Source organism: Paenibacillus sp. Mc5Re-14 (genome assembly GCF_001049835.1).
Taxonomy (GTDB): Bacteria; Bacillota; Bacilli; order Paenibacillales; family Paenibacillaceae; genus Paenibacillus; species Paenibacillus polymyxa_C.
The window spans coordinates 1-57,671 of the sequence record NZ_CVPD01000002.1 but is presented as its reverse complement, the minus strand read 5'-3'; the positions used below and the strand labels follow the sequence as shown (position 1 = coordinate 57,671).

21 protein-coding genes and 5 pseudogenes (1 of these 26 running past the window's edge) are annotated in these 57,671 nt (G+C 47.1%); 23 read left to right on the top strand and 3 right to left on the bottom strand.

Features of this window, described 5'->3' with window-relative positions; translation table 11 throughout:
* Nucleotides 1-810: the 5' end (the start) of an amidase gene (locus BN1546_RS25185; RefSeq protein WP_090739203.1), read on the bottom strand. It extends 1,359 nt beyond the left edge of the window; 810 of the gene's 2,169 nt are visible here — the first part of the coding sequence; the start codon lies at nt 808-810; the stop codon falls past the left edge of the window.
* A 361-nt stretch (nt 811-1,171) separates the two neighbouring features.
* Nucleotides 1,172-1,367, bottom strand: a pseudogene (locus BN1546_RS28270) (LysR family transcriptional regulator); the annotation flags it as partial.
* A gap of 132 nt (nt 1,368-1,499) precedes the next feature.
* Between BN1546_RS28270 and BN1546_RS25175 the strand changes: the two are divergent.
* The 16 genes and pseudogenes from BN1546_RS25175 (at nt 1,500) to BN1546_RS25100 (ending at nt 18,951) form a co-directional block, all read left to right on the top strand.
* Nucleotides 1,500-3,173 (top strand): RICIN domain-containing protein, encoded by a 1,674-nt coding sequence (locus BN1546_RS25175; RefSeq protein ID WP_090739202.1) that lies wholly within the window; start codon nt 1,500-1,502, stop codon nt 3,171-3,173.
* 435 nt (nt 3,174-3,608) lie between these two features.
* Entirely contained in the window at nt 3,609-4,673 is a 1,065-nt protein-coding gene (locus tag BN1546_RS25170; protein WP_090739201.1) for an NAD(P)H-dependent flavin oxidoreductase, read from the top strand.
* Between the two features lie 349 nt (nt 4,674-5,022).
* Nucleotides 5,023-5,826: an AAA family ATPase gene (locus BN1546_RS25165; protein ID WP_090739200.1), complete on the top strand. Its 804-nt coding sequence runs from the start codon at nt 5,023-5,025 to the stop codon at nt 5,824-5,826.
* Nucleotides 5,827-6,188: 362 nt separating this feature from the next.
* Nucleotides 6,189-6,443 carry a dCTP deaminase/dUTPase family protein gene (locus BN1546_RS25160; protein ID WP_090739199.1) on the top strand — a complete coding sequence of 85 codons (255 nt, stop codon included), beginning with the start codon at nt 6,189-6,191 and terminating at the stop codon, nt 6,441-6,443.
* A 30-nt stretch (nt 6,444-6,473) separates the two neighbouring features.
* Nucleotides 6,474-6,743 carry a 30S ribosomal protein S14 gene (gene rpsN, locus BN1546_RS25155; RefSeq protein WP_090739198.1) on the top strand — a complete coding sequence of 90 codons (270 nt, stop codon included), beginning with the start codon at nt 6,474-6,476 and terminating at the stop codon, nt 6,741-6,743.
* Nucleotides 6,744-7,019: 276 nt separating this feature from the next.
* Entirely contained in the window at nt 7,020-8,030 is a 1,011-nt protein-coding gene (locus tag BN1546_RS25150; protein WP_090739197.1) for a CobW family GTP-binding protein, read from the top strand.
* Between the two features lie 16 nt (nt 8,031-8,046).
* Nucleotides 8,047-9,000 (top strand): annotated as a pseudogene (gene folE2, locus BN1546_RS25145) (GTP cyclohydrolase FolE2).
* A gap of 230 nt (nt 9,001-9,230) precedes the next feature.
* Nucleotides 9,231-9,638, top strand: a complete 408-nt coding sequence (locus tag BN1546_RS25140) for a MarR family winged helix-turn-helix transcriptional regulator (RefSeq protein WP_013371190.1) — start codon at nt 9,231-9,233, stop codon at nt 9,636-9,638.
* A 79-nt stretch (nt 9,639-9,717) separates the two neighbouring features.
* Nucleotides 9,718-11,487, top strand: coding sequence for an ABC transporter ATP-binding protein (locus BN1546_RS25135; protein ID WP_040101334.1), 1,770 nt, complete (start codon nt 9,718-9,720; stop codon nt 11,485-11,487).
* Nucleotides 11,474-13,324: an ABC transporter ATP-binding protein gene (locus BN1546_RS25130; RefSeq protein WP_090739196.1), complete on the top strand. Its 1,851-nt coding sequence runs from the start codon at nt 11,474-11,476 to the stop codon at nt 13,322-13,324. The genes BN1546_RS25135 and BN1546_RS25130 overlap by 14 nt, the downstream gene beginning before the upstream one ends.
* A gap of 921 nt (nt 13,325-14,245) precedes the next feature.
* Nucleotides 14,246-15,214, top strand: a complete 969-nt coding sequence (locus BN1546_RS25125; RefSeq protein WP_081275942.1) for a zinc-binding dehydrogenase — start codon at nt 14,246-14,248, stop codon at nt 15,212-15,214.
* Nucleotides 15,215-15,333: 119 nt separating this feature from the next.
* Nucleotides 15,334-15,651, top strand: coding sequence for a thioredoxin (gene trxA / locus BN1546_RS25120; protein ID WP_058831444.1), 318 nt, complete (start codon nt 15,334-15,336; stop codon nt 15,649-15,651).
* A gap of 214 nt (nt 15,652-15,865) precedes the next feature.
* Nucleotides 15,866-16,540: pseudogene (locus BN1546_RS25115) on the top strand (SDR family NAD(P)-dependent oxidoreductase); the annotation flags it as partial.
* A gap of 99 nt (nt 16,541-16,639) precedes the next feature.
* Nucleotides 16,640-17,743 carry a flavin monoamine oxidase family protein gene (locus BN1546_RS25110; RefSeq protein WP_058831445.1) on the top strand — a complete coding sequence of 368 codons (1,104 nt, stop codon included), beginning with the start codon at nt 16,640-16,642 and terminating at the stop codon, nt 17,741-17,743.
* A gap of 91 nt (nt 17,744-17,834) precedes the next feature.
* Nucleotides 17,835-18,179, top strand: coding sequence for a thioredoxin family protein (locus BN1546_RS25105; RefSeq protein WP_013371200.1), 345 nt, complete (start codon nt 17,835-17,837; stop codon nt 18,177-18,179).
* Between the two features lie 196 nt (nt 18,180-18,375).
* Nucleotides 18,376-18,951: a TetR/AcrR family transcriptional regulator gene (locus BN1546_RS25100; RefSeq protein WP_013371201.1), complete on the top strand. Its 576-nt coding sequence runs from the start codon at nt 18,376-18,378 to the stop codon at nt 18,949-18,951.
* 193 nt (nt 18,952-19,144) lie between these two features.
* On the opposite strand, the gene BN1546_RS25095 is transcribed toward BN1546_RS25100, so the two are convergent.
* A complete protein-coding gene (locus tag BN1546_RS25095; protein ID WP_040101328.1) occupies nt 19,145-19,813 on the bottom strand; it encodes an ArsR/SmtB family transcription factor in 669 nt (222 codons plus the stop codon).
* Between the two features lie 242 nt (nt 19,814-20,055).
* On the opposite strand from BN1546_RS25095, the gene BN1546_RS25090 reads away from it, so the two are divergent.
* The 7 genes and pseudogenes from BN1546_RS25090 (at nt 20,056) to BN1546_RS28260 (ending at nt 57,594) form a co-directional block, all read left to right on the top strand.
* A complete protein-coding gene (locus BN1546_RS25090) occupies nt 20,056-20,343 on the top strand; it encodes a hypothetical protein (protein ID WP_013371204.1) in 288 nt (95 codons plus the stop codon).
* A 186-nt stretch (nt 20,344-20,529) separates the two neighbouring features.
* Nucleotides 20,530-20,976, top strand: coding sequence for an OsmC family protein (locus tag BN1546_RS25085; RefSeq protein ID WP_040101327.1), 447 nt, complete (start codon nt 20,530-20,532; stop codon nt 20,974-20,976).
* Nucleotides 20,977-21,080: 104 nt separating this feature from the next.
* Nucleotides 21,081-21,830, top strand: a pseudogene (locus tag BN1546_RS25075) (MFS transporter).
* 530 nt (nt 21,831-22,360) lie between these two features.
* Nucleotides 22,361-23,356: a hypothetical protein gene (locus BN1546_RS25070; RefSeq protein WP_255305612.1), complete on the top strand. Its 996-nt coding sequence runs from the start codon at nt 22,361-22,363 to the stop codon at nt 23,354-23,356.
* Nucleotides 23,357-25,206: 1,850 nt separating this feature from the next.
* Nucleotides 25,207-55,242 (top strand): annotated as a pseudogene (locus BN1546_RS25060) (amino acid adenylation domain-containing protein).
* A 23-nt stretch (nt 55,243-55,265) separates the two neighbouring features.
* Entirely contained in the window at nt 55,266-56,321 is a 1,056-nt protein-coding gene (locus tag BN1546_RS28605) for a condensation domain-containing protein (RefSeq protein WP_369690610.1), read from the top strand.
* Between the two features lie 28 nt (nt 56,322-56,349).
* Nucleotides 56,350-57,594 (top strand): AMP-binding protein, encoded by a 1,245-nt coding sequence (locus tag BN1546_RS28260; protein ID WP_369690609.1) that lies wholly within the window; start codon nt 56,350-56,352, stop codon nt 57,592-57,594.
* The last annotated feature ends 77 nt before the right edge of the window (nt 57,595-57,671 follow it).

Here is a 57,671-nt window from a genome sequence, read left to right as displayed (position 1 = left end):
GAAGAGCGGCCAATTCCCCCGAATGGAGATTAGGCCCCGCGATGGGGTGTAGGCAATTAAACCATTGTTCGATGCTGGTGATCTTCCAGAGGATACCGTTTCTTCCCCCATACCGAAGGCAGCGAGGTTGGCGGCTGTTGACACGCCAGATCCGTTAGAGGAGCCAGAGTACCAGGCTGCAGCCAAATAATCTGGATTGTACGGACTTTCGGCACGACCATAAACGCCTCTTTGCATTCCACCAGCTGCCATTGGCGGCATATTGGTTTTACCAATGAGCACCCCACCGGACTTTCGTATCTTCTCTACTGTAAAGGCATCATCTTTTGCCATCAGGTTTTTGAAAGCCGGAGATCCAGAAGCAACAGTGAGTCCCTTAACCTTGTAACTGTCTTTAACCGTGTAGGGGATGCCTTGCAGAGGCCCGGTATTAATCCCCTGAGCCCTTTGCTGATCAGCCTGAGCGGCTTCTTTTAGTACGTCAGGATTCAGAACAGGGATGGAATTCAGCCGAATGCCACTAGAATCATAGGCATATACCCGGTTAAGGTACATGGCTGTGAGCTCGACACTCGATAGTGCTCCTGACTTCATCGCGTCCTGCATCTGAGCAATCGTAGCCTCTTGCAATTGAAATGTAACCAGGGAGGAGGTAGGTTCACTAGTTTTACTTGAGGATGAGAGTGAGGGTGAAGGAGCGGCGGATGCAAACGAGCATCCCGTGAGAGTTACAATCATACCAGCTGCGATCCATTTGTAATAGCTACCGATTACATTCCTTGTATTCGCTTTTAACGTTCGTGCGCGCATAGCATTTTCACTCCTTAAAATAAGATAGGTAGGATCAAGAATTTGAATAGAGGGGAATGAGGAAAGGGCTCTTTTTTGTACAAATCTTTCTATTTATACTACTTATTTTCATTGTAAATGTCAATTTTTGTAATGTTGAAAGCGAGAAAGTACAGCTAATAAGTTGCATTACAATCCTTGATACGTAAAGATACTTTCAGGACTGATATATTTTGGTTCCAATCAAGTAATCTATGAGAACAAATTAATATGAAGAATAAACAACTCAGTAATCAGATTTCTACAGGAGGCGGGTCAGTATATTAAATAAAAGATACATTGAAAGAGATCCACTATGAAGCATTAAAAGAAAAAAGACAACTTAATTACGCCACTTTTTCTTTTTAATCAGCGTATGGGAGTATATAGGATCGAACTTTTCAGAATGATTTACAATTTAAGTTTTCCTCTATTTACGTTTCTTTAACTGTAATATAAGGCAAAAAAGAAAATCCAAGCCCACTCATAACGGTTTGTGTAATCGCCTCTACACTCCATAACTCCATGGTTTGAAAATGAAACTGGAGCCGATAAACATAATAGCGCAGAAAAAACAGGTATATATACCAACTCAAAGGAGAATTACATAAAGGGATCGAGGATAAAATAGCGGAGGATTTATTTTAAACACACTAATAAGGGGAATGTAAATGTTGAAAAGAATACTATTAGTATCCATTATTTTTTGCCTAGTAATAAGTACGTTTGAATTCACTGAGAAAACATTGCCTAAAGCTGCAGCATCCACTGGATTTGCTCATCCTGGCCTATTACATACGAAAGAAGATTTTGACCGAATTAAGCAAATGATTAATGAAGGCAGACAACCCTATTTGGATGGTTGGAATCAATTGCTGTCCAGTCCACTATCACAGGCTGGATGGAAACCACGCGCTACTTCTACCATTATCAGGGGAGGAAGTGGGCAAAATGTAGCTGTGTTTTACAATGATATAGCTCGTGCTTATCAGAATGCACTTCGTTGGAAAATTACAGGGGACACCGCAAATGGAGATACAGCTCGTGATATTTTGAATGCCTGGTCCTCTAATCTTAAAACGATTTCCGGCAATGCTGATCGCTACTTAGCGGCGGGAATTTATGGATATGAGTTGGCTAATGCAGCAGAACTTATGAGAGATTATCCGGGGTTTAATGTGGAACAAATGCAGAACATGCTTCTTACCGTATTTTACAAACCATTGAACGAGAGATTCCTTATTGGCAATGAATATGGCAATAGTCATAATGATTCATATATACAGAATTACTGGGCGAACTGGGATCTAAGCAATATGGCTGCCACCATTGCAATCGGAATATTCTGTGACCGCCGGGATATTTATGATATCGGTGTTGAATATTTTAAAAATGGTGCAGGAAATGGGTCCATTTATAATGCGATCCCATTCCTTCATCCTGATGGTCTTGCCCAATGGCAAGAGTCTGGAAGGGACCAAGCGCATACTCAATTAGGTATTGGTTTAATGGCCACAATTGCTGAAATGGCGTGGAATCAGGGAGATGACCTTTATAGATGGGCGGACAATCGTTTCCTGCGTGCTGCTGAATATGTTGCCAAGTACAACAATGGCGAGGATGTGCCATTTACAACTTATGAATGGGGATCAGGTAGAAACGGCGCGATAAATAGTCAATCCGGAATATCGCCTGCCAGTCGTAATGAAATGCGGCCCATCTGGGCAATGATTTATAACCACTATGTCAATCGAAAAGGTCTGTCTGCACCCAATATTGCTGCCCGAATGGCTCTGGAAGGTACCGAAGGTGGTCCGAATTTAAAATATCCATCAACGTTTGACCAACTTGGTTTCGGAACTCTTCTCTACACCCGGCCTGCTGGCAGCGGAGATAAAGCAAGCATTCCTGATGGAAATGTTTCTAATGGTATTTATCGTTTCAACGTGCGTTTGGACGGCAAGGTCATGGAAGCCGATAATACGATAGAAGGTGCAAATGTAATTAAATCAACCTATGCAGGTAAAGAAAATCAGCAATGGAGTGTTACGCATCTAGGTGGCGGTCAATACAGTATCAAGAATGTGCAGAGTGGACGTTCACTCGAGGTAACAAATGGCTCTCTGGATCATGGCGCTAAATTCCAACTGGCTGCTAGTACTGACCAAGATCAACAAAAATTTGCTTTTATCTCTACAGGAGATGGTTACTATCGCATCACTCCTGTAATTTCCAATAAGCCAGCTGATGTCACAGGCCTATCAACTGCAGAGGGAGTTCCTATCCAGCAATGGCGGTATACATCCAATTATAATCAACAATGGAAGCTTGAATCTATTGAATAGCGCTGATCAGTAATTTGCCTAAAAGCATCAATCTAACATCGTTTATTCAATCGGTTGAATCTCATTCAGCATTTCCTTAGTCAAGCCACTATATTGGGAAAAGCTGTGCGGCAAAAACTGGTGTCGATATTCCGTCGGCGCCAGTTTTTTATTTTGGTACTGAAAGATATATTACTCCAAGACAATAGTCCGTCTGGTCATAAGCGCCTCCTCTTTAACCAACCTCTTTATTGTAAACAACATAAGTTGTATAGTTGATTTTGAATGAAACTCGAGTATTATTTAATCGGCAATAGTGCTTCATTTTTGCCTAGACAACATGTATAAAAAATTGTTGAAAATAAGGAGAGCAGCCTATCGCGTCTTCTTGCCACTTTGTTGCTTGTTGAACTACCAATAGATCTTCAAATTTCCAACTAAAAGGAGGATTTAAAAGTGTTTGAGACTGAATTGACGCGTACTCTAAAAATTCGATACCCGCTTTTTCAAGCGCCGATGGCAGGTGGCGTTTCGACGTCTGAATTAGTAGCGGCTGTTTCAAACGTTGGTGGGCTAGGCAACCTAGGAGGCGGATACTTAACGCCGGAACAACTCCGCAGCGAGATCCAAAAAATCAAGCAACTAACGGATCAGCCATTCGGAGTAAACTTGTTTGTGCCTGAGCAATTTGAAGAGTCGGAAGAAGCTATCTACCGGATGACGGATTATCTCAATAAATATCGTATCGAACTTGGCACTGCTCAAAATCCATTGATTTTGAAGTCTGCAGAATCGTTTGAGGAACAGGTACAGGTATTATTGGAGGAACGTGTGCCCATATTTAGTTTCACGTTTGGCATACCATCTCCAAACGTGATTCAAACCATGAAACAGCATGGAATATTCGTCATTGGAACTGCAACAACCGTTGATGAAGCCAAGCAATTGGAAGCAGGGGGTGTAGATGCTATTGTGGCTCAGGGGAGCGAAGCAGGCGGGCATAGAGGGACCTTTCTGAAAGACGTCTCCCATGATGCTTTGATAGGCACCATGGCTATTGTTCCGCAGATCGTTGACCATGTGTCGATCCCGGTCATCGCAGCGGGGGGAATCATGGATGGGCGGGGACTTGCAGCAAGCCTTTTATTAGGAGCTTCTGCAGTACAGATGGGCACTGCGTTTTTAGCCTGTCCTGAGAGCGGTGCCCACGAAAAGTACAAGCAGAAAATCCTCTCGGCAAATGAAGACTCCACTCAAATTACACGTGCTTACTCCGGCAAAGCTGCAAGAGGCATTCAAACAAAATTTATGATTGACATGCATCAGTACTCCGAAACAATCCCTGCTTATCCTATTCAAAACGCGATGACCCGGGATATTCGTCAGGCGGCTGCAAAAGCAAACAACCCCGAGTATATGTCACTTTGGGCTGGCCAGGGGCTTCGGTTAGCCAACGACCAACCTGCTGCTTCAATTGTAAAACAAACCATTGATGAAGCCAGTATTCTTGTCAAAAGTTAAAAAGCCATTATTTCGTTTTGATCTTATTTGAAGGGCGATTTCCATGAGGTTTGGTGTCGAGATAATTTTAGATACCAGCATACTTGAGAAAATAAATGCGTGAAGACAAAGTCTATGGACTTCTGGAGAGAGAAGCAAAATAGAATTATTTACTCTCCCATGAGTACGAAATAGATGGTACCTAGTCACTTGGCTGGGTATTTTTTTATTGAATAATAGAAAAAACATTCTAGATAATGAAAGGATAAACATACCAGCAAACTATTTGAACTGTTTGGTGGAAATCATAACCTGATTTTGATACATTTCTAATCGTAAATATTACTATTTAAAGGGGGAGGTAAAGACCGTGAACAATAAAAACAAAAGCAATGCTGCTGTGCGGCTCCCGCGTGCCAAAGGCATTGATATGGCGACCATATATACACCAAAGGAGTGCGCCCGCAAGGTCAAACGAATCGTACTAGCCGAGAAAAACCAGACAATTGTGGATGAGTTTATTACGATTTTGGGAATGAAAGAAAAGTTTGAGGAGCAGGATGTGCCCATGCCTAACAAGATCGTAATGTTTGGTCCACCAGGAACTGGAAAAACACTAACGGCTTTTTATTTGGCGCAGCGCTTAGATCTGCCGCTTATATTAGTGAGGCTTGACGCGATTATCCATAGTCATTTGGGGGAAACAGCGAGCAATGTGCGCAAGATCTTTGACTATGCAAATGGGACGCCTTGTGTTCTGTTTCTTGATGAATTTGATGCTCTGGGGCGTATGAGGGATTCAAATGATGAAGTGAAAGAGATGGCACGAGTGGTGAACACGCTGCTACAATGTCTAGACGAGTTCGGCGGAGAGAGTGTTTTTGTCGCAGCCACCAACCTTGAGGAAGAACTGGATACAGCGATATGGCGCCGTTTTGACACGAAAATGACGTATACATTGCCAACGCATGCGGATCGGATTCAATACATTGAACTGCTGATCGGGGAGAGCCTTGCTGGACAGGCTGCAGATTTGCTTGCCGGATGCAGCTTTGCTGATATTGAGCAGATTGTGTTAAAAGCAAAACGAAAAGCGATTATAGAGAACCGAGCACTTAATTTTGAAAACATAGAAAATGCACTGTCGGAGTATAATCCTCGCATGAAGGTATAGAAAGAGAAAAATTCAAAAATACCCAGACGCCTATTAGCTGATTTGGGTACTCACTGGGTATTGTCATTATGGAGCCAATTTTTGATTGGGTCTCATATGTATTTATGTATATGCTATGTAAATAATCTTGGGCGTCGATAATTGTTTAGTGTGAAACAAATGTGGGAAGTAGATTTATAAACGACATGTTGTATTGACATGTGGACAAAACAGGATTATATTTTTTATTAATCGTAATTATTACTATTTAAATAATTCATCCTACAATCATGCAGGGTGAATACAATGATGTAAAAAAGGTTCATGAGAAACGACACCCCATATCTTGATCTGTGAAACTTATTCTAGAAGGAGTGCATGAAGTGATTTTATCTGACCGCACGCTGCGAACGCTGATCAGGCAAAAAAGGATGACCGTATCTCCGCTGACAGAGGAACAGATTCAGCCTGCTTCCATTGATAGTGAAGAGACCTTGATTCCACCGTTATCCTTTATGCTCGCAACCACGATTGAAACAATTCGGCTGCCGGGTTATATTACGGCTTTTGTCGAAGGGTGGATTTCAATTGGACGTATGAGCTTATTTATGAAGCGTTCCGATCCGACATGCATTTAATCTAATCACTAAAAGGAGCTAGAAAAATCAATGGCCAAAAAATCAAAAGTAGTACGTGAGAAGAGACGTCAGGAGACCGTAGCCAAATATGCAGAGCTGCGCCGTCAGCTGAAAGAAAGAGGGGACTATGAAGCATTGCAGAAGTTACCGCGTAATGCATCCCCTACTAGACTGAAAAACCGTTGTGAACTGACGGGGCGCCCGAGAGGATATTTGCGTAAGTTTAAAGTATCACGGATTGTCTTTCGTGAACTGGCTCATAAAGGACAAATTCCTGGTGTCACCAAGTCGAGTTGGTGAACAGAATAGAAGTCCAAGATGAAGCAATTGCTATTTTGACCGCATGTCTTGTTGCATTACCTACCGTGCATAAGGAAATGGGGAACATTCGCCGCACAGCTCACGAGCAGACAACTGCTACCTCTGTGGGGGGGATTTTTCATGGCCTGCTTCATAGAAGATGTATAAAAAATCTACATTGAAGGGGTTTGAGCATGGAATAAACATGTGAAAAGTCTGATTGGGAGTTTGCAAGGAATGTACAATTTAGAATTAGCACCTTAAGGGGGGACTTACATGGAAACGGAACAAGATCCACGCATTCCGGTAACGGTAATTACGGGATTTTTGGGAGCTGGTAAAACGACGCTGCTTAATCATATATTGAAGGCAGATCATGGTTATAAAGTCGCTGTTATTGTGAATGAATTTGGAGAAGTGGGCATCGATAATGAACTAATTGTGGAATCTGGCGAAGAAATTATTGAAATGAACAATGGCTGCATCTGCTGCACAGTACGAAGTGATCTGGTGGATATTATGAAAAATTTGTTGCATCGAAAATTTGCAGAGACTCCTACACCTGTCGAATATGATCGGATTGTTGTTGAAACTACGGGTTTGGCTGATCCGGGACCGGTCATTCAGACTTTTCTTGCGGAGCCACTGATTTCAAACTTTTTCAAAATTGATGCTGTTATAACCGTAGTAGACGCTAAACATGCTGAACATCATCTAGATAACGGACATGAGGCAAAGGAACAAGTCGCTTTTGCCGATGTCATATTATTAAACAAAATAGATCTTGTCGAAAAGGAAGATATTGCTCGCTTGGAATCCCGGTTGAAAAAGATGAACTCACATGCCCGATTGACGCATACACATCAATCCTTAATTAATTTGGATCAGATTCTTGGAGTTAATACATTTGATCTTGATCACAAACTCGAAGTCGATCCACATTTTCTGGAAGAACATCTTCACCATCATCATGATGACGATGTTTTCTCCATTGTTCTCACTGAAACGAGACCTTTGGATCTAGATAAAGTGAATAAGTTTATAAACGATTGGTTGGTGGAGCATTCAGCTGATACGTATCGATACAAAGGAATTCTTAATGTACAGAAAACAAATAAAAGGGTCGTATTTCAGGGAGTTCACATGATATTTGGGGTGGATACTGATAGGGAATGGAATGTGGATGAAGACAGAACAAGCCGCATCGTTGTAATTGGAAAAGATTTGGATGAGGACTGGTTCAGAGCACGATTTAGCGAATGTGCGGTTGCCGAAGCAAGCGTCTGACAAGGAGCAGGATAACATGAGTAAGAGTGTGACACATTCATTTGTACTGCCTGATAAGGCTGAAAGGCTTCGGCTATTCGGTTCAGTTGATCCAATACAGGGAGACAAACCTGTTCTCAAAGAAGAGATGCAAGATTTGCAAAATAGCAAAAATGATTTTCTGTTTGAGTTACAGCAAGTAGGCATCGAAAATTTGAAGTATCCTATCGATGTTATTTCGGTAAAAAGTCCTGTAAAGGTGTCCAGCATTGGCAATTTTCGACTGACTACCTCACTGGAGCGGGAATTTAAAGGCATTAATATGAGCCGATTGGCAGAACAGCTTCAGCATAGTCGCAATGAGGGACTGAGTGACCAAATTACAGATTTACTTAGACTGACGCAGCGAATTGCCGAACAGATGAATCAACAGAAATCACAACTGGAAGTTACCTATCCCTGGTTCTATAACCGTGCTGCACCCATAACAGGTTTATTCGGGTTAAACCATTCATTGGCTTCGATTACTGTGACATAGGAGGCAGGTAAGTCTCCTATTATTAAAGCAGGTCTAAATATACAGATTACAACGTTATGTCCTTGTTCTAAAGAAATAAGTGAATATAGTGCACACAATCAGCGTGGTATGCTACGAATTCAGGTACAGGGCAACCCTGGAGAATTATTGCCAAGTGATTGGAAGGAAAATCTGTTGGATGCCGCTGAATCCAATGCAAGCAGTTGCCTTCATCCCGTATTAAAAAGGCCTGACGAGAAACAGGTTACAGAACGTGCGTACGAGAATCCTCGATTTGTTGAAGACGTAGTGCGGTTGGTGGCTGCTGATTTGTATGAAAAGCATTGGGTAAGTAAATTCAAGGTGGACTGCAGTAATGAAGAGTCCATTCATCAGCATGATGCGATTGCACGCATTGTGTATGATAAGTCCAGAGCGTATGAATGTGTTGATGATTACTTTACTTTAATCTAGATCATCAGAAGATGATAAACATCAGAGTGAACTGCACCCCAATTTTTAGACGCGATCTAACTTTGGAGGTGCAGTTTTTTGTGTCAAGTTGCAATGAAGTATTCCTCTTCGCATTCAGGTCGTGAGTGGTCATGAAACTTCAACCATTACATATTTTCCCGAATTGACTTTATGTCCGGATATCATTATTATCTTACAGTATAAGATAAATGCAGAAGGTGGTACTGCCAATGGACTATAAAGCGTCAGCAACAGAACTATTCGAGTGTATCGTCAAATCGCGCAAACCGGTGTTAGAGGAACGAGCGCATTTCTCTCGTGGTGAAATGGGGATTCTCATCGCTTTGAGTCATCAGGATGGGGTTACTTCGGGCCATTTGAGCGAATACTTGTCCGTCAGTACGGGACGGATCGCAACGGCACTGAAAAGTTTGGAGAAGAAAGGGTTGGTTGTACGACGTACGGATGCTAACGACAAACGTAAGGTGATTGTATTCATTACGGATTCAGGCAAGCAATTTATGATGGACAGGTATAACGAAGGAGTCGCATGGAGCGAGAAAATTCTTCGAAAGCTGGACGAACAGGATGCCAAAGAGTTTATCCGACTCATCAAGCTTATTGTCTCTAAAAGCTGAATTCCTATGTAGAGGACGTATGCAGGATACGTTAATTGCACCAAACACCTAAGATTTTCAGATAAAGGAGAAGAACAGAATGCTGAAGATATTCAAATATCTCAAGAAAAATGAATGGATGTTCGTTCTTTGCAGCTTGGCCTTCATCGTTGTGCAGGTGTGGCTGGATTTGAAGCTGCCTGATTATATGGCCGAAATTACAACCAAGCTGCAAACCGCCGGAACGCCGATGTCGGAACTGCTGATTCCCGGTATTTATATGCTGTTATGTGCTGTCGGCAGTATGATTGCATCTATTATTGTCGGCTATTTTGCGGCAAAGGTCGCGGCAGGGCTGGCCATGCGTCTGCGTGCGATGGTCTTTGACAAGGCCTTATCTTTTTCCATGGAAGAGATGAACAGCTTTTCAACAGCCAGCCTTATCACCCGCTCCACGAACGATGTTACCCAAATTCAAACGGTGGTTGCGCTGGGGCTGCAGGTGATCATCAAGGCGCCGATTCTGGCCGTGTGGGCCATTGCAAAGATTGCGGATAAAAACTGGCAGTGGACCGCCTCTACAGGAGTGGCTGTGGCTGTCCTGATCCTGATGCTGAGTGTCATTGTTATTTTCGCTCTTCCGAGTTTCCAAAAAATCCAACGTCTCACCGATAATCTGAACAGGGTAACACGTGAGCATCTGACCGGGCTTCGGGTGGTGCGCGCTTATAATGCAGATCAGTATCAGGAGGAGAAGTTCGGACAGGCCAATGCAGAATTGACAAATACAAACCTGTTTGCGAACCGGTTAATGGCAATGGTTGGTCCGGGGATGACCTTTATTATGTCGGGTCTGAGTGTCTCGATCTATTGGATTGGCACATACCTGATTAACGGAGCGGCCGTGCCGGACCGCATTACGCTATTCTCTAATATGGTCGTATTCTCCTCATATGCGGTGCAGGTGGTCATGGCCTTTATGATGGTAAGTATGATATTCTTCCTGATGCCTCGAGCTTCGATTTCTGCCAAACGGATTATGGAGGTATTGAATACCGAATCTCGCATCATCGACGGACATGAGACAGCTGGAGAAGAGGGCGTTATGGGTCAGGTGGAATTTCGTAATGTCAGCTTCAAATATCCGGATGCCGAGGAGCCTGCGCTTCGCAACATTAGCTTTACGGCAAAACAGGGCGAGACGGTTGCCTTTATTGGTGCAACAGGCAGCGGCAAAACCAGTGTGATCAATCTGATTTCCCGTTTCTACGATGTGACTGAGGGTGAGGTACTTGTGGATGGCGTGAATGTCAGAAACTATAAGCAGCAGACACTTCATAACAAAATCGGGTATGTCCCACAGAGAGCCGTACTTTTCAGCGGTACAGTGGCTTCCAACGTTTCGTATGGTGATAACGGCAGAGCAGAAGTTTCGGAGAAACTCGTCAAAGCCGCTGTGGAGATTGCCCAGGGTACGGAGTTTGTCGAAAAAATGGACGGTCAATATCAAGGACGGATTTCACAAGGTGGAGCGAACGTGTCGGGTGGTCAAAAGCAGCGTCTGTCCATTGCGCGTGCCATCTACCGTCAGCCAGAGATTTACATCTTCGATGATTCCTTCTCGGCACTCGACTACAGAACAGACCGGGTCCTGCGCTCTGCGCTTAAACAAGAAACCGGCCATGCTACGACACTCATTGTTGCTCAGCGCATAGGCACCATTAAGGACGCTGACCGGATTATTGTTCTCGACCAGGGCGAGATTGTAGGGAACGGCACACATGAAGAGCTGATGGCGAATTGCAGCACCTATCAGGAAATCGCTTATTCGCAGCTTTCGAAGGAGGAACTCGTACATGGACAAGAATGAACACACCGTCGGCAGTAAGCATATCAAAATGAAACAGCAAGGTCCCATGGGTAGAGGTCCTACGGAGGGGATGGGGACTGGTAAAAAAGCGAATGATTTTAGAAAGAACATCCGTCAGCTCTTATCCTACATCAAGACCTATATGCCTATGATTATACTCTCTATGGTGCTAGCGCTGGCCGGTTCTGTCTTCAACGTGATTGGTCCGGATAAGCTCAGCGATATTGCCAACCTGATCCAGGAAGGAATTGTAACAGGGATTGATATAAATGCTATTCAGAAGATTGTTCTTGTATTGGTGGTTTTGTATGGTCTCGGCCTTATCTTTAATTATTTCCAGGGATTCATTACGGTAACCGTGTCACAGCGCCTTACAAAGAAGATGCGGACAGAACTGTCCCGAAAAATTAATCATATGCCTTTGAAGTATTTTGATGCTACGAGCTATGGTAATGTGCTAAGCCGTGTAACCAACGATGTCGATACCATTGGACAAACGTTAAACAACAGTCTCGGCACACTTGTCAGCGCCTTGGCAACCTTTGTGGGTGCATTGATTATGATGCTGTATACGAACTGGATCATGACCATTACCGGGATTGTAGCTACGCTGATTGGTTTTTCACTGATGACCGTAATTATGAAGCATTCACAAAAATATTTTGTAGCACAGCAAGTGGAGCTTGGCCAGATCAACGGTCATATTGAAGAAACCTATGCTGGTCATAACGTAGTCAAGGTATATAACGGAGAAAAAGCAGCCAAGGAAGTGTTCCATGGCATTAATGGCCGCTTGTATACAAATGCATGGAAATCCCAGTTCATGTCTGGCCTGATGATGCCGGTTATGATGTTCATCGGGAATTTCGGTTATGTAGCGGTCTGTATCGTGGGCGCTTTGCTGGTGAACCAACATGTTATAACGATCGGAACTATTGTGGCCTTTATGGTGTATATTCGTCTATTTACACAGCCCTTGTCACAGTTGGCGCAGGCTGCAACCAATTTGCAATCGGCGGCTGCTGCCAGTGAACGTGTATTCGAATTTCTGGATGAAGAAGAATTGAAAGATGAAAGTGATAAGACCATGAAGCTAGATAACGCCAAAGGGGATGTTGAATTCAAACATGTTCGTTTCGGTTATAACGAAGACCATATGATTATCAAAGACTTCTCTATGAAAGCTGAAGCTGGTCAGAAAGTCGCCATTGTTGGCCCGACAGGTGCTGGTAAGACGACGCTCGTGAATTTGCTCATGCGGTTCTATGAGCTGAACGGAGGGGAAATTTATATTGATGGAACTCCGATCAGCCAATTAACACGTGAGAATGTTCATAAATTATTCTGTATGGTACTGCAGGATACATGGCTGTTTGAAGGAACGATTCGTGAGAATATCGTCTTTTCCCAAGACCATGTTACCGATGAACAGGTAGAAGCCGCATGTAGAGCAGTGGGTCTGCACAACTTCCTTAAAACTCTGCCGCAGGGCTATGATACAGTACTAGACGACAAAGCCAATCTCTCTGCTGGCCAAAAGCAATTGATTACCATTGCAAGAGCCATGATTGAAGATGCGCCTATGCTCATACTGGACGAAGCCACAAGTTCGGTCGATACGCGTACGGAGTTGCTGATTCAACAAGCGATGGACCGACTTACTGTAGGGAAAACCTCTTTTGTGATTGCCCACCGTCTCTCAACGATTAAGAACGCCGATCTGATTCTGGTCATGAAGGACGGTAACATTATCGAAACGGGTAATCATGGAGAATTGCTGGGTAAAGGCGGATTCTATGCCGATTTATATAACAGCCAGTTTGAAAATGCATCCTGAAGAATACAGTTGTAGGAAAACACAATAGCAACAACATGGAACTGGACAAGTGTTTAAGGCAAGAACACTGAACCAATAAAAAGTCGCTACATAGCGGCTTTTTTGTTTTATTGAACAAGTTCTTATGCATTAATGGTCTTACTGAACATGTCCTGAAAGGACAAAGGAAACTCGTTGATTATTCTATTTTTTTGTGGGTATTCGTAGTTTCAATTTTGAATAACTTTCCTCTCATCATGAAGAAAATACTTGCACTTGTTGGAAGCTTCAAAGGAACCAGAGGTGAGGATGGTTTATAAAGTTCATAAACATCTATGCAGATGAGGCGACTATTGATAATCTATAACGAAAATTCTCTTAATCGAGACCTTGTAGACTTCTTTCCATACCGAAGCAAAGCCAGTAACAAAAAAAGACATGGAGCTTATGCTGAAAACTTATTTGCCTCAACCCCAAAGGGACGTTTTATCAGGGGTAAAAAAATTTTTTTCAGAAGATCATGCGGATTCCCATCATTACGAAGTTCCTACACAACTTCAATGATTTTAAATTAGAAGAAGACGACCCAAAACTACATCTGAGCCTAAAAGGGATTATTTATTACATGGAAACCTGGCGATGACGCTCATGAGTAACCAAACTGATGAATATAAGATACTTCAAAAGTCGGTTGAAGCATATATAAAAAATTGATTCGTATCAAAGGAACAATATTCTTGTCCTGTACAGTTGGAAGTACTTAAATAAGATTTACTAGTATCCCGGTAGAGAAAGAAATCAATTAGGCAGCCTATCGGTAAGCAATGTAACGATAATGTCCCTTGGTATTTTATTATTCAATTTTTTAATTGAATAATAAATCGTACTTATTTATACTAAAATAAGCTCGAAAATCTCAGGGGATAAAGAGGTGAAATATATATGAAAGCAATTCAAGTTCCTGCTAAAGGTGAACCGATGAAATTAGTTGAAATCCCTATACCTGTTCCAGCCCAAGGGCAAGTACTTCTTCGGATTGAAGCATGCGGAGTGTGTAGTGGGGACGCAAGCACGATTAGTGGAGCTGCCCCAGAGTATCCAAGAATACCCGGTCATGAAGTAATTGGAATAGTTGAACAACTAGGAGATGGATTCACAAAATGGGAGATCGGGCAACGTGTAGGAATGGGATATCATAGTGGAGACGATCATGTAACGGGCTTGACTATGGATGGTGGTTACGCGGAGTATATGGTCGCTTTTGAAGAAGCCCTGATTCTTATTCCCGATGAAGTTTCTTCTGAAGAAGCAGCACCTTTAATGTGTGCTGGTGAAACTACATTTAGTGCGCTGCGAAACAGCTCTGCACGTCCAGGCGACTTGGTTGCCATTTCCGGCATTGGTGGATTGGGCCATCTTGCTGTGCAATACGCCAAGAAAGCTGGATATCAGACAGTTGCTATATCCCGAGGAGTGCAGAAAGAAAATCTAGCAAAAGAACTCGGGGCACATTTTTACATCGATTCCGAAAAGGAGGATCCTGCTAAAGCTTTGAAAGCGTTAGGTGGAGCTAAAGTCATTCTTGCCACAGCGCCAAACGCCGGAGTGATATCTTCTTTGGTTAATGGACTAGCGACAGAAGGTGAGCTTATTATCGTAGCTGGATCCAGAGAACGTTTAGAATTGTCAGCTATGGATTTCTTGAAAGGTCCCCATACAGTGAAGGGATCATTTACTGGGAAAGCCAAAGAAATTGAAGCTGCGGTACGGTTTAGCGTCTTGACTGATGTCCGACCTATAATTGAAGTTTTTCCTTTAGAACGGGCAAGCGAAGCGTATGAAAAAATGATGGCAGCAAAAACACGGTTTCGGGCAGTTTTAAGTATGTCTGCTGAAAACAAAGCCAAATAAAAGCTCGCCAAGGAAAAATGAACTTGAGTCTTTACTTGACAGTAATTATTGTTGAATTTATAATTCAATTATTAAATTGAACAATTTATTGGTTGAAATATATATTGGAGGTAATCCTTATGAGTGCAACTGCATTAACTAATCAGACTTTCAACAACCAAATTCAGTCTGGAATAACCCTGGTTGATTTTTGGGCACCTTGGTGTGGTCCTTGTCAAATTCAACTTCCTATCATTCATCAATTGGCCGATGATCTGAAGGGAAAAGCGACTATTGCTACTATTAATGTGGATGAACAGACGGAGTTAGCCACGCGTTTTGGAATTAGAAGCATTCCGGCGTTGCTTTTGTTCCAAGATGGTAAACTGATGGATACAATGATTGGGATTAACCAAAGAGATGTTCTCGAGGCAAAAATTCTTAAACTTATGAATTAACGAATCAGATAATCGGTAACAACTCTAAACATGTTGCCGATTTTAAACGATGTAGAAAAATCAATATTTTTGTCAATCAACTACCAACTAGTAGGTAAAAAAACAAGGAGATGTTAAAATGAAATTTGAAAACAAAACAGTGATTGTAACTGGCGGAGGAACAGGAATTGGAAAGACTACAGCACAACGTTTTTATGAATAAGGAGCGAACGTAGTCATAAATGGCCGTCGAGAGGATGTATTAAAGAAGACCGCTTTGGAAATTGACCCATCCGGTAAAAAAGTGATTGTTGTATCAGGTGATATTAGTTTGCCAGAAACGTCGAAAAAACTGGTCCAAGCTGCTGTAGAAGCGTTTGGTGGAGTAGATATACTGGTGAATAACACAGGAAAATTCAATCCAACCCCTTTCATGGACCACACTGCGGATGATCTGCAATCATATCTGGATACCATCGTTAAAGGGACGTTTTATCCTTCGCAAGCTGTGATTCCGGAAATGAAAAAAAGAGGCGGGGGAGCGATTGTGAATACCGGATCAATGTGGGCGATTCAAGCGGTTGAATCGACGCCATCGTCTGCATATTCAGCAGCCATGGCAGGAAGACACGCACTGACCAGAAATTTAGCTGTGGAATTGGCTGGGGATCACATTCGAGTGAATGCAGTGGCTCCCGCTGTCGTCGAAACTCCGATTTACAATACATTTATGAGTGAAGAACAAGTGGCAGAAGTACTACCAAGTTTTAATGCCTTTCACCCCATCGGACGAAATGGCACAACGAAGGATGTCGCAGAAGTGATCTTGTTTTTGGCTAGTGATTCGGCATCTTGGATTACTGGTGTAGTCATGCCTTTGGATGGCGGTGTTACTGCACGTCTTCGATAATTCTTTGGGGCTGGCCTTAATTAGGTTAGCCCTTCTCTCATTCACTATTAGAGTTAGACCTTCGAAAGAAGAACTTTTATCTATCTAAAGGAGCAAAGTATGGAAACTCAATTGAATAGGGATGCCCCTGTAATAATAGTTGGTGCAGGTTTATGTGGACTTCGTGCAGCTGCCTTGCTCAATACACATGGAATAAGATACCTCATCTTGGAAGCACGAAATCGTATTGGAGGAAGAGGCTTGAGTGTAGAGGTTGAGGGTAAGCCTGAGCTTGGGAAATTCGATCTTGGGCCAACATGGTACTGGCCTCGTTATGAGATAGCAATGAACCAACTAGTCGAGGAACTCAGCTTGCAGACGTTTGAGCAGTATAATGAAGGAAGAATGCTAGTAGAACGATCCAGAAACACACCACCGCAACAGCATGATTTGTCCGCAGAAGCGATGGAATATTCACTTCGGTTTATAGGCGGAGTTCAGTCTCTAATTGATGCACTGGCTGCCCAAATACCATCAGAAGCAATCTATCTGAATACCAAAGTAACTTCTATTCATCAGGAGGACGATAGCAGGGGGAAGATTCAAACTGATGCAGGGAACTTTCATGCAAGTTCGGTTATAGTTGCTCTACCCCCACGGATCGTTGAACGAAATATTACGTTCTTCCCCAAACTTTCTGCTGAACTAAAATCGAATTTAATGAATAAGCCAACTTGGATGGCCAGTCAAGCTAAGGTTATTGCTGTTTATGACACCCCCTTCTGGCGTGACCAAGGTCTCTCTGGATTCGTATCGAGTTGGGTTGGCCCTTTGAGGGAAATTCATGATGCCTCGCCTTCTACAGGTTCTGGCGCACTTTTTGGTTTCTTTGGTCTTCCTGCAAAAGCTCGCTTGAATATGGGGAATGAACAATTACTTGAGCTTGTGTTGGAACAATTGACACGACTTTTCGGTCCAGCAGCAAAACATGTAGAAGGGACTTTATTTAAAGATTGGTCTTTTGATGAACATACAGCCGTAGAGGAAGATACAGATCCACTTCTTGATTATCCGAGTTACGGACCTATCATCGACGGAAAGGGCTCAAGGCAAAATATTTATTTTGCTGGAACTGAAACAGCTTATAGGCAAGGCGGTCATCTTGAAGGTGCCCTTCGATCAGCTGAAAGAGTTGTCAATGAAGTCATCAAACATTTATCCTAAGAAAAATATTCGATTGAAAGGGGTTATAAATTGAATTTTATTGAAAAAAGGGTTTGGTATAAAAGAACAACCTGAAAGGACAATTTAATAAATGAATAAAGAATTATTATCAATAGAAGAGATAGATGCTTTTATTCAAAACAACCGACTAAGTATGTTGTATTTTTCTCAGGAGAATTGCAATGTATGTCACTCTGTTTATCCCAAATTAAAAGATTTGCTTACTAAATTTCCTTCTATAAAACTTGCTCATGTTGACACAAGTAATGTAGAAGAGGTTGTAGGCAAATTTTTAATCTTCTCAGTACCTACAATAATTATGTTCATTGATCAAAGAGAGTCGTTCCGTGAAGGTAGATTTGTTCAGTTGGGACCTCTTGCAGCTCGTTTACAACAATTAAACGATTTTTGGTTGAAGAGCAACTCGGGGTTGTAATAGGGAGAGGAACAGGGAGTGGAAAGACTAGCGCATAACGTTTTTTGGAAAAGGAGCGAACCTAGTCATACATGACCGTCGAGGTGATTCTTTGATAATTCTTAGGTCCGATCGCAAAAAGTGAGTAGCCTTTTCTTTTATTGTAAGGGGAGGAGGATACCTTGACAGTATACTTACTGAATGGTAGATTTCATTTATGAATATCAAGAAAAACACTGTACAAGAAATTATGGACATAGGCCTCACCTTGGTTCAAGAGCGAGGATACAATGGCTTTAGCTATGCTGACATTGCTGAAGCGATAGGCATTCGGAAAGCAAGTATACATTACCACTTTCCGTCTAAACAGGATCTAGTGCAAGCTGTTCTGAATCGATACCGTCGAGAGTTCATGGACAAGCTTCAACAAATTAACGATCAACCTCTGAGTTGGCGACAAAAGATACAATCTTTTTTTTTGTTATATCGTGAACCTTTGGAAAACAATACCAAGCTTTGTTTATGTTCAATGATGGCTGCTGAGTTGAACTCTTTTCCAATTGAAATTCGAGATGAGTTAAACTTATTTTTTGACGCCAACACACTATGGGTTGAGAATGTGCTTGATCAAGGCAAATCGGCTGGCGAATTTACATTTTCTAACGCTGCTTTGGAACAAGCGAAGATCCTAATTGCATTTGTACAAGGTGCCCAGTTGTTATCCAGAACTTCAAGTGAAAAAGGATATTTTGATTCGCTTGTCTTAAACTACATGGCGACTTTGACTCAATAAAAAAGTTTAAGAAGTGAATCTACCGTTGCAAAACCACTTATTCATTAAAAGATGGATAGGTGGTTTTTGCTATGTTGAATATCTTTATGACAAGGTATTGTATTCAAAACCGTTCCATCTATTTTGCTCATAAAAAAAGATCTCAAGCCAAGTGATGGCTTGGAGATCTATAGTTAAAACATAGGAAGCAGGATTAGTGGGTCAGAAAATGTCCTTGCCATTCATTGATCCCTTCATCCATGCGGTACGCTTTATAACCTTCTTGTTGCAATTTTTGAACTGCCAGTGCGGAGTATACACAAAGTGGTCCCTGACAGTAAGCGATGACTTCTGCATCTTTGGGGAGTTCTTGCATCAATGTATCAAGCTCGGTCATTGGCATTGAAATTGCTCCGGATATATGACCCATTTCAAAGTCTTCTTTAGAACGTAGATCCACCAATAGTATGGAATCGTTATTCACTTTCTCCATAACCTCATCCATAGTCAAGGTTTGAATGCCGTCAAGGTTGTTCAGAAAATCCTCTTTCAATTTTGCGATATCAGGAAGTTGTTTTTCGCTTATGCGCCAAAGGGATGCCATGAAATCAATAATCTCCGGATCTGCTAGTGAGTAAATGGCATAAGTCCCTCTTTTAGCGAATTTAACAAGTTTTGCATCAAGTAAAATTTGAAGATGACGTGATACATTGGCCATATTCATACCTGTACATGCCGCCAATTTCTCTACAGTTTTTGGACTTTGGGACAATACATTTAAAATCTCCAGTCGCTTGTCACTCGAAAGGCATTTTCCGATTCTTGCAAGTTGTTTATACAGATCTTCTTTTAATACATTTGCTGAACTCAATGGTTCTTTCATGATGGTCAACCTCTATTCTGAGCTTTTTTAGCGTTATCATACGACTACAACTATCCTCAATCATTTATTACAAAAATGAATCAATTAAATACTCAAATTGTATCATGTTCTTAAATGTAATCAAAGTCTAGGTAGGGAATGTTTACTTGACGAAAGAAATAAGCATGACATATAATTCAATTGATCGATTGAATAATTGTTTATTTAATAATCGATACATTTATCAATGGAGGTTCGAAATCATGGCAAAGGCATATCTTCAAATTACACTAAAAATTAATGCACCGGAACGCGAGGCGGCTACAAAGGTTTATACAGCATATAAGGAGCCTTTTCTTTCAGGCATCTCTGGTGCTGTGTCTAAAGAATTGTTAGTGCGTGACGAGGATGTTCAGGTTCTGCATGGCTTTACTAGCGAGGCAGATGCTAAGGCCTACCTAGAAAGTGATCTTTTCACGAATGACGTTGTCGTTGGACTCAAAGACTTGCTTCAAGCTGAACCGGAAATCCGCATTTATAGTACATTCTAGAAACCCAGTTGTGCGAACTAACTCTTTTGAAGAAATAAAAGCTAATACTTAAAAATTGTAAACCGACATTGCAGTCTCGCTATGTCGGTTTATTTTAATCAATCATCAGATTAAAACTGTTCAGATCAAGTGATCAGTTTACTATGTTGAGGAGTAGCATATATAAACTTAAAGGAGAACATCAATATGGCAAATCAAAAACTTAGTTTGAATACAGTTTGGTACGGAAATGCAAAAGGTAATGGCATCATTAAAAGCGAAAACTTCCAAACTCAAATTGCTATCCCAGTCTCAAAAGGAGGAAGTGGGGAAGGTGTTGAACCTAAAAAGCTTCTTATGTCTTCTGCAGCAGCCTGTTATCTAATGACTTTGACATATATGTTGGAACAAAATCGTATTCCCGTATCAGGATTATCCATGGATACAGAAGGAAACACTGCTCCAAATGGTCAATTGAGCATTACTCATCGTCCACATATTGTTTTAAAGAAATCAGAGGCAACCAATCAAGATGTTAGCATGGCAGAAACTCTAATGCGAAACGCCGAAGAAAATTGCCAAATTGGCCAACTTCTAGTAAAAGCAGATGTTCAAATAACAATTGAAGGTCATGTTTCCTTCGAAGCTGAATAGGGTTTCAACTGTATACAAAGTGGCTTTTCGTAATTTAGGAGAAAATAATGGTAGAAACGATTCCAGAAAACAAGCAAACATCTGTACAAATTCCACCTTCAATTATGGAGTATATGGAATCACCGCTGAAGCAACTTCAGTTGCATGCCAGAACAATGAAAGTTGTAGTTGCTTCACAAATTTGCGGTGGAGCTGGCCTAGCTGCAGGCATCCCGTAGGTCGTTACTTGCACAAGATATGCTAGGGATTGACAGTTTCTCGGGAGTTCCCACAGGCCTTTTTACATTAGGTTCTGCTGGTGCAGCGCTCATGGTAGGATTCAAAAAAAAGGAATTATGATCGGTGCCTCAGTTATGGTGCTAACACAAATTGTTATGATTGCGATCATGACAATGGCTCCCGTTCATATGCAACATCATGGTCATGATTTAAGTAAAATCGGCCTTGTTATTGGAATCCGCGTGGCTTCTATGTATTTACCGTCTGTAATCACAGGAGTACTCGTTGATAATTTTGGATACATTTTTATGGCTTATGCTTCTGTCTTTACCTTGATGTTGTCTGGTTTGTTGGCTGCCTTCGTACCTGGTGATTCGATGGGTTTACTTACTCTTGCGCTGGCTCTTCTGGGATTAGGTTGGAACTTTGGTTTGATTAGTGGGACTGCGGCGATTGTTGAGGCACCTCCATCCAATGTTCGTGCAAAAACTCAAGGAACAGTGGATGTACTGATTGCATTATCAAGAGCATCTGGAGGAGCACTATCTGGTATGGTTGTGGCACACTCCAGTTATCATATACTGTCTTTAATTGGATCAGTTTTGTCACTGTTCCTTATTCCTGTTGTGGTTTGATTTCGTAACAAGCAATCTTTCACATAATATTCAGGTAATACAATCAACAAAAAACCGTTCTTCTAGTTCATAGTGTGGCTCGCTACGAACTAGAAGAACGGTTTCTTAGCACCACGGGAGTACGAACGAGCTGGATATTTTATCAAACACGATGATTTGGAAGAGGAAGGATATTGGGCTTTCAATTTTGTGTAGATTTATTGCTGGCATAGCCGATATCATACTTACCTCGCTAATCAAACTACTTGGTTTGCACTGGCGGCTATTCGTTATAGAGATGCTTGCATTCTTACTGTGAAATATTTGAATGAAAAAGCCGTAACACAACCCCAACACCATCTTCTTCTACGAAATCACATATGAGATTCATTCCACTACGGTAGTTTCATATATTAGTCCATATAAAATAAAAAAATTTTCGGGCTGTATACACTTAAATAGATACATTTATCCATACTTCTCTAGTTGATAATTCAACCAAGTATAGTTACACGCTGGTGATTAATGAAGCTGTTGCTGATCCTACCTGAGTGACAATTGCACTTCAACTTTTTGATGAAAATGGGAAGCATGATCGCCACAAACTGGCCATTGGCGAAGCGAATAAAATTACGATCAAAGATGATAAAGGAAACGTAGTGGGCAGCATGTACGACATGGGGTACACGAGTGATTTTTATTATATGGTTGATTTCTTTAGTGAGCCGCTGAAAATAGATAAGATCACGATAGAAGGGAGTATTGGATCGCTTGGACAAAGGAGCGAAACCTTAATAAAAGGAAATTGGAACTTTAGCTTTGATATTGATATGAAAGAGGCAAACAAGCAGAACAATATAGAGGAGTTGGCAGGTAGTTACACAACGCCGCACGGAATGGCGATTACATTAAAAAGACTAACGAGAATGGTACAAGGAGTACGTTTCGAACTGGAGACCGAACTTGATGATGTGGCAATGGCAAGATCCCCCGGTGATTTATGGAGAAAGCAGATGTTAAGCTTTCATTTCGAGACAACAGATGGGCAAGAGATTCACTCGGTGAATCCAAGAAAAAAGAATTACAGGGACAGCTTAATGACATCTGATCATAGAGTTATTGGAAACGGAAAAATGCATTGGAGTTATACCTTCAAGTACCTGCCTGAGGATAAACCATACCGCTTTGTTCTGGATGCATACTCGGTTGCAGAAATGGACGGAAACAAGATGTCCTTTAGACCATCGGAGCTGACTAAGCCCAAAACTTTTAAAATAATGAATGATAGACTGGAGTTGGTTAGGGCTTCACTTGAGAAATCGCAAGTTAACAAAGGCGCATATGAAACTGTCATCTCATTCTACGGGAAAATGAATAATGAAATAATGCATGAGGAGTGGAGAGCATTTGATTCAGCAGGTAAGCAGTATGACGTAAGTGCGGTGGGGGGATCATCGTTTGAAAATAAACTGACTGATCATTGGAGAGAGGGATATATCAGTATGGGGGGCGTAGGGCAAAGCAGCCTTACGAATTCCAGATTATGAAGCTAGGTCAGATTCCAGAGGAGCTTACCCTGGTAAGGGAAGTAGTGGATAAACGATACAAAGACCCTAACTGGTCAGTATTGCTAGGAAAATAGAATAAACGAACTACTTAAATCTTCAATACCCAATGGATCCAAATCTTCCATATTCCTCATCATGGGTGTCTCCATTAATTCCTTCCCAGAGAGGGTATATAATTTATTTGCTAATCCCATATAGCGATTGTTCTGATCAATATAAGGGCTTCGGGGGTTGTGAACAAGACTGCTTTTTTATGAAAATCTGTGCACTTAACTTTAAGAAAAAAAGGACATTTGGATGTAGATGTAACTTTCTAAAATTTATCATGCACTAAAATCTTTATCAAAATGTCTTCTTCACCAATATAGTCAATCTTTTGGACCACATCCTTATCCATTATGATAATGTGGTCTTTTTTTAGTTCGATTTTTCATTATTAATATACTGGGTACAGCTGCCTGTATACATATAGTTGATTTCCACAAAATCACGCGTATGCAGGTTTTATCCCTTCTGATCACAGCGCAGAAGGTTTACTCGGTCGTGATGCGCTCATCACAAAAACGATTCGATTTGTATAAAGTAATCATCACAACGACAAATATGTTCAGTACTTTTGCTGTGTCAATCTTCACTTCATTATTAAAGGATTAACTCGTCAAAACTTAAAAAAATAGCAAGTTTCTTGCCACATGGAGACTTGCTATTTTATGTTTTTGGGTCAATAAGTTTCACAAAAGAAATGGTCCAAAAGTTATAAATTTTCTGAAAATCTAAACTTTTAATGAAAAATCCAAACGTTTCTATTAATAAAAAAGTAAAGTTTATAGCTCAAATGAGAGAATATTTAACCTAAATCGAAATTCTGAGAGAAAATTTAAAGAAAATTTTGCTCGGTAATTAGTTCAAAAGATCTAAAAAAATCACTATCTATTTAAAAAGTGAAGAGTTATTAATTTCGAATTAATTCAGCTTGAGCAAATAAATCCCATGATTTAGGTAGTTAAAGAATATTGCTGAAAAAGTTGAAATTTGTCGGATGGTGTCAGGATCGGCTTGTTATATTTGTGTTAATGATATGTAACGTAAAATGTGTTTTGGTACAAGGGTTTTGGGCTTCATGCAAGCACACAGCATTTTTATTTTATCGATTATAAAATCAAAAATTTTGTTCTAAATCATATTAACTTGTCGTAGTTAGTATTCAATTTAATAAAAAAGTGGAATTCTTGCATTTAAAGATATAAAAATAATAGAATAATATGGGCTGTTTATTAATTTTATGAAATCTATCAAATTAGAACTTATGTCCCATGTTAATCGGTTTTAAAGTTTGTATATTTAAAATAGCTAGAAAGTATTGGGAGAAAAGAAGATATATAAGGATTTATTGTTATATTGTGGACGGAAAGAGGATGTGAGAAATTTGTATGGCAACTCGGTCGTCTCTTGTTTGGTTTTTAAAAAATTTCCGGTAAATCCGTCCCACGTCTTCCATATTCCAAAGACAACTCCAATTTTATTCAGATTAATCTTTCACCAAAGAGCTTCGTTTGATGCAGAGAACACCGGAAGAAGTACTGTAATTCATCCATGTACAAAATCAGGAAGTCATAAGCGCAGTCGTGAGTATTTTTAGCTCCTTTCAGCCTAGAATTACGCTCCTAATCACGCTGCAGCAGTTCATGCGTCTCGTAGCATCGATACCCTCAAGCCAAGATTCAGACAGCACACATCACGACACACTACGTTGTTAACATTGCGGCAACCATTCTACAACCCACCACCAAGATTGCACTCACAGCATAATTCGAAAATGTTCCCATTCCATGCACATATTCATACATCCAGAGTCAGAGTTTTTTCACCATGACCGCCCAACTAAAAAAAGCTTGCACTGCGAAAGTGTGAGCGATGAAAAAGAAGATGTGCTTATTTCGATTAAAATCAGCTCTTCGAAGCTCCGGGGGGCTGAAGGAGTATGCGAACTCAGATCTCAATGGTATATCAGGAGTGGTCGCTTTTGCCGACTTCCATTGGTAATTCAATGCCGGAAAAAAGGATCGCATGACCGTTTCTTGCCAAGGGCGGTCATTTTAGCAGAGTTACTTTTACACATATCTATTTTGCGAGGAGAGGTACGTATGACTCAGCACGATGTTCAATTGTTTGCATTAAGCCAGCCACAGCAACGTATTTGGTACACGGAGCTTGTGTATCCCAATCGCAACACGTCTACGATTATTACTACTGTTAAAATCAAGGGAACGGTTCGCATAGATGCATTGCAGCAGGCAATGAACCGGGTTATTGCACGAAATGATTCTTTTCGTATCAAAATCACGGTTTGGGACGGCATTCCCTATCAATATGTTGAGCCGTTTGCTACTCAAAGCATAGAAACCCTTCAGGTAACCCAGGAGGAAGCTGAGCTATGGGTGAGTCATCATAACGCACAGCCGTTCCCCTTACTGGATTCGCAGCTGTATCGGTTTGTTATTTTGCAGCTGGGGGCAGAAGATACCTGGTTTAGTTTCAAGATGCATCATATTATTTCTGACGGCGTTACCATGGAGCAGGCCATTAATGAAATTACGGGAAATTATATGAATATTGTGCATGGTACAGGTTCAGATGCGCCGGTCCCAGCGAACTCATATCTTGATTTTATTCAGACAGAGCAAAGCTATGAGCAATCAGAACGCTATCAAAAGGATAAGATGTACTGGACGGAGAAATTTGCCAATTTGCCGGAGGTTACAGGTTTAAAATCGTACAATCCGCTCACAGTAAGCACGGCTGCACGCCGGGAGACCTATACACTGGAGCACGAATTATATCGTGGTGTCACGGCTTTTTGCGAGGCGCATAACATCAGTATTTTTACATTTTTTCTGGCTGCTCTGTATATTTATTTACATAAAACGACAGGTGAACAAGATTTAACGGTTGGTACATTGTATGCTAACCGTACGTTGAAGAAGGAAAAAAATACAATGGGCATGTTCGTCAGCACTGTGGCTACACGTTTGCAAGTTGAGCCGGAATCCGAGCTGCTTACTTTCCTACAGGGTGTTGGCAAGGAGCAGTCGTCCATTTTGCGGCATCAGCGTTATCCGTATAACAAAATCATACAGGATTTGCGTGAACAACAAAGCGGCACGGATATTGGCCGCCTGTTTGGCGTTACCATTCAGTACCGTACGCTGAGCTTCTCTCGTTTTGATGAAGCTGTTCAGCAGGTGCATACCGATTTCTGCGGAGATACGGTGAGTGACTTTGATATTGCCATGATTGACATGCTGGATGACGATAAACTTGTATTGCAACTGGATTATCGGACCGAGCTGTTCAGCGAGCAGGAAATCGCCCGAATGATTCACCAATTTTTGAGTGTGGTAGAGCATATGGTGAAAGGGCCACAGCAGCGGATTCAGGAGTTGTCACTGATGAGTGACAAAGAGCGGGCACAAATTATGAATGTATTTAATGCGACCACAGTTCCCTTTCCAGACGATGTGGGGATTCATGAGCTATTCGAGAAACAGGCAGAATGTACACCAGATCAGACAGCGGTTATGTTTGGAAGTCAGAGTCTGACTTATCGGGAACTGAATGAACGGTCGAATTCATTGGCCCGAATGCTTCAAGCACAGGGAGTAGGACCTGACAAGCTGGTCGGCCTGATGATGCAGCGCTCAGTGGAAATGATCGTAGGCTTGCTGGCTGTTCTAAAAGCAGGCGGTGCTTATGTGCCGATTGATCCCGAATTTCCGTCATCTCGTATTGAATACATGCTGGAAGACAGCAAGGCTGCAGTGCTTCTGACCAGTCGTGATTTGGCAGAAGAGCACCATTGTCAGGCCAATACCATGTTTCTTGAGGATGCAGAATTGTATCAGGGAGACAGCAGCAACCTGGAGGTGATTTCTCACCCAGAGCAGTTGGCTTACGTCATCTATACCTCTGGATCGACTGGTAATCCGAAAGGAGTTATGCTCCAGCATCGTTCGGTACTCAACTTTATTACCGGGATGCGTGAAATCATTGACTTTGAAGCTGGTAAAACCATTTTGTCACTCACGACCATTTCATTCGATATTTTCGTCTTGGAAACTATCTTACCGCTATTGGCTGGAATGACGGTTGTGCTTGGCGATCACCAGCATCAAGTGGATCCTCAGGCGCTTGGTGAGTTGATTACCCATCATTCTATTGAGATGTTGCAAATGACACCATCCCGGCTGCAGATGCTGCTGGATCATGAAGCTGGTTCCCGCGCGCTGCGGGGCGTAAAGGAAATCATGGTGGGAGGTGAAGCCCTTCCTTCCAAGCTGCTCGCAGCACTGCAAGAAATAAATGGCCCCCGTATTTATAACATGTATGGACCTACAGAAACGACGGTTTGGTCGACCGTACAGGAACTTACTCATGCTCAAGAAATTAATATAGGACGTCCCATCGCGAATACCCAAATATATATCATCAATGCGAGTGGGGAATTGCAGCCAGTCGGTGTGCCGGGCGAGTTATGTATAGCAGGGGAAGGCTTGGCCCGTGGGTATTGGAATCTGGAAGATCTGACGGCAGAGAAATTTGTAAATAATCCGTTTGCCGGAGATAAAGCAGGTTATGAACGGATGTACCGTACAGGCGATTTGGCGAGATGGACACTGGACGGCAACATTGAATATTTGGGACGGATGGATCACCAGGTGAAAATCCGGGGCTACCGGATCGAACTGGGCGAGATCGAATCGCAGCTATTGCAGGTGGAGTCGGTACGAGAAGCGGCCGTCGTGGCTCGTGTGGACGAAACAACGGGCCAAAAACAAATGGTGGCATACTATGTGGCCAGTCAAGCAATGGAAGCCAGTAAACTGAGAAGTGAGCTGGGGCGGGAGCTACCAAGCTATATGGTGCCGTCGTATTTCATTCAGTTGGAGCAAATGCCGTTGACACCGAACGGTAAAATCGACCGCAAGTCCCTGCCAGCACCGGAAGGCAGTCAGCAAAGCGGAGCGGATTATGAAGCGCCCCATACTGCGCCGGAACAGGCACTCGTAAGGATCTGGCAGTCCGTCCTGGGCGTGCCAACCGTCGGTATTTTGGACAATTTCTTTGACCTGGGCGGCGATTCGATCAAGGCGATTCAAATCGTATCCCGTGCGTTCCAGGCAGGCTACAAGCTGGATATGAAGGATCTGCTTCGGTGTCCAACCATCGCAGCATTGGCACCACTTATGACAAGTCGTATGGCAGATCAGGGAGAAGTGAGCGGGGAAACGGCATTGCTTCCGATCCATCATTGGTTCTTTGAACAGGAGCAAGTGGACGCGCATCATTTTAATCAGGCGGTTATGCTGCACCGGGAGCAGGGCTTTGACGAAGCTGCTTTGCATCAAGCGTTAATCCAGTTGACGGAGCACCACGATGCACTGCGGATGGTGTTCAGGAAGACCGAGCAAGGCTACCAAGCGTGGAATCGCGGAATACAGGAAGGCGAGCTGTATCATCTGGACGTGCTGGACTTTAGGGATTTGACGGATGAAGTCACCCTGAGCACGAAGATTGAAACGAAAGCAACTGAAATTCAAAACAACATAAACTTGTCTGAAGGACCGCTGGTAAAGCTCACTCTGTTCCGTTGTACTGATGGAGACCATTTGTTGGTGACAATCCACCATTTGGTGGTCGACAGCGTATCATGGCGTATTTTGCTGGAGGATCTGGCATCCGGCTATGAGCAGGCTTTACGGGGCGAGTCTGTCCGCTTGCCGAATAAGACGGATTCTTTCCGCCTTTGGGCTGATCAGCTGTCAGCTTATGCGAACAGCGCCGCGTTGGAGAAGGAACGTGCGTATTGGGAGCAGGTGGAGGAAGCAGGGAAGAGTCTGGCATCCTTGCCTATGGATTACACTCATAAATCTCAGGCCAAGCGACAGCTTCAGGATGATCGAACACTGACCGTAGCGTGGACGGTCGAAGAAACGGAACAATTCTTGAAACAAGCTCATCGGGCCTACAATACAGAAGCAAACGACCTACTGCTGACAGCTCTGGGCATCGCCATTCAGGAGTGGGCAGGCATCCGTCAGGTGCTTGTAAACTTGGAGGGTCACGGACGGGAAGCCATTTTGCCGGATATGGATATTACGCGCACGGTCGGTTGGTTTATTAGCCAATTCCCAGTTGTACTGGATATGGGCGAGGACCGGAATGTGGGACAGCGTGTTAAGAACGTCAAGGAAGGGCTGCGCCGTTTGCCGCATAAAGGGATTGGATACGGGATTTTGAGATATCTTGCTGACGGAGAAGGGAAAGCAACTTTTGTTGCCGAGCCGGAAATCAGCTTTAACTATCTTGGACAATTTGATCAGGATTTGAAAAATAATGCTTTCCGCATGTCTCCTTATTCCATCGGAGCTTCCATGAGTGACACGTTGACCAAGCGGTATGCGCTGGATATTAACGGCATGATCACGGACGGTGCACTGGAACTGACGATCAGCTACAGCAACAAAATGTTCATGAAAAAATCAATCAAAAAGCTGGCTGATTTACTTCAGGAGAGTTTACGTGAGGTATTGGCTCACTGTGTGGCCAAAGAGTTGCCGGAGCTGACCCCAAGCGACTTGTCCTTCCGAGGACTGACGACTGTAGAGCTGGATCATATTGTAGAGCAGACGGCTGCTGCGGGGGAACTGGAAAACATTTATTCGTTAACACCCATGCAAAAAGGCATTCTGTTCCACGGCTTAATGGAGCCGCAATCCGGGGCATATTTTGAGCAGGCGACATTTGATCTACAAGGCAGCTTTCAAGTGGAGACTTTTGCCGAAAGCCTCAATCAACTGGTGGATCGCCATCAAATATTCAGAACGAATTTTTATAGCGGCTGGAATGAACAGCCCTTACAGGTGGTGTATCGACACAAACATGCGGGGTTCCGTTTTGAAGATATACGCTTGATGGGACAAGAAGAGCAGGACGCATACATTGCTGATTTTGCTGAGCGCGACAAAGCCGAAGGCTTTCATTTCAGCTCAGGCGAGCTGATGCGGGTGTCTATTTTACGTACAGGCGAGGAGTCGTACCGTTTTGTGTGGAGCTTCCATCATATTTTGATGGACGGCTGGTGCTTGTTCCTGGTTGTAGGGGAAGCATTTAATACGTACTTTGCCATCCTCGAAGACCGCAAGCCGGAGCTTGCCCCGGTAACACCATACAGCGAATATATTGAATGGCTGGATCGGCAGGACAAGACGGAGGCTGAACGGTTCTGGCGTGATTATTTTGCGGGCTTTGAGCAGCAGACGGTATTGCCGCAGGTCAAACAGCTGGACGGTCACGCTAAAGCATATGAAGCGGACAAGCTTTCGTTTACACTGGGCCGTGAAGTGACGGAGCGGATGAACAAGCTGGTTAAGCAGAAGCAAGTGACGGTCAACACACTTCTGCAAGCAGCGTGGGGCGTTGTGCTGCAGCGGTATAACAACAGCCGGGATGTGGTATTTGGCAGTGTCGTATCTGGTAGATCAGCCGATATTCCGGGCATAGACAAAATGATTGGGTTGTTCATTAATACGGTTCCTGTACGGATTCACAGTGAGAAAGATATGACATTTGCTGGGCTGATGAAGCAGATCCAGGAGCAGGCACTGGCTTCCCGTGCCTATGAAACCTATCCGTTGTATGACATTCAGGCCCTGACCGAGCAGAAACAGGACTTGGTAAACCATATTATGGTGTTTGAAAACTACCCGGTGGAACAGCGCATGGAGCAGATGGGTAGCCGTGGCGCGAATGGCTTTACGATTGCCAATGCTTCCATGTCAGAGCAAACGAACTATGATTTCAACATTACGGTTGTGCCGGGTGATGAAATTCATTTCCATTTGGAGTACAACGCGAAGGTGTTGGAACGTGCAGCTGTAGAGCAAATCCGTGAGCATTTGCTGCATATGATTGAAGAAGCGATTCACAGGCCAGATGCACGGGTGGATGAGCTTCAATTGGTGACTGCTGCGGAAAAAGCAAAAATCATCGATGGTTTTGGATCAGTAGGCGTCGCTGCGTGGACTGATGAAAAAGAATCTAATTTGTTGTTCCACGCCTATGTGAAACAACAGGCACAGCTTGTGCCGGATCACGTGGCCGTTGTATACGAGGAACGGCAGTTTACGTACCGCGAGCTGAACGAGCGTGGAAACCAGCTTGCTCGCAGATTGCGGAATGAGGGCATTGGACGCGAGTCCATTGTCGGTATTTTGAGTGAACGCTCGGTGGACATGCTGGTCGGCGTACTGGCGGTGTGGAAAGCCGGAGGCGCATATGTACCGCTGGATGCGGATTATCCGTCCGATCGGATTCGCTTTATGCTGGAGGACAGTGGTGCGACGGTGCTGCTAACGCAAACTGGTTTGCAAGAGCGTGCACAAGCATGGCTCAACTTGGATGGAGAGCAGACGGAGGGCGAACTGGAAACAGCAGCTGGCGCTGAAACGATGGAAAGAGACAGCCTGAGTGAAGGCGTAAGCTTGAAATTAGATTCGAAGTCTGACAACGAAGAAGCATCCGAATCGGCAACAGGACTGCGTCTGCGTACTGTATTGGCATTGGACGATGAGTCGCTGTACACCGGGGATGTCACGGATATCGAACCGATCAATGAACCGCACGATTTGGCATATGTGATATACACGTCTGGGACAACCGGACGTCCGAAGGGCGTCATGATCGAGCATCGCAGCTTGGTGAATACAGCTGCGGCGTATCGCCGAGATTACCGTCTGAACCAGTTCTCGGTGCGACTGCTGCAACTGGCCAGCTTCTCCTTCGACGTGTTCGTTGGCGATATTGCGCGGACGCTCTATAACGGGGGCACGATGGTCATTTGTCCGAAAGATGACCGCATTGATCCAAGCCGTCTGTACGGATGGATTCGCGATTACCAAATCACGGTGTTCGAATCGACTCCGGCCTTGATCGTACCGTTTATGCAGCATGTGCATGAACAGGGGCTGGACATGAGCAGCATGGAACTGCTGATCACCAGCTCGGATAGTTGCAGCGTGACGGATTACCGGGTGCTGCAAGAACGGTTTGGCGCAGATATCCGCATCATGAACAGCTACGGCGTCACGGAAGCGGCGATTGACTCCAGCTTCTATGACGAAGAGCTGTCGAAGTTGCCAAGCAGTGGCCATGTGCCGATTGGCCAGGCATGGCTGAACGCACGCTTCTACATCGTGGACAGCCAGCTGAATCCGGTGCCGATCGGTGTACTGGGTGAGCTGTGCATTGGCGGTGCTGGCGTGGCACGGGGTACCTGAACCGTGCGGATCTGACCGCTGAGAAATTCGTAGCGAACCCGTACGTACCGGGTGAACGGCTGTATCGTACCGGCGATTTGGCGCGGTGGATGCCGGACGGCAATGTGGACTTTATTGGCCGGATGGACTATCAGGTCAAAATTCGGGGCTACCGGATCGAGCTGGGCGAGATTGAAACGGCGATCCAGCGAGTGCCAGATGTGCGTCAAGCCGTAGTCATCGACCGGACGGACGAGCGTGGAAACAAATATTTGTGCGGATACATCACGGGAGAAGCCGAGCTGCGGATTGAGGAGGTACAGGCAGCGCTGGAAGCCGGGTTGCCAGCGCACATGGTGCCTGCGCGCCTGATGCGACTGGAGACCATCCCGCTGACCAGCAACGGCAAAATCGACCGCAAGGCTTTGCCGGAGCCAGAAGGCAGCATCCATACGGGAGCAGCCTATGTAGCCCCGCGTACCACAGTGGAGCAAGTACTGGCTGCGGTATGGGCTGGAGTACTGGGCGTGGAAGCCGTAGGCACGCAGGATAACTTCTTTGAGCTGGGTGGCGATTCGATCAAAGCACTGCAAGTATCGTCTCGCTTGCTGCAAGCAGGCTATCGATTGAACATGAAAGACCTCTTTAGTAATCCGACAGTAGCAGCACTCAGTCCTTTGCTTCGTACAGATGTCAAGATGGCCAGTCAGGAAGAGGCAGTAGGCCCGGTGGAACTGACACCTATTCAGCGATGGTTCTTCGAGCAGCAGCCGGCCGACCTGCACCACAGCAACCAGGCGATGATGCTGTATCGAGCTGGGCGCTTTGACGTCGACGCGTTGCGCCGTACGATGGACCGTATGGTCCAGCATCATGACGCATTGCGCACGGTATTCCGTGAGACGGAGCAGGGCTATGTCGCTTGGAACCGCAGTGTAGCGGAAGGCGAGCTATACACGCTGGACATTGTAGATTTCAGCGCAGTGGAAGACGAATCCACCGCTGTTGAAGCCAAGGCGAGTGAAATTCAAGCGAGCATTCATTTGAGTGAGGGTCCACTTGTGAAGCTTGGTCTGTTTCACTGCGCTGAGGGCGACCATTTGCTAATCGTCATTCATCATTTGGTTGTGGACGGTGTATCGTGGCGTATTTTACTGGAAGATTTGGCATCCGGTTATGAGCAGGCTGTTGCAGGTCAAACCGGCACAGCGATCCGACTGCCGCATAAAACAGATTCATTCCAGGTATGGGCCAAACAGCTGTCAGCCTATGCCAGCAGTGCGACGATGGAGCGGGAGCTTGCTTACTGGCAGCATATCGAACAAGCAGAAGCTAGCCTTGTGAAGCCTTTGCCGAAGGATTTTGCAAATGACAATGCTCTGCTTGGAGACAGTGAGGTTGTGACGGTCCGCTGGACGAAGCAGGAAACCGAGCAGCTGCTCAAACAAGCTCATCGCGCGTACAACACGGAAATGAATGACCTGTTGCTGGCTGCGCTCGGAAAAGCAGTCTATGACTGGTCTGGTTCCGAACGGGTGCTGGTCAATCTGGAGGGCCATGGACGGGAAGCCATTGTATCGGATGTGGATATTACGCGCACGGTCGGCTGGTTTACGAGCCAGTTCCCGGTTGTACTGGATGGAAGTTTGGGACAAGGGGGACATACCGCTCGTCTGATCAAAAGGATCAAGGAAGGGCTGCGTCATATTCCGCAAAAAGGCATCGGCTATGGTATTTTACGATACCTGTCAGATATGAATGCGCTGGAGAAAGCAGGCGTACAGTTACAGGCTCAGCCTGAGATCAGTTTTAACTATTTGGGCCAATTCGATCAGGATTATAAAGGCAATGATCTACAGCCTTCCGCCTATTCTATCGGTGTGCCTGTCAGCACGAACGCGACTATGGATTTTGCGCTGGATATCAATGGAGTGATCGAAGATGGCGAGTTGATGTTCACGATTCGCTACGGCACAACGCAGTTCCGTCATGAAACAATTGAACGGCTTGGAGAGCTGCTGGCATCCAGCTTGCGTGAGGTGATTCATCACTGTGTTGCCCAAGAAAGAACGATGCTAACCCCAAGTGATGTCCTGTTAAACCATGTAACGCTGGATGAGCTGGAGCAATTGGTGGAAGATACGCGAGATCTGGGCGAGCTGGAAAATGTGTATGCCTTGACGCCGATGCAAAAGGGGATGCTCTTTTACAGCTTGATGGATGAGGATTCGGCAGCTTATTTTGAGCAGGCCACCTTTGAGTTGAATGGCCGCTTCGATGTAGTTACTTTCGGTAAAAGCTTTGATCTGCTCGTGCAGCGTCATGAGGCATTGCGGACGAACTTTATCAACTCCTGGAAGGATGAGCCTGTACAGGTCGTTTTCCGCAACCGTAGCGGACAATTATATTATGAAGACCTGCGCGGACTGGAAAAAGAGGAACGAGCAGCTCGTGTTGAAGCTTTTGTCATCGAAGATAAAGCAAAAGGATTCAATCTCGCAGAGGGCGCACTCATTCGTATCTCCATCCTGCAAACCGGGGATGAAACGTATCACTTTATCTGGAGCTTCCATCACATTTTGATGGATGGCTGGTGCTTGTCCTTTATGACACAGGAGGTATTCGGTAGCTATCTGGCACTGCGTGCGGGAGGGGAGCCAGTACTGGAGCCAGTCACGCCGTTCAGTCGATTTATTGAATGGCTGGAACGTCAGGACCGTGAGGCAGCCTTGCAATACTGGAGTGGGTATTTGGCGGACTATGAGCAGCAAATTACGCTTCCTCAGCAAAAAACACAGCCTAAATCGATGCACGTCGGGGAATATATCGCTGAAGATCTGGATTGCGAATTCCAGCCAGAGCTGGCTGCCCAGGTTGAACGGGTGGCGAAGCAAAATCAGGTCACGATCAATACGCTGATTCAGACCGTATGGGGCGTCTTGTTGCAAAAATATAACAATAGTTCGGATGTCGTGTTCGGCAGCGTTGTGTCTGGTCGCCCAGGGGATATTCCAGGTGTAGAGCACATGATCGGGCTGTTCATTAATACGATTCCAGTGCGTGTGCAGTCTGAACAAGGCGAAACCTTTGTCGAGCTGATGAAACGAACCCAGCAGCAGGCGCTGGCTTCCAATGCCTACGATGCGTTCCCGCTGTATGAAATTCAGGCGCTGACCGAGCAGAAACAGGATTTAATCAATCATATTATGATTTTTGAAAATTATCCGGTGGAGCAACAGGTAGAGCAGTTGGGCAGTGAAGGACAGGAGCCCTTCACAATTTCGAATGTGGTGTCTACAGAGGAAACCAACTACGATCTGAACGTCGTCGTTATGCCGGGAGAAGGCATCAAGATTCGTTTTATGTATAACACGCTCAGCTTTGATCAAGCAGGTATTGAGCGTCTATATGGGCATTTCGCACGTCTGCTGGAGCAAATTTCGCTCAACCCGCATGTTCGGGTTGAAGAGCTGGAACTACTCACAGCAGCGGAAAAACAACAGATTACAGCGGCATTTAATGACACCGCTTGTGCATTCCCATGCAAACAGACGATCCATCAGCTGTTCGAGGAGCAGGTAGAATATACGCCAGACCAGGTGGCATTGGTGTTTGGACATCAGAGTCTGACTTATCGGGAACTGAATGAACGGGCCAACTCATTGGCACGCATACTTCAAGCACAGGGAGTAGGACCTGACAAACTGGTCGGCCTGATGGTGCATCGCTCAGTGGAAATGATCGTAGGTCTGCTGGCCGTTCTAAAAGCAGGTGGTGCTTATGTGCCAATTGATCCCGAATTTCCGTCCTCTCGTATTGCATACATGCTGGAAGATAGCGAGGCCACAGTGCTTCTGACCAGTCGTGATCTGTTGGAAGAGCATCATTGCCACGCCAATGCAATATTTCTTGAAGATAAAGAATTGTATCAGGGAGAGAACGGCAACCTGGAGACAGTTGCTCAGCCAGAGCATTTGGCATACGTCATCTATACGTCTGGTTCGACTGGAAATCCGAAAGGAGTTATGCTCCAGCATCGCTCGGTCCTCAATTTTATTACAGGGATGCGCGAAGTCATTGACTTTGAAGCCAGCCAAACCATTTTGTCACTGACGACCATTTCATTCGATATTTTTGTCTTGGAAACCATCTTGCCTCTGCTGGGTGGAATGACGGTCGTGCTTGGCGACAGCCAGCATCAGGTGAATCCTCAGGCACTAGGTGAATTGATTGCTCATCATCATATTGAGATGTTGCAAATGACACCATCCCGGGTGCAAATGCTGCTGGGTCATGAAGCAGGCTCCCGCGCGCTGCAAGGCGTGAAGGCAATTATGGTCGGGGGCGAAGCCCTTCCGTCCAAGCTGCTCGCAGCACTGCAAGAAATAAACGGTCCCCGTATTTACAATATGTACGGACCTACAGAAACGACAGTTTGGTCGACTGTGCAGGAACTGACCCATGCTCAACAAATTAACATTGGACGCCCTATCGCGAATACCCAAATATTTATCATGAATGCGAATGGGGAGTTGCAGCCAGTCGGTGTGCCGGGTGAGTTATGTATTGCCGGGGAAGGATTGGCCCGTGGGTATTGGAAACGTGAAGAACTGACGGCCGAGAAATTTGTAAATAATCCGTTTGCTGGTGACAAGGCAGACCATGAGCGGATGTATCGTACAGGCGATTTGGCAAGATGGATGCCGGATGGCAACATTGAATATTTGGGTCGGATGGACCATCAAGTGAAAATCAGAGGCTACCGGATCGAACGGGGCGAGATCGAATCGCAGCTGCTGCAGATGGAGTCCGTACAAGAAGCGGTCATCATGGCCCGCACGGACGAAACGGGTCAAACCCAGCTAGTGGCGTACTACGTGGCGAGTCAAGAGCTTGGAGCTAATGAGCTGAGGCAGGAGCTGGGACAAGAGCTGCCAAGCTATATGGTGCCGTCGTATTTCATCTGGTTGGAGCAGATGCCGCTGACACCGAACGGTAAAATCGACCGCAAGGCACTGCCTGCACCGGAAGGCAGTCTGCACAGCGGTGCGGATTATGCAGTGCCACGCACTGTAACGGAACGAGCACTCGTAGCGATCTGGCAGTCCGTCCTGGGCGTGCCAACTGTAGGTACTTTGGACAATTTCTTTGACCTGGGCGGCGATTCCATCAAGGCGATTCAAATCGTGTCGCGTGCATTCCAGGCAGGCTACAAGCTGGACATGAAGGATTTGTTCCGCTATCCCATCGTCGCAACACTTGCACTGCATATGCATGAGGTAAGCCGCATGGTAGATCAAGGAGAAGTGAGCGGGCAAACGGCATTGCTTCCGATCCAGCACGGGTTCTTTGCACAGGAGCAAGTAGACGCGCATCACTTTAATCAGGCGGTTATGCTGCACCGGGAGCAGGGTTTTGATGAGTCTGCTCTGCGTCAGGCGCTTGGCAAACTAGCAGCGCACCATGATGCACTGCGGATGGTGTTCAGCAAGACCGAGCAAGGCTACCAAGCATGGAACCGCGGAATACAGGAAGGCGAGCTGTACCACCTGGATGTGCTGGACTTTAGCAATTTGACGGATGAAGTCATGCTCAGCACGGCAATTGAGACGAAAGCCAGTGAAATTCAAAGCAGTATTCAACTGCAAGAAGGGCCGCTGTTAAAGGCTGGCTTGTTCCACTGTGCAGACGGGGATCATCTCCTGATGGCGATTCACCATTTGGTCATGGACGGGGTATCATGGCGTATTTTGTTCGAGGATTTGGCTGTAGCTTATGAACAGGCCATCCGTGAAGAGGCGCTCCAGTTACCAGACAAAACGGAATCATTCCGTTCCTGGTCACAAAAACTTTCCACCTATGCGAATAGCGCAGCCATGGAAAGTGAACACGCCTACTGGGAAGAATGGAATGCAGCCGCTTTGTTAGACCAAGTACGTTTGCCTGAGGATCAAGGGCAGGCTGAACCGTTTACCCTAGCTGACACGGATACAGTGGTCTTCCAGCTTACGGAGGAAGAGACAGAAAAACTATTGAAGCAAGCACATCGCGCGTATAACACGGAAGTGAACGATCTGCTGCTGACCGCATTGGGCATGACGCTGTACACGTGGACGGGTCATGAACGCAGTCTGATTCATTTAGAGGGACACGGACGTGAGAACATTTTGCCGGATACGGACCTTTCTCGTACAGTAGGCTGGTTTACGAGTCAATATCCGGTATGGCTTGACATCGGCCGTGATCACGCTTTGTCGGAATGCATCAAACAGGTCAAAGAGAGTCTGCGTCATATTCCTAATAAAGGAATTGGCTATGGAATTTGGAGATATTTGAATGAATCTGGTCAAGCCGTTGGTCAACATCAAGCTTTTGCCGAGCCACAAGTAAGCTTTAACTATCTCGGACAGTTTGATCAGGACTTGCAAAACAGCGATATCCGTATGTCTCCTTACTCGATGGGATCGGTCATTAGTGACCGTACGAAGATGAAATATGCGCTCGAAGTGAGCGGAATCGTAACGAACGGCATCCTGGAACTGGAGATTCGGTATAACGGAAAAGCCTTCCGTAAGGACACCGTGCAGATGCTGGCTGATCTGTTGAAATCCAATCTGCTTGAAATGATCGAGCATTGTGTCACACGGGAGCGGACCGAATTGACTCCAAGTGATGTACTGTTTAAAGGTCTGACCCTGGAGCAATTAGATACGATTAAGGAGCAGACAAAGACGCTTGGGGAATTGGAAAATGTGTACCCGCTAACGCCAATGCAAAAGGGTATGCTGTTCCACAGTTTGATGAATGCAGAAACAGGCGTGTATTTTGAGCAGGCGACCTTTGATCTTGAGGGCTACTTTGCACCGTCTATATTCGAGGAAAGCTTGAAGCTGCTGGTTAGTCGACATGCTATATTACGGACGAATTTCTATAGTGGCTGGCATGGTCAACCGTTGCAGATTGTCTATCGTCATAAAAATCCGAGCTTCTTTTATGAGGATGTCAGAGGGTGTGAACAGGCTGTAGCTGAATTTGTGGCCCAGGACAAAGCTCGAGGCTTTGATTTAAGCAAGGATGCGCTCATGCGCGTAGCTGTCTTCCGCACGGGTGATCGCTCATACCGTTTTGTATGGAGCTTCCATCATATTGTGATGGACGGCTGGTGCCTGTCCCTGATGACGGACGAAGTGTTTGGTGCATATGTTGCCTTGCTGGAGAATAAGCAGCCAGAGCTCGCACCTGTCAAGCCGTATAGTGACTATATCGAATGGTTGGAACATCAAGATGCACGGGAAGCGACCCGTTATTGGAGTAACTATTTGGCAGGTTTTGAGCAGCAAACATTGTTGCCTAGTGAGAACGTGCAAGCTTCTGTAGTAGAACGCGATGAAGATACAGACAGAAGCGGTGGAAGTTCAAATTCCGGTTATGTTTCGGAAAAGCTGCCATTTATGTTGGGTAAAGAACGGAGTGCCACATTAAACCGAATTGCCAAGCAACAACATATAACGATTAACACATTGCTGCAGAGCGTTTGGGGCGTTATTTTACAGAAATACAATAATAATCAGGATGTTGTGTTTGGTAGTGTTGTATCCGGTCGTCCGGCAGAAATTGCAGGCGTAGAGAACATGATCGGTTTGTTTATCAACACGATTCCGGTACGGATATGCAGTGCACCGGATGCTACATTTGCTGAAGTATTGCAGCGTACACAGGAACAGGCTTTGGCCTCCAGTGTCTATGACACGTTCCCGCTGTACGACATTCAGGCACTGACTGAACAAAAACAAGACCTAATTCATCACATCATGGTCTTTGAAAACTACCCAATCGGGCAGCAGATGAAGCAGATGGGCGGTTCCGGCGAGACAAAGGCACAAACAGGCTTCTCTATTGCCAATGTGGCACTTGCAGAGCAAACCAACTACGATTTTAATCTGATTGTCGTTCCTGATGAGGATATCTCTATCCTGTTTGAATACAATGCGCTGGTGTATAACCGGTCTGCTGTGGAGCGTATCTATGGTCATATCAACCACGTCATCGGACAAATCGTGGACAATCCGCATATCCATGTGAATGAGCTGGAATTGGTGACACCGGAAGAGCAGACACAGATCGTTCAGGTGTGGGGAGATACGGCGGCAGCCTATCCGCAGGATCAAACGCTAAGCGCATTATTCGAGCAGCAGGCAGCGAACACGCCGGAGCAAGTGGCGGTGTTGTGCGGAGCGGAATCGTTGACCTACGCAGAGCTGAATGAGCGAGCCAACCGTCTCGCACGCACCTTGCGTGCCGAAGGGGTTGAACCGGATCAGCCGGTAGGCATTCTGGTCCACCGTTCACTGGACATGATCGTAGGCATCTATGCGATCCTGAAGGCAGGCGGAGCCTATGTGCCGATTGATCCGGAATATCCGGCCGACCGCATCCGCTTTATGCTGGAGGACTCAGGCGCGAAGCTGGTGCTGACGCAATCGCATCTAGCGGAGCAAGCATCGCTGAGTTTCGACGGCCAGGTGCTGATACTGGATCACGAGGACATCTATCACGAAGATGGCTCGAATCTGGAGCCACTGGCTGGATCGCACCATGTCGCCTATGTCATTTATACCTCTGGCTCCACGGGAAAACCGAAGGGCGTGATGGTGGAACACTATTCTGTGCTGAACCGGATTTTGTGGATGCATGATCGGTACGGCTTGAGTGCGGAAGATACGATCCTGCAAAAGACCGCCTTCACCTTCGACGTGTCGGTGTGGGAGCTGTTCTGGTGGTCGATGGTCGGCTCGAAGGTAAGCCTGCTGTCCGTGGGCGGGGAAAAGAACCCGGAAGATATCGTCGAAACGATTGCCCGCGATGGCGTGAGCACGATGCACTTTGTTCCAGCCATGCTGCATGCGTTCCTGGAGTACGTGGAGCAGCAGCCACGGGAAGTGATGCAAGCGAAGCTGGGCACACTGCGCCATGTCTTTGCCAGTGGTGAAGCGTTGCCGCCACAGCATGTGGCCAGGTTCCAGCGGCTCGTATCGAGCCTGACCGGAGCGAAGCTGATCAACCTGTACGGCCCAACCGAAGCGACGGTGGACGTATCGTACTTTGATTGCGAGCCGGATGAGGAATATACAGTTATCCCGATCGGGAAACCGATTCAAAATATCCGTCTGTATATCGTGAAGGAAGGCACGGAGCAATTGCAGCCGATTGGTGTGGCAGGGGAACTGTGCATCGGCGGTGTCGGCGTAGCCAGAGGTTACCTGAACCGTCCGGAGCTGACGGCCGAGAAATTTGTGAAAGATCCGTTTGCCGGAGGCAAAGCAGGCTATGAACGGATGTACCGCACCGGCGATTTGGCGAGATGGATGCCGGACGGCAACATTGAATATCTGGGCCGGATCGATCATCAGGTGAAAATCAGGGGTTATCGGATTGAGCTGGGCGAGGTCGAATCGCAGCTGCTCCAGGTGGAATCGGTACGCGAAGCGGTCGTCGTGGCCCGTATGGACGAAATGGGCCAAAACCACATGGTGGCCTACTATGTCGCGGGACAAGTAGTCGATGCCAGCGAGCTAAGAAGTGAGCTGGGACGGGAGTTGCCAGGCTACATGGTGCCATCCTACTTTGTACAACTGGAACAGCTGCCACTGACACCGAATGGCAAAATCGACCGCAAGGCATTGCCTGCACCAGAGGGCAGCCTGCAAACCGGGGCCGATTATGCCGAGCCGCGTACGGCGCAAGAACTCGCTTTGGTAGCGGTCTGGCAGTCGGTACTGGGGCTGCAGACGGTCGGTATTTTGGACAATTTCTTTGATCTGGGCGGTGATTCGATCAAGGCGATCCAAATCGCATCCCGTGCGTTCCAGGCTGGCTATAAGCTGGACATGAAGGATTTGTTCCAGTATCCAACCGTTGAAGCTCTGGCACCGCATATGCACGAGGTCCGTCGTATGGCAGATCAGGAAGAAGTCAGCGGGGAAACGGCGCTACTTCCGATCCAGCATTGGTTCTTGGCGCAGGAGCGCGAGCGTCCACAGCACTTTAATCAAGCGGTCATGCTCTATCGCGCGGAGGGCTTTGAGGAGACGGCAATTCGCCAAGCCATGGATCACCTCGTGAAGCATCATGATGCGCTGCGTATGGTATTCCATCAGACTTCCGCTGGTTATACAGCTTGGACTCGCCATGTAGAGGAAGGCACGTTATATACACTGGAAATGGTAGATTACCGTGAACGGGCCGCTTATGCGGAAGCGCTGGAAGCGAAGGCAACGGAAATCCAAAGCAGCATGGACCTGTCCGCAGGACCTTTGGTGAAACTCGGATGGTTCCGCACAGCGGAGGGCGACCATCTGCTGATCGCCATTCACCACTTGGTGGTGGACGGGGTGTCGTGGCGGATTCTGTTTGAAGATTTCTCGACAGGCTACGAGCAGGCGATCCAGGGCGAGCCTGTACGATTGCCCTATAAAACAGATTCCTTCCAAACTTGGGCACGGGAGTTATCCTCTTATGCTAACCGTCCTGAGGCTGCATCGGATGAAGTCTATTGGAAGCAGCTGGAACAGGTCAAAGCTGAAGCTGCACCACTGCCTAAGGATTTTGCCTACGAGGGCTCCGTGAATGCAGACAGCGAAGTGCTAACGGTGGAGTGGACTGAAGCTGAAACCCAGCAACTGCTGAAGCAGGCCCATCGCGCCTATAACACCGAGGTCAATGATTTGCTGCTGACCGCGCTGGGACTCGCGGTGCACAACTGGACAGGTGCAGGCCATGTACTGGTGAACCTGGAGGGACACGGTCGGGAAGCGATCTTGCCAGAGGTGGATATTACACGTACAGTAGGCTGGTTTACGAGCTTGTATCCAGTGCTGCTGGATACAGGTGCAAACCTGACGCTGGCTCAGCGGATTAAAGAAACGAAGGAAGGATTGCGCCGGATTCCGCATAAAGGCCTGACCTATGGCACTTGGCGTTACCTGTCCTCTGCGTTGCCTGCAGATGAAGTGGGCACGATCGCAGCCGAGCCGGAAATCAGCTTTAACTATTTGGGTCAAGTCGATCAAGATCTGCAAAACAGTGGAATCACGTTGTCCTCCTACCGTGCAGGGGAAACAGAGGATGCCCATTCACCGTTACTGTACACGCTGGATTTGAACGCGATGATCTCAGAAGGTAAGCTGCGCTTGACGATCGCTTACAGCCGTAAGCAGTATCGTAAAGAAACGCTGGAACGGGTGGCGGGGCTAATGAAATCTGCTTTGCAGGAGGTCATTGCGCATTGCGCCGCTCAAAAGCAGCCTCAGCTGACGCCAAGTGATGTATCCTTCAAAGGTCTGACGACTGGAGAGCTGGAACAGATCGCGGAACAGGCGGCACGTATTGGTGAGCTGGAAAATGTATACGCACTGACGCCGATGCAGAAGGGCATGCTCTTTTACAATCTGATGGATTCGCAATCGGGAGCATATTTTGAACAGGCCTCCTTTGATCTGCGAGGAGAGTTTAATATCGCTGCCTTTGCGGCCAGTTTGGATGTATTGGTGCAGCGGCATACAGTACTGCGTACGAACTTCTACAGCGGCTGGAAGGATGAACCGCTTCAGGTCGTGTACCGGAATAAGCGCAGCGAACTGTATGTTGAGGATTTGCGGGATATGGAGGAAGAGAAGCAAAACGAGTACATGCTCGAATTTACGCGCCAAGACAAGCAAAGAGGCTTTGATCTGGCGCAGGATGCTTTGATGCGTGTCGCTGTTTTGCGCACAGGTGAGGAATCGTACCGTTTTGTATGGAGCTTCCATCATATCGTGATGGACGGCTGGTGCTTGTCACTGGTGACCAACGAAGTGTTTGCGAGTTATTTTGCGATACTGGCTCATAAACAGCCGGAACTGGCCCCTGTAACGCCGTACAGTCAATATATCGAATGGCTAGAGCAGCAGGATCGTCAGGCCGCATCGAGCTACTGGAGCAAGGTTCTGGATGGATATGAGGAGCAGTCCCGCTTGCCACAGGCAAAAATTCAGGGTAAGACGGGGTATCAGTCGGAGCGTTTGGATTTTGATTTGGGCGCAGAGCTCACAGCTGGTATTCAGCGCATAGCCAAGCGTTATCAGGTGACCATCAATACGTTGATGCAAACCGTATGGGGCCTTTTGCTGCAAAAATATAATGGCACCGATGATGTCGTGTTTGGCAGTGTGGTATCTGGACGTCCGGCAGACATTCCGAATGTGGAGCATATCATTGGTCTGTTTATCAATACGATTCCGGTGCGTATCCGCAGTCAGGTGGACAGCGTATTCTCCGACGTGATGAAGCACATCCAGGAGCAATCGATTGCTTCCCATGTGTATGATACGTATCCGTTGTATGAAATTCAGGGGTTGTCGGAGCTTAAGCAGGATTTGATTCATCATATTCTTATTTTTGAGAACTATCCGGTAGAGGAGCAAATTGAGCAATTAGGTAGTAGTGAGGCGTCCAGCTTCACGATCACAGGAGCCGAGTCCGTTGAGCAGACCAACTATGACTTTAACGTGGTAGTGCTGCCGGGAAACACCATTCATATGAGCTTTGGCTATAATGCCCTAGCCTTTGAACGGGAAAGTGTGGAGCAAATTCGAGGTCATCTGGTGCAGCTGCTGAAGCAGGTGACAGCGAATCCGAACATTCGTGTACATGAACTGGACATGGTTACGATGCAGGAGCGTAAGCAAATCGTTGAGGTGTGGGGCAATACAGCGGCAGCCTATGCAAGCGAGCAAACGATTCACGGCTTGTTCGAAGCGCAAGCATTAGAGACGCCAGAGCAGACAGCCTTGTTCTTTGAAGGAGAAACGCTGACTTATCGCGAGCTGAATGAACGCGCGAATCGTCTGGCACGTACCTTGCGCAGTCAAGGCGTGACGAAGGATCGGCTGGTGGGTCTGATGACCGAGCGTTCGGTGGATATGATCGTGGGCATCTTCGGGATTTTGAAAGCTGGAGGCGCATATGTCCCTATTGATCCGACGTATCCGGAGGAACGTATCCGCTACATGCTGGACGACTCGGGTGCGAAGCTGCTGTTAACACAAAGTCATCTGATGGACAAAGCAGTTATTGATGGTCAAGTACTGGTATTGGATGGAGCACAAACCGTGTACCACGGGGATGGTTCCAATCTGGAGCCGCTGTCTGGTCCGAACGATTTGGCGTATGTAATCTATACGTCGGGTACAACCGGGCAGCCGAAGGGCGTTATGCTGGAGCATCACGGGCTCTGCAATCTGAAAACGTATTTTGATCAGACACTCAAGATTAGTACAACGGATCATGCACTGCTGTTTGCCAGCTATTCGTTCGATGCGGCTTGCTGGGAAATCTTCCAAGCGCTGTTCTGCGGGGCTACGTTATATGTGCCAACAACAGAGACGATTTTGAACTACGAGCGGTTTGAGCAATATATGGCGGATCACCACATTACGGTGGCTGCTTTGCCACCGACCTATGCGGTGTATCTGGAGCCGCAGCGGATGTCAAGCCTGCGTATTCTGTTCACTGCGGGTTCAGCGTCTTCCACAGAACTGGTATATAAGTGGAAGGATCAGGTGGCGTATTACAATGGCTATGGTCCAACCGAAAACTCGGTGGCAACATCCATTTGGCCGGTATCCGAGGATGAAAGGGCAGGACAGCTCATTTCCATCGGACGTCCTATGCCGAATCACCGGGTATACATGGTGGATATCCATGGACATTTGGCGCCGGTCGGCGTAGCGGGTGAGCTGTGCGTGTCCGGTCCGGGTCTGGCGCGTGGTTATCTGGATCGCCCAGAGCTGACGGCAGAGAAATTTGTAGCGAACCCGTTTGCGGTGGGTGAAGCAGGCTATGAACGAATGTACCGTACGGGGGACTTGGCGAGATGGATGCCAGACGGCAACATTGAATATTTGGGCCGGATCGACCATCAGGTAAAAATCCGGGGCTACCGGATCGAACTGGGCGAAGTCGAGGCACAAATCGTGAAAGTGGAAGACGTGCAAGAGGTCATCGTACTGGCCCAAGCGGACGAGCAGGGGCAAAACCAACTGGTGGCGTACTATGTCGCTGAAAGAGACGTAAGCGCTGGGGAGCTGCGCAGCTTCCTGAGTGAGGAGCTGCCAAACTACATGGTGCCTTCGTATTTCATTCAGTTGGAGCAGATGCCGCTGACACCCAACGGTAAAATCGACCGTAAGGCCCTGCCGGCACCGAAAGGCAGTCTGCAAAGCGGAGCGGATTATGTAGAGCCGCGCACAGCACTGGAGCAGACGTTGGTTTCGATTTGGCAGTCTGTATTAGGAACGAAGAACATCGGGATTTTAGATAATTTCTTTGATCTGGGCGGCGATTCGATCAAAGCAATCCAGGTATCCTCCCGCTTGCTGCAAGCGGGCTACAAGCTGGACATGAAGGATTTGTTCCAATATCCGTCCATTTCGCTGCTGAGTGGTCATGTACACCCAGTTAGCCGTACGGCCGATCAGGGCGAGGTTTCGGGAAGTGTTAAGCTGACTCCGATTCAGCAGTGGTTCTTTGGACAAGCATCGGCAGAGCCGCACTATTTTAACCAGTCGGTGATGCTGCATAGAGCAGAAGGCTTCGACATAGGCGCATTGCATCACACGGTGACCCAGGTGACGGAGCATCATGATGCGCTGCGTATGGTCTTCCGTCAGACCGAACAGGGCTATGAGGCGTGGAATCGCGGTGTGAACGAAGGCGAGCTGTACAGTCTGGACGTTGTAGATTTGACGGATGTGCAAAACATGGCAGAGGTGGCAGCCGCAATTGAGATGAAAGCCAATGCCATCCAAAGCTCCATTCATCTGGATGAAGGACCGCTGGTGAAGCTGGGACTTTTCCGCTGCATGGATGGAGATCATTTACTGATTGCCATTCACCATTTGGTTATAGACGGGATCTCATGGCGGATTGTGTTTGAAGATTTTGCGACTGGATATGAGCAGGCCGTTCGGGGAGAAGCGATTCGCTTGCCTTATAAAACGGATTCGTTCTCCACTTGGGCAGAACGGTTGTCTCAATATGCGAACAGTCCGGCCATTGACAACGAACGCGAATACTGGCAGCGTCTTGCCCACATGGAAGTTGCATCGCTACCTAAGGATCAAGACAAAGCAGCAGGACAGCATTTTTGGGTCAGAGATAGTGAGACGGTGACCGTAGCTTGGAGCGAACAGGAAACCCGGTTGCTGCTTCAGGAATCACATCGTGCGTACAACACGGAGGTCAATGATCTGCTGTTAACCGCACTCGGCAGCGCATTGTACAACTGGAGCGGGCAGAAGCGTGTGCTGGTCAATCTGGAGGGACATGGCCGGGAGGCTATTGTTCCAGATGTGGATATCACACGTACCGTGGGCTGGTTTACGAGTCAGTATCCAGTATTGCTGGATGTGGATGGAAAGGCGGAAGTAGGGCAGCGCATCAAGCGGGTCAAAGAGGACCTGCGTCATGTGCCGCATAAGGGCATTGGCTACGGTATTCTGAAATATCTGTCTCAGGATAACGCTAATCTTTCCTGGAGCCTGCAGCCTGAGATCAGCTTTAACTATTTGGGACAATTTGATCAGGATTTGGAACAGAGTGACATCGTGCTGTCTTCGCATACGGACGGAGAACCGATGAGTGGTTATACCGTGCTGGAGCAGCCGCTGAATGTGAACGGCATGATTACAGCAGGCGTGCTGACCTTGGAAATTCGCTATGACAGCCAAGTATATCATCAGCAAAATGTAGAGAAGTTTGCCCGGCTGCTACGGGAAAGCTTGCAGGAAGTAATCAAGCATTGTGCCTCCCAAGAGCGGAGCGAACTAACGCCAAGCGATGTCTTGTTCAAAGGCTTGTCGTTGGAACAACTGGAGCAATTAACGGAGCAAACGGCTTCTGTGGGTGAACTGGAAAATGTGTATGCTCTTTCTCCCATGCAGAAAGGGATGCTGTTCCATAGCTTGATGGAACCCGACTCAGGTGCATACTTCCAGCAAGCCTCGTTTGATCAAAAAGGCAGCTTCGATGTTGCTGTTTTCCGCAAGAGCCTAGATCTGCTGACACAGCGTCATGAAGCGCTGCGGACGAATTTCCATCGGTTTGAGACCGGACACGGTCAGGAGCCATTGCAACTGGTGTTCCGTCACAAAGATAGCGATCTGTCCTTCAAGGATGTACGCGGAATGCCGAAAGCAGAACAACAGGCGTATATCCAGGCGTTGAAGCAGGAGGATCAGGCTCGGGGCTTTGATCTCGGTACGGATGCACTCATGCGCGTACAGGTATGGCAGACCGATGAAGAAACGTATCACTGGGTTTGGAGCTTCCATCACATTATCATGGACGGCTGGTGCTTATCGCTCGTTACGGGTGAGGTGTTTGGTACGTACTTTGCGCTGCTGGAGCAGAAACAGCCGGAGCTGGCTCCGATCACACCGTATGGCCAATATATCGAGTGGCTAGAGCGTCAGGATGAACGTGCGGCAAAAGAGTATTGGAGCAACTATTTGGCGGGCTTTGAACAGCAGACGTTGCTGCCTGGATCGGATACTGCATCGAAAGACCACGTGACGGACAGCAGGGAACATGCGGTATCCTCGACAGCAAGCGAAGCCAGCGAATATGTTTCTGAAAAAGTAACGGTAGATCTGGATCCAACGTGGAGCGAAGCCATGTACCGGATTGCAAAGCAGCAGCAGGTCACGATCAATACGCTGATGCAGAGCGTGTGGGGCGTTATTTTGCAGCAATATAATAACAATGAAGATGTTGTATTCGGCAGTGTCGTATCTGGACGTCCGACGGATATTGCTGGCGTAGAAAATATGATCGGTCTGTTCATTAATACGATTCCGGTTCGGATTCAAAGTGAACGAAATGCCACGTTTGTCGAAATCATGCGGAACACGCAGGAGCAAGCGCTGGCTTCGGGGGTATATGACAGCTTCCCGCTGTATGAAATTCAGGCGCTGACCGAGCAGAAGCAGCATCTGATTAATCACATTATGGTATTTGAAAACTATCCGGTAGAGGAGCAAGTCGAGCAGTTGGGTGAAGTTCGTCCGTCTGCATTTGACATTACGAATGTAGAGGTTGTTGAGCAGACGAACTATGATCTGGATTTGATTGTGATGCCGGATGAAACCTTCCGCATCATGTTCAGATACAACGCGAATGTTTACGACCGGTCTACGATCGAGCGGATGCAGGGACATGTACTGCATGTCATCGGGCAAATCGTGAACAATCCGCATATCCGTGTGAATGAGCTGGAATTGGTGACACCGGAAGAACAGGCACAGATCGTTCAGGTATGGGGAGATACAGCGGCAGCCTATCCGCAGGATCAGACACTAAGCAGTCTGTTTGAGCAGCAGGTCGCGAACATGCCGGAGCAAGTCGCGGTACTGTGCGGTGAAGAGTCGCTGACCTACCGTGAGCTAAACGAGCGAGCCAACCGTTTGGCCCGGACGCTGCGTGCGGAAGGGGTGGAACCGGATCAGCCGGTGGGCATTCTGCTTCACCGTTCGCTGGACATGATCGTAGGTATCTACGCGATCCTCAAGGCAGGCGGAGCTTATGTACCGATCGATCCGGAATATCCGGCCGACCGCATCCGCTTTATGCTGGAGGACTCGGGCGCGAAGCTAGTGCTGACGCAATCGCATCTGGCGGAGCAAGCATCGCTGAGTTTCGACGGCCGGGTGCTGGTGCTGGACCGTGAGGACATCTATCACGAAGATGGCTCGAATCTGGAGCCCTTGGCCGGACCGCACCATGTGGCCTATGTGATCTATACCTCCGGTTCCACCGGAAAACCGAAGGGCGTGATGGTGGAACACCATTCCGTGCTAAACCGGATTTTGTGGATGCATGATCGGTATGGCCTAAGCGTGGAAGATACGATTCTGCAAAAGACCGCCTTTACCTTCGACGTGTCGGTGTGGGAGCTGTTCTGGTGGTCGATGGTCGGCTCAAAGGTAAGCCTGCTGTCGGTCGGCGGGGAAAAGAACCCGGAAGACATCGTCGACACGATTGCCCGCGATGGCGTGACTACGATGCACTTTGTACCAGCCATGCTGCATGCGTTCCTGGAGTATGTGGAACAGCAGCCACGAGAAGTGATGCAAGCGAAGCTGGGCACACTGCGCCATGTCTTTGCCAGTGGTGAAGCGTTGCCGCCACAGCATGTGGCGAGGTTCCAGCGGCTCGTGTCGAGCCTAGCCGGAGCGAAGCTAGTCAACCTGTATGGACCAACCGAAGCGACGGTGGACGTATCGTACTTTGATTGCGAGGCGTCAGAGGAATATGCGGTTATTCCGATCGGGAAACCGATTCAAAACATTCGTCTGTACATCGTGAAGGAAGGCACGGAGCAATTGCAGCCGATTGGTGTGGCAGGGGAACTGTGCATCGGCGGTATAGGCGTAGCACGAGGATATCTGAACCGTCCAGAGCTGACGGCCGAGAAATTTGTAGCTGATCCGTTTGCCGGCGGGGAAGCAGGGTATGAGCGAATGTACCGTACCGGCGATTTGGCGAGATGGATGCCGGACGGGAACATTGAATATCTGGGCCGGATCGACCATCAGGTGAAAATCCGGGGGTACCGGATTGAGCTGGGCGAGGTCGAAACGCAGTTGCTCCAAGTGGAATCGGTACGAGAAGCGATTGTCATGGCTCGTGCAGATGAAACGGGACAAAAACACATGGTCGCCTACTATGTCGCGGGGCAAGAAATCAGTGCCAGCGAGCTGAGAAGTGAGCTGGGGCAGGAACTACCAAGCTACATGGTGCCGTCCTACTTTGTACAGCTGGAGCAGATGCCACTGAGTCCAAATGGCAAAATCGACCGCAAGGCACTGCCAGCACCGGAAGGTAGCCTGCAAAGCGGGGCCGATTATGTCCCGCCGCGGACGTGGGTGGAAGTGAAGCTGGCGCAAATTTGGCAGGATGTGCTGGGCCTGGCGCAAGTTGGCGTGAAGGAAAACTTCTTCGAGATTGGCGGACATTCGCTGCGGGCGACGACACTAACCTCGAAGATTCATAAGGAGCTGAACAAGCAGCTTCCTCTGCGCAGTATTTTTGAAGCACCAACGATTGAACAACTGGCAGCCGTGCTGGAAGGTCTGGATCAGGTGGCGTATGCGTCCATTCCGGTAACGGAAGAGCGTAGCTTCTATCCACTATCCTCGGCGCAAAAACGACTGTATGTGCTGCATCAGTTCGATCCGCTGGATGTGAACTACAACATGCCGTCGGTGCTGCAAGTGAGCGGTCCGCTGGACGTGAAACGAGTGGAAGACGTGTTCCGTCAACTGATCACCCGCCATGCGACGTTGCGTACCCGTTTTGAGCTGGTGGACAATGAGCCGATGCAATGGATCGAGGACACCGTGCCATTCGAGGTGGAATATACGAAGATACAGGCAGAAGATGTGATTGCGGATACAGATCAGGACACAACTACAGATACGTACACAAGGGTCAACATAGAGGCGCAACAGCTGGTGCGGCGCTTTGTCCGTCCGTTTGATCTCAAAGCTGCGCCGCTGCTGCGAGTAGGCTTGGTGGATCTGGGCATTCAAGGAGTAGAACAGGAATCCCAACATCTGCTTATGCTCGATATGCACCATATCGTCTCAGATGGGGTGTCCCTGGAGGTCCTGACTGATGAGTTTGTCCGTTTGTATGGCGGTGAAGAGCTGGCGCCATTGCGGATTCAGTACAAAGATTATGCCGTATGGCAGCAAAGCGAAGCCCATCAGGAATGGATGCAGCGTCAGGAAGCGTACTGGCTGAGCACTTTCCAAGGTGAACTGCCTGTACTGGACCTCTCTACGGACTTTGCTCGCCCAGCGGTACAGAGTACGGCAGGGGATACGATCGAATTTGTACTGGAGCGTGAGGTTAGTGAACGCCTGAAAGAACTGGCTGCCCAGACCGGCTCTACCCTGTATATGGTGATGCTGGCTGCGTACACCACACTCTTGCACAAATACACAGGCCAAGAGGACATTGTAGTCGGTACGCCGATTGCAGGACGACCGCATGCGGAGCTCAGTAATCTAGTCGGTGTCTTCATTAACACGCTGGCGATTCGTAATTATCCATCCAGCGACAAATCGTTCCTTGAGTATCTGCAAGAGGTCAAGGAACATGCGCTCAGTGCGTATGAGCATCAGGATTATCCTTTTGAAGAATTGGTTGAAAAATTGAATGTAGCGCGGGATACGAGCCGGAATGCGCTGTTCGACACGATGTTTGAATTGAAAACGTTGGAGAAGCGGGAGTTCGAGCTGGAAGGGCTGAGCTTGAACTCCTATCCACTGGATAATCATACATCCAAATTCGATCTGAGCTTGGAGGCAATAGAGCAGCCAGAAGGCATTCTGTGCAGTCTGGAATACAGCACAGTGCTGTACAAGCGGGAGACCATGACGCGATTGGCACAGCATTTTGCGGAAATTGTTCGAGCGATTGCCTATCATCCACAGCAGCCACTGGCAGTTTTGAATATGGTAACCGATGAGGAACAAGAGCAACTCATCTACGGTTTTGGAGAAGTGGGCGTAACGGATGTTGCTGTTGAAGCAGGAGCCCTGTTCCATACCTTTGTGGAAAAACAGGCCCAGCTTATACCAGATCACGTGGCGGTGGTGTACGAGGAGCAACAGCTTACGTACCGGAAACTGAACAAGCGTGCGAACCAATTGGCGCGTAGATTGCGAAATGAAGGTATCGGACGCGAATCGATTGTCGGCATTCTGAGTGAACGGTCGGTAGACATGTTGGTCGGCGTATTGGCGGTATGGAAGGCTGGAGGCGCATATGTGCCGCTGGATGCGGATTATCCGTCCGAACGCATTCGTTTCATGCTGGAGGACAGCGGTGCGACGGTGCTGTTGACCCAAACAAACTTGCAGGATCATGCGCAGATATGGCTCGAAGAAAGCCGGCAGGCCTTGGCCGGAGGGCAGACTGAGAGTGAGCTGGAGACGGCAGTTAGCGCTGAAACGATGGAAAGAGACAACCTGAATGAAGGCGTGAGCTTGAAATCAGATTCGAAGTCTGACAGCGAAGCAGCATCTGAATCGGCAACAAAGCTGCGTCTGCAAATCATGCTGGCATTGGACGATGAGTCACTGTACACCGGAGATACGACAGACGTTGATCACATCAACGAACCGCAGGATCTGGCGTATGTGATCTACACCTCCGGAACAACCGGACGTCCGAAGGGTGTTATGATTGAGCATCGCAGTTTGGTGAATACGGCTGCGGCGTATCGCCGGGATTATCGCCTGAGCGAGTTCCCAGTACGACTGCTGCAACTGGCCAGCTTCTCCTTCGACGTGTTTGTCGGGGATATGGCGCGGACGCTCTATAACGGCGGCACGATGGTCATCTGTCCGAAAGACGACCGACTTGATTTTAGCCGTCTGCACGGATGGATTCGTGATTATCAAATTACCGTGTTCGAATCAACTCCGGCCCTGATCGTACCGTTTATGCAACATGTGCATGAACAGGGGCTGGACATGAGCAGCATGGAACTGCTGATCACCAGCTCAGACAGTTGTAGTGTGGCGGATTACCGGGTGCTGCAAGAGCGGTTTGGCGCAGATATCCGCATCATGAACAGCTATGGCGTCACGGAAGCGGCGATTGACTCCAGCTTCTATGACGAAGAGCTGTCGAAGCTGCCAAGCAGCGGTCATGTGCCGATTGGTCAGGCGTGGCTGAATGCCCGTTTCTACATCGTGGACAGCCAGTTGAATCCGGTGCCGATCGGTGTACTGGGCGAACTGTGCATCGGCGGAGCCGGGGTCGCACGGGGGTACCTAAACCGTGCGGACCTGACGGTGGAAAAATTCGTAGCGAACCCGTACGTACCGGGCGAACGACTGTACCGCACAGGCGATTTGGCGCGGTGGATGCCGGACGGCAATGTAGACTTTATCGGCCGAATGGATGATCAGGTCAAAATCCGGGGCTTCCGGATTGAGCTGGGCGAGGTGGAAGCGCAGCTGCTGACTGTGGATGGCATTGAGAAAGCCATCGTCACCGCCTGGGAAAACGAAAACGGAGACAAAGATCTGTGCGCGTATGTCGTAGCTTCGGAGGCGCTGAATTTGCCGGAGCTGCGCAGCACACTCCAGCCCAAACTGCCGAGCTATATGATCCCGACGTATGTCGTACCACTGGATCAATTCCCGCTGACACCAAACGGAAAAATTGACCGCAAAGCGTTGCCAGCACCGGAAGCGCGCCTCGAAGGAGGTACGGAGTATGTTGCGCCGCGGACACCGCTGGAAGAACAATTGGTACGTATTTGGAAAAGCGTTCTGAATCATCAGCGGGTAGGCATCCAGGATAACTTCTTTGAAGTGGGAGGACATTCTCTGCGCGCTACAACACTGATGGCGAAAATCCATCAGGAGCTGAATCACAAGCTGGCCTTGCGAGATATTTTCCAATATCCGACGATTGAGCAATTGGTACAGGTGATGGGTGAAGATCAGACCCAGCAAATGTATGTATCCATACCTGTGGCGGAGGAGCGCGAATATTATCCCGTTTCCTCGGCGCAAAAACGGATGTACGTGCTGAGTCATCTGGAAGGCGGAGAGGTTAGCTATAACATGCCAGGAGCTTTGATTATCGAAGGTTCCTTGGATAAAGAGCGACTGGAGCAAGCCTTCCGCCAGCTGATTGCCCGTCATGAAACCCTGCGAACCCGATTCGAGATGGTGGATGGCGAGGTGATTCAGCGGATTGAATCTAACGTCCCATTCAGCGTGGAGTATGTGCAAGCAAGCGAAGAAGAGACACCGCAGTACGCACAGGACTTTGTACGTGCCTTTGATCTCGCACAAGCCCCGTTGCTGCGGGTTCAGTTGATCGAAAACGGACCGGGGCGTCACGTTATGCTCTATGACATGCACCATATTATTTCGGATGGCGTCACAGAAGGAATTATCGTGCAGGAGTTCTCTCAATTGTACGAAGGCAAGGAGCTCCCGCCACTGCGTATTCAGTACAAGGACTATGCCGTTTGGCAGCATGCAGATATGCAAAGTGAACGTCTTCGTGCGCAAGAAAGCTATTGGCTGAACACCATGTCTGGTGAAATTCCGGCACTGGATATGCCAACGGATTTTACAAGACCCGCTGTACAGCGTCTGGAAGGAACTCGATTTGAGTTTGCGATCTGCATGGAGGACAGCGAGCAGTTGAAGCAGCTGGCCGCGCAAACCGGATCCACCTTGTACATGGTGTTGCTTGCAGCGTATAGCACACTCTTGCATAAATACACGGGTCAAGAGGACATCATCGTCGGCACGCCGATTGCCGGAAGACCACATGCGGAGCTCAGTAGCCTGGTAGGCGTATTCCTGAACACGCTGGCGATCCGTAATTATCCGTCTGGTGACAAAACGTTCCTGGACTACTTGCAAGAGGTCAAAGAGCATGCGCTCAGTGCGTATGAGCACCAGGAATATCCGTTTGAAGAGCTGGTTGAAAAAGCTGAATGTAACGCGGGATACGAGCCGGAATGCGCTGTTTTGACACAATGTTTGAGCTGAAAACATTTGAGCAAGCAGGAGTTTCGAGCTGGAAGGGCTGACCTTCAAGCCGTATCCAACGGACGATCATACGTCCAAATTTGATCTGACCTTGGATGCCGTAGAGCAGCCAGAAGGCATTCTGTGCAGTCTGGAATACAGCACGGCGCTGTACAAACCTGAGACTATCGCGCGCTTTGCGCAGCATTTTACCGAACTCGTACGTGCCATTACACTGCATCCACAGCAGCCACTGGCCGCATTGGATATGGTAACTGTCGAGGAAAAAGCACAAATCATCTATGGTTTTGGAGATGTAGGCGTATCGGATGTTGCTGCTGAAGCAGATGTCTTGTTCCATGCCTTCGTGGAAGAACAGGCCCAGCTTGTACCAGATCACGTGGCGGTGGTGTACGAGGAGCAACAGCTTACGTACCGGAAATTGAACGAGCGTGCGAACCAATTGGCGCGTAGATTGCGAAATGAAGGTATCGGACGCGAATCGATTGTCGGCATTTGGAGTGAACGCTCGGTAGACATGCTGGTCGGCGTTTTGGCGGTATGGAAGGCTGGAGGCGCATATGTGCCGCTGGATGCAGACTATCCGTCCGAACGCATTCGTTTCATGCTGGAGGATAGCGGTGTGACGGTGCTGCTCACGCAAACCAGTTTGCAGGAGCGTGCCCAGGCATGGCTGGAGAAAAGCGATCAGGCCTTGGTCGAAGGGCAGACTGAGGGTGAGCTGGAAACAGCGGCTGGCGCTGAAACGATGGAATCAGGTGCTCTTCATGGAAACCTAAATGGAACAGCAGATTCGAAGTCTGACAGCGAAGCAGCATCCGAATCGGCAACAGGGTTGCGTCTGCATACCGTACTGGCATTGGACGATGAGTCACTGTACACCGGGGATACGACGGATGTTGAACCGATCAATGAACCGCACGATCTGGCGTATGTGATTTACACCTCTGGCACAACCGGACGTCCGAAGGGCGTCATGATTGAGCATCGCAGCTTGGTGAATACGGCTGCAGCGTATCGCCGGGATTACCGTCTGAACCAGTTCCCGGTACGACTGCTGCAACTGGCAAGCTTCTCCTTCGACGTGTTCGTCGGTGATATTGCACGGACGCTCTATAACGGGGGCACGATGGTCATCTGTCCAAAAGATGACCGGATTGATCCAAGCCGTCTGTACGGATGGATTCGCGATTATCAGATTACCGTGTTCGAATCGACTCCGGCCCTGATCGTACCGTTTATGCAGCATGTGCATGACAGGGGCTGGACATGAGCAGTCTGGAACTGCTGATCACCAGCTCGGACAGCTGCAGCGTGACGGATTACCGAGTGCTGCAAGAACGGTTTGGC

Coding starts and splice junctions, on each gene's coding strand:
- BN1546_RS25130 (WP_090739196.1), top strand. CDS start 11,474: ATGGACAAGAATGAACACACCGTCGGCAGTAAGCATATCAAAATGAAA.
- BN1546_RS25150 (WP_090739197.1), top strand. CDS start 7,020: ATGGAAACGGAACAAGATCCACGCATTCCGGTAACGGTAATTACGGGA.
- BN1546_RS25090 (WP_013371204.1), top strand. CDS start 20,056: ATGGCAAAGGCATATCTTCAAATTACACTAAAAATTAATGCACCGGAA.
- BN1546_RS25140 (WP_013371190.1), top strand. CDS start 9,231: ATGGACTATAAAGCGTCAGCAACAGAACTATTCGAGTGTATCGTCAAA.
- BN1546_RS25095 (WP_040101328.1), bottom strand. CDS start 19,813: ATGAAAGAACCATTGAGTTCAGCAAATGTATTAAAAGAAGATCTGTAT.
- rpsN (WP_090739198.1), top strand. CDS start 6,474: ATGGCCAAAAAATCAAAAGTAGTACGTGAGAAGAGACGTCAGGAGACC.
- BN1546_RS25135 (WP_040101334.1), top strand. CDS start 9,718: ATGCTGAAGATATTCAAATATCTCAAGAAAAATGAATGGATGTTCGTT.
- BN1546_RS25105 (WP_013371200.1), top strand. CDS start 17,835: ATGAATAAAGAATTATTATCAATAGAAGAGATAGATGCTTTTATTCAA.
- BN1546_RS25175 (WP_090739202.1), top strand. CDS start 1,500: ATGTTGAAAAGAATACTATTAGTATCCATTATTTTTTGCCTAGTAATA.
- BN1546_RS28605 (WP_369690610.1), top strand. CDS start 55,266: ATGTATGTATCCATACCTGTGGCGGAGGAGCGCGAATATTATCCCGTT.
- BN1546_RS25100 (WP_013371201.1), top strand. CDS start 18,376: ATGAATATCAAGAAAAACACTGTACAAGAAATTATGGACATAGGCCTC.
- BN1546_RS25085 (WP_040101327.1), top strand. CDS start 20,530: ATGGCAAATCAAAAACTTAGTTTGAATACAGTTTGGTACGGAAATGCA.
- trxA (WP_058831444.1), top strand. CDS start 15,334: ATGAGTGCAACTGCATTAACTAATCAGACTTTCAACAACCAAATTCAG.
- BN1546_RS25125 (WP_081275942.1), top strand. CDS start 14,246: ATGAAAGCAATTCAAGTTCCTGCTAAAGGTGAACCGATGAAATTAGTT.
- BN1546_RS25110 (WP_058831445.1), top strand. CDS start 16,640: ATGGAAACTCAATTGAATAGGGATGCCCCTGTAATAATAGTTGGTGCA.